The organism is Streptomyces sp. NPDC053432, assembly GCF_055585365.1.
Window position 1 is genome coordinate 389,782 of the sequence record NZ_JBVJKF010000001.1, and the last position, 56,108, is coordinate 445,889.

51 protein-coding genes (1 of these 51 running past the window's edge) are annotated in these 56,108 nt (G+C 73.3%); 20 read left to right on the top strand and 31 right to left on the bottom strand.

Annotated elements, in window-relative coordinates:
* The 5 genes from ACZ6Y1_RS01745 to ACZ6Y1_RS01765 all read right to left on the bottom strand — a co-directional run.
* On the bottom strand, window positions 1–835 hold the 5' end (the start) of the coding sequence (locus ACZ6Y1_RS01745; protein WP_469620916.1) for a sensor histidine kinase. 893 nt of this gene lie to the left of the window's left edge; the window shows 835 of its 1,728 coding nt (coding positions 1–835); it begins with the start codon at window positions 833–835; its stop codon lies beyond the left edge, outside the window.
* A 75-nt stretch (window positions 836–910) separates the two neighbouring features.
* Window positions 911–1,189, bottom strand: coding sequence for a DUF1918 domain-containing protein (locus tag ACZ6Y1_RS01750; RefSeq protein WP_469620919.1), 279 nt, complete (start codon window positions 1,187–1,189; stop codon window positions 911–913).
* Window positions 1,186–3,765: a cation-translocating P-type ATPase gene (locus ACZ6Y1_RS01755; protein ID WP_469620921.1), complete on the bottom strand. Its 2,580-nt coding sequence runs from the start codon at window positions 3,763–3,765 to the stop codon at window positions 1,186–1,188. Before ACZ6Y1_RS01755 ends, ACZ6Y1_RS01750 begins: the two co-directional genes overlap by 4 nt.
* A 7-nt stretch (window positions 3,766–3,772) precedes the next feature.
* Window positions 3,773–4,636, bottom strand: coding sequence for a universal stress protein (locus tag ACZ6Y1_RS01760; RefSeq protein ID WP_469620924.1), 864 nt, complete (start codon window positions 4,634–4,636; stop codon window positions 3,773–3,775).
* A complete protein-coding gene (locus tag ACZ6Y1_RS01765; RefSeq protein WP_469620927.1) occupies window positions 4,633–5,541 on the bottom strand; it encodes a universal stress protein in 909 nt (302 codons plus the stop codon). The genes ACZ6Y1_RS01760 and ACZ6Y1_RS01765 overlap by 4 nt, the downstream gene beginning before the upstream one ends.
* Window positions 5,542–5,809: 268 nt before the next feature.
* Here ACZ6Y1_RS01765 and ACZ6Y1_RS01770 point away from each other — a divergent pair, with 268 nt between their 5' ends.
* The 5 genes from ACZ6Y1_RS01770 to ACZ6Y1_RS01790 all read left to right on the top strand — a co-directional run bounded on the left by ACZ6Y1_RS01770 (window position 5,810) and on the right by ACZ6Y1_RS01790 (window position 9,708).
* The gene (locus ACZ6Y1_RS01770) at window positions 5,810–6,478 is read left to right on the top strand and encodes a CBS domain-containing protein (RefSeq protein ID WP_469620929.1); all 669 of its coding nucleotides are present in this window, start codon (window positions 5,810–5,812) and stop codon (window positions 6,476–6,478) included.
* A 37-nt stretch (window positions 6,479–6,515) separates the two neighbouring features.
* Complete coding sequence (locus tag ACZ6Y1_RS01775) at window positions 6,516–7,385, top strand: universal stress protein (RefSeq protein ID WP_469620932.1); 870 nt, start codon at window positions 6,516–6,518, stop codon at window positions 7,383–7,385.
* Window positions 7,386–7,426: 41 nt separating this feature from the next.
* Window positions 7,427–8,029 (top strand): CBS domain-containing protein, encoded by a 603-nt coding sequence (locus ACZ6Y1_RS01780; RefSeq protein ID WP_469620935.1) that lies wholly within the window; start codon window positions 7,427–7,429, stop codon window positions 8,027–8,029.
* A gap of 12 nt (window positions 8,030–8,041) precedes the next feature.
* The gene (locus ACZ6Y1_RS01785) at window positions 8,042–8,641 is read left to right on the top strand and encodes a CBS domain-containing protein (protein WP_469620938.1); all 600 of its coding nucleotides are present in this window, start codon (window positions 8,042–8,044) and stop codon (window positions 8,639–8,641) included.
* A gap of 83 nt (window positions 8,642–8,724) precedes the next feature.
* On the top strand, window positions 8,725–9,708 hold the full coding sequence (locus ACZ6Y1_RS01790) for a universal stress protein (RefSeq protein ID WP_469620941.1): 984 nt from the start codon (window positions 8,725–8,727) through the stop codon (window positions 9,706–9,708).
* On the opposite strand, the gene ACZ6Y1_RS01795 is transcribed toward ACZ6Y1_RS01790, so the two are convergent.
* The 10 genes from ACZ6Y1_RS01795 to ACZ6Y1_RS01840 all read right to left on the bottom strand — a co-directional run bounded on the left by ACZ6Y1_RS01795 (window position 9,639) and on the right by ACZ6Y1_RS01840 (window position 19,284).
* Window positions 9,639–9,923 (bottom strand): dsRBD fold-containing protein, encoded by a 285-nt coding sequence (locus tag ACZ6Y1_RS01795; protein WP_469620944.1) that lies wholly within the window; start codon window positions 9,921–9,923, stop codon window positions 9,639–9,641. The genes ACZ6Y1_RS01790 and ACZ6Y1_RS01795 overlap by 70 nt on opposite strands.
* A gap of 18 nt (window positions 9,924–9,941) precedes the next feature.
* The gene (locus tag ACZ6Y1_RS01800; protein ID WP_469620947.1) at window positions 9,942–12,614 is read right to left on the bottom strand and encodes a cation-translocating P-type ATPase; all 2,673 of its coding nucleotides are present in this window, start codon (window positions 12,612–12,614) and stop codon (window positions 9,942–9,944) included.
* Window positions 12,607–13,203, bottom strand: a complete 597-nt coding sequence (locus ACZ6Y1_RS01805) for an Rv1733c family protein (RefSeq protein WP_469620952.1) — start codon at window positions 13,201–13,203, stop codon at window positions 12,607–12,609. Before ACZ6Y1_RS01805 ends, ACZ6Y1_RS01800 begins: the two co-directional genes overlap by 8 nt.
* A 43-nt stretch (window positions 13,204–13,246) precedes the next feature.
* Complete coding sequence (locus ACZ6Y1_RS01810; RefSeq protein ID WP_469620955.1) at window positions 13,247–13,747, bottom strand: flavodoxin domain-containing protein; 501 nt, start codon at window positions 13,745–13,747, stop codon at window positions 13,247–13,249.
* A 44-nt stretch (window positions 13,748–13,791) separates the two neighbouring features.
* The gene (locus ACZ6Y1_RS01815) at window positions 13,792–14,859 is read right to left on the bottom strand and encodes a putative PEP-binding protein (protein ID WP_469620958.1); all 1,068 of its coding nucleotides are present in this window, start codon (window positions 14,857–14,859) and stop codon (window positions 13,792–13,794) included.
* A complete protein-coding gene (locus tag ACZ6Y1_RS01820; RefSeq protein ID WP_469620961.1) occupies window positions 14,784–15,095 on the bottom strand; it encodes a PEP/pyruvate-binding domain-containing protein in 312 nt (103 codons plus the stop codon). The genes ACZ6Y1_RS01815 and ACZ6Y1_RS01820 overlap by 76 nt, the downstream gene beginning before the upstream one ends.
* A gap of 33 nt (window positions 15,096–15,128) precedes the next feature.
* Complete coding sequence (locus ACZ6Y1_RS01825; RefSeq protein ID WP_469620963.1) at window positions 15,129–15,281, bottom strand: hypothetical protein; 153 nt, start codon at window positions 15,279–15,281, stop codon at window positions 15,129–15,131.
* A gap of 243 nt (window positions 15,282–15,524) precedes the next feature.
* A complete protein-coding gene (locus ACZ6Y1_RS01830) occupies window positions 15,525–15,974 on the bottom strand; it encodes a universal stress protein (protein WP_469620966.1) in 450 nt (149 codons plus the stop codon).
* Between the two features lie 109 nt (window positions 15,975–16,083).
* Window positions 16,084–18,486, bottom strand: a complete 2,403-nt coding sequence (locus ACZ6Y1_RS01835) for a glycoside hydrolase family 65 protein (protein WP_469620968.1) — start codon at window positions 18,484–18,486, stop codon at window positions 16,084–16,086.
* Between the two features lie 57 nt (window positions 18,487–18,543).
* A complete protein-coding gene (locus tag ACZ6Y1_RS01840) occupies window positions 18,544–19,284 on the bottom strand; it encodes a helix-turn-helix domain-containing protein (RefSeq protein WP_469620970.1) in 741 nt (246 codons plus the stop codon).
* Between the two features lie 608 nt (window positions 19,285–19,892).
* On the opposite strand from ACZ6Y1_RS01840, the gene ACZ6Y1_RS01845 reads away from it, so the two are divergent.
* From ACZ6Y1_RS01845 to ACZ6Y1_RS01855, 3 genes are all read left to right on the top strand, one after another.
* Window positions 19,893–20,363 carry a cyclic nucleotide-binding domain-containing protein gene (locus ACZ6Y1_RS01845; protein ID WP_469620973.1) on the top strand — a complete coding sequence of 157 codons (471 nt, stop codon included), beginning with the start codon at window positions 19,893–19,895 and terminating at the stop codon, window positions 20,361–20,363.
* Window positions 20,364–20,372: 9 nt separating this feature from the next.
* Window positions 20,373–21,026, top strand: a complete 654-nt coding sequence (locus ACZ6Y1_RS01850) for a CBS domain-containing protein (RefSeq protein WP_469620976.1) — start codon at window positions 20,373–20,375, stop codon at window positions 21,024–21,026.
* A gap of 74 nt (window positions 21,027–21,100) precedes the next feature.
* Window positions 21,101–22,078: a 1-phosphofructokinase family hexose kinase gene (locus ACZ6Y1_RS01855; protein WP_469620979.1), complete on the top strand. Its 978-nt coding sequence runs from the start codon at window positions 21,101–21,103 to the stop codon at window positions 22,076–22,078.
* Between the two features lie 8 nt (window positions 22,079–22,086).
* Here ACZ6Y1_RS01855 and ACZ6Y1_RS01860 read toward each other — a convergent pair whose 3' ends face one another.
* The 12 genes from ACZ6Y1_RS01860 to ACZ6Y1_RS01915 form a co-directional block, all read right to left on the bottom strand.
* A complete protein-coding gene (locus ACZ6Y1_RS01860) occupies window positions 22,087–23,580 on the bottom strand; it encodes an ABC transporter ATP-binding protein (protein WP_469620984.1) in 1,494 nt (497 codons plus the stop codon).
* Window positions 23,577–24,389 carry an ABC transporter permease gene (locus ACZ6Y1_RS01865; protein WP_469620988.1) on the bottom strand — a complete coding sequence of 271 codons (813 nt, stop codon included), beginning with the start codon at window positions 24,387–24,389 and terminating at the stop codon, window positions 23,577–23,579. Before ACZ6Y1_RS01865 ends, ACZ6Y1_RS01860 begins: the two co-directional genes overlap by 4 nt.
* On the bottom strand, window positions 24,386–25,342 hold the full coding sequence (locus ACZ6Y1_RS01870; RefSeq protein WP_469621723.1) for an ABC transporter permease: 957 nt from the start codon (window positions 25,340–25,342) through the stop codon (window positions 24,386–24,388). Before ACZ6Y1_RS01870 ends, ACZ6Y1_RS01865 begins: the two co-directional genes overlap by 4 nt.
* Complete coding sequence (locus tag ACZ6Y1_RS01875; protein ID WP_469620991.1) at window positions 25,330–26,892, bottom strand: ABC transporter substrate-binding protein; 1,563 nt, start codon at window positions 26,890–26,892, stop codon at window positions 25,330–25,332. Before ACZ6Y1_RS01875 ends, ACZ6Y1_RS01870 begins: the two co-directional genes overlap by 13 nt.
* Window positions 26,889–27,710 (bottom strand): class I SAM-dependent methyltransferase, encoded by an 822-nt coding sequence (locus tag ACZ6Y1_RS01880; protein ID WP_469620996.1) that lies wholly within the window; start codon window positions 27,708–27,710, stop codon window positions 26,889–26,891. Before ACZ6Y1_RS01880 ends, ACZ6Y1_RS01875 begins: the two co-directional genes overlap by 4 nt.
* Window positions 27,707–28,981 (bottom strand): MFS transporter, encoded by a 1,275-nt coding sequence (locus tag ACZ6Y1_RS01885; RefSeq protein WP_469620999.1) that lies wholly within the window; start codon window positions 28,979–28,981, stop codon window positions 27,707–27,709. Before ACZ6Y1_RS01885 ends, ACZ6Y1_RS01880 begins: the two co-directional genes overlap by 4 nt.
* Window positions 28,978–30,039 carry a dipeptide epimerase gene (locus ACZ6Y1_RS01890; RefSeq protein WP_469621002.1) on the bottom strand — a complete coding sequence of 354 codons (1,062 nt, stop codon included), beginning with the start codon at window positions 30,037–30,039 and terminating at the stop codon, window positions 28,978–28,980. Before ACZ6Y1_RS01890 ends, ACZ6Y1_RS01885 begins: the two co-directional genes overlap by 4 nt.
* Entirely contained in the window at window positions 30,036–31,160 is a 1,125-nt protein-coding gene (locus ACZ6Y1_RS01895; RefSeq protein ID WP_469621006.1) for a PLP-dependent cysteine synthase family protein, read from the bottom strand. Before ACZ6Y1_RS01895 ends, ACZ6Y1_RS01890 begins: the two co-directional genes overlap by 4 nt.
* The gene (locus ACZ6Y1_RS01900) at window positions 31,157–32,020 is read right to left on the bottom strand and encodes a Rossmann-like domain-containing protein (protein WP_469621009.1); all 864 of its coding nucleotides are present in this window, start codon (window positions 32,018–32,020) and stop codon (window positions 31,157–31,159) included. Before ACZ6Y1_RS01900 ends, ACZ6Y1_RS01895 begins: the two co-directional genes overlap by 4 nt.
* The gene (locus ACZ6Y1_RS01905) at window positions 32,017–33,303 is read right to left on the bottom strand and encodes an ATP-grasp domain-containing protein (RefSeq protein WP_469621012.1); all 1,287 of its coding nucleotides are present in this window, start codon (window positions 33,301–33,303) and stop codon (window positions 32,017–32,019) included. The genes ACZ6Y1_RS01900 and ACZ6Y1_RS01905 overlap by 4 nt, the downstream gene beginning before the upstream one ends.
* 618 nt (window positions 33,304–33,921) lie before the next feature.
* On the bottom strand, window positions 33,922–34,602 hold the full coding sequence (locus ACZ6Y1_RS01910; protein ID WP_469621015.1) for a DUF6445 family protein: 681 nt from the start codon (window positions 34,600–34,602) through the stop codon (window positions 33,922–33,924).
* A gap of 253 nt (window positions 34,603–34,855) precedes the next feature.
* Complete coding sequence (locus ACZ6Y1_RS01915; RefSeq protein ID WP_469621018.1) at window positions 34,856–35,821, bottom strand: pirin family protein; 966 nt, start codon at window positions 35,819–35,821, stop codon at window positions 34,856–34,858.
* A 114-nt stretch (window positions 35,822–35,935) separates the two neighbouring features.
* Here ACZ6Y1_RS01915 and ACZ6Y1_RS01920 point away from each other — a divergent pair, with 114 nt between their 5' ends.
* The 6 genes from ACZ6Y1_RS01920 (at window position 35,936) to ACZ6Y1_RS01945 (ending at window position 40,272) form a co-directional block, all read left to right on the top strand.
* Window positions 35,936–36,328 (top strand): tetratricopeptide repeat protein, encoded by a 393-nt coding sequence (locus ACZ6Y1_RS01920; RefSeq protein WP_469621726.1) that lies wholly within the window; start codon window positions 35,936–35,938, stop codon window positions 36,326–36,328.
* Between the two features lie 70 nt (window positions 36,329–36,398).
* On the top strand, window positions 36,399–37,595 hold the full coding sequence (locus ACZ6Y1_RS01925; RefSeq protein ID WP_469621729.1) for a methyltransferase: 1,197 nt from the start codon (window positions 36,399–36,401) through the stop codon (window positions 37,593–37,595).
* Window positions 37,596–37,623: 28 nt separating this feature from the next.
* Window positions 37,624–38,382, top strand: a complete 759-nt coding sequence (locus ACZ6Y1_RS01930) for a MerR family transcriptional regulator (RefSeq protein ID WP_469621024.1) — start codon at window positions 37,624–37,626, stop codon at window positions 38,380–38,382.
* Window positions 38,383–38,489: 107 nt separating this feature from the next.
* Window positions 38,490–39,152, top strand: a complete 663-nt coding sequence (locus ACZ6Y1_RS01935; RefSeq protein WP_469621026.1) for a DUF6230 family protein — start codon at window positions 38,490–38,492, stop codon at window positions 39,150–39,152.
* Window positions 39,143–39,595, top strand: coding sequence for a DUF6114 domain-containing protein (locus ACZ6Y1_RS01940; RefSeq protein ID WP_469621031.1), 453 nt, complete (start codon window positions 39,143–39,145; stop codon window positions 39,593–39,595). Before ACZ6Y1_RS01935 ends, ACZ6Y1_RS01940 begins: the two co-directional genes overlap by 10 nt.
* The gene (locus ACZ6Y1_RS01945) at window positions 39,592–40,272 is read left to right on the top strand and encodes a hypothetical protein (RefSeq protein WP_469621036.1); all 681 of its coding nucleotides are present in this window, start codon (window positions 39,592–39,594) and stop codon (window positions 40,270–40,272) included. The genes ACZ6Y1_RS01940 and ACZ6Y1_RS01945 overlap by 4 nt, the downstream gene beginning before the upstream one ends.
* Here ACZ6Y1_RS01945 and ACZ6Y1_RS01950 read toward each other — a convergent pair.
* Entirely contained in the window at window positions 40,256–41,020 is a 765-nt protein-coding gene (locus tag ACZ6Y1_RS01950) for a metallophosphoesterase (protein ID WP_469621039.1), read from the bottom strand. The two genes, ACZ6Y1_RS01945 and ACZ6Y1_RS01950, sit on opposite strands and share 17 nt — an antisense overlap.
* Before the next feature lie 168 nt (window positions 41,021–41,188).
* On the opposite strand from ACZ6Y1_RS01950, the gene ACZ6Y1_RS01955 reads away from it, so the two are divergent.
* The 6 genes from ACZ6Y1_RS01955 to ACZ6Y1_RS01980 all read left to right on the top strand — a co-directional run bounded on the left by ACZ6Y1_RS01955 (window position 41,189) and on the right by ACZ6Y1_RS01980 (window position 52,670).
* A complete protein-coding gene (locus ACZ6Y1_RS01955) occupies window positions 41,189–44,788 on the top strand; it encodes a DUF4132 domain-containing protein (RefSeq protein WP_469621041.1) in 3,600 nt (1,199 codons plus the stop codon).
* On the top strand, window positions 44,785–45,900 hold the full coding sequence (locus tag ACZ6Y1_RS01960) for an ATP-binding protein (RefSeq protein WP_469621044.1): 1,116 nt from the start codon (window positions 44,785–44,787) through the stop codon (window positions 45,898–45,900). The genes ACZ6Y1_RS01955 and ACZ6Y1_RS01960 overlap by 4 nt, the downstream gene beginning before the upstream one ends.
* A gap of 7 nt (window positions 45,901–45,907) precedes the next feature.
* Window positions 45,908–48,259 (top strand): DUF5682 family protein, encoded by a 2,352-nt coding sequence (locus ACZ6Y1_RS01965; RefSeq protein ID WP_469621047.1) that lies wholly within the window; start codon window positions 45,908–45,910, stop codon window positions 48,257–48,259.
* Window positions 48,256–49,392 (top strand): VWA domain-containing protein, encoded by a 1,137-nt coding sequence (locus ACZ6Y1_RS01970; protein WP_469621050.1) that lies wholly within the window; start codon window positions 48,256–48,258, stop codon window positions 49,390–49,392. The genes ACZ6Y1_RS01965 and ACZ6Y1_RS01970 overlap by 4 nt, the downstream gene beginning before the upstream one ends.
* Window positions 49,389–51,836, top strand: coding sequence for a hypothetical protein (locus ACZ6Y1_RS01975; protein ID WP_469621054.1), 2,448 nt, complete (start codon window positions 49,389–49,391; stop codon window positions 51,834–51,836). Before ACZ6Y1_RS01970 ends, ACZ6Y1_RS01975 begins: the two co-directional genes overlap by 4 nt.
* 81 nt (window positions 51,837–51,917) lie before the next feature.
* A complete protein-coding gene (locus tag ACZ6Y1_RS01980) occupies window positions 51,918–52,670 on the top strand; it encodes an SDR family NAD(P)-dependent oxidoreductase (RefSeq protein WP_469621057.1) in 753 nt (250 codons plus the stop codon).
* A 21-nt stretch (window positions 52,671–52,691) separates the two neighbouring features.
* Here ACZ6Y1_RS01980 and ACZ6Y1_RS01985 read toward each other — a convergent pair whose 3' ends face one another.
* From ACZ6Y1_RS01985 to ACZ6Y1_RS01995, 3 genes are all read right to left on the bottom strand, one after another.
* The gene (locus ACZ6Y1_RS01985; RefSeq protein WP_469621061.1) at window positions 52,692–54,119 is read right to left on the bottom strand and encodes a dihydrolipoyl dehydrogenase family protein; all 1,428 of its coding nucleotides are present in this window, start codon (window positions 54,117–54,119) and stop codon (window positions 52,692–52,694) included.
* A 41-nt stretch (window positions 54,120–54,160) separates the two neighbouring features.
* Entirely contained in the window at window positions 54,161–54,541 is a 381-nt protein-coding gene (locus tag ACZ6Y1_RS01990) for a thioredoxin family protein (RefSeq protein WP_469621065.1), read from the bottom strand.
* A gap of 65 nt (window positions 54,542–54,606) precedes the next feature.
* On the bottom strand, window positions 54,607–56,046 hold the full coding sequence (locus ACZ6Y1_RS01995) for an aldehyde dehydrogenase family protein (RefSeq protein WP_469621068.1): 1,440 nt from the start codon (window positions 56,044–56,046) through the stop codon (window positions 54,607–54,609).
* Window positions 56,047–56,108 lie beyond the last annotated feature (62 nt).

A 56,108-nucleotide genomic window follows, 5' to 3' on the forward strand; every position in this document is an offset into this window, starting at 1 on the left:
CCAGGGTGCCCGCCGCGCTGGGCAGGACGATCCCGCGGTGTGCGGCGGCGCCGTCCCCGAGGGCGATGGAGCCGCGCAGCTCACCGGTGGGACCGACGAGGTAGAAGACGCCCATGTCGGCGCTGGTGATGTCCTTGGCCCGTTCGAGCATCCCTTCGAGTACCTCGTCCTCGGGAGTGCCGGAGAGCAGGGCGCTGGTGATCTCGGAGCTGGCCGAGAGCCAGCGTTCGCGCAGTCGGACCTCCTCGAAGAGGCGGGCGTTCTCGATGGCGATGCCGGCGGCGACGGCGAGGGTGGAGAGGACCGCCTCGTCCTCGGCGTCGAAGTCGGTGCCACCGCGCTTCTCGGTGAGGTAGAGGTTGCCGAAGACCTCCTCCCGGACCCGGATGGGCACACCGAGAAAGGAATGCATCGGAGGGTGGTGCGCGGGAAATCCGTACGAGGCCTCGTGCTCCGACAGTTCGGACAGGCGCAGGGGCTCGGGGTGACGGATCAGCTCGCCGAGGATGCCGTGGCCGGAGGGCAGGTCGCCGATCTGCGCGCGGAGTTCGTCACTGATGCCGACGGGCAGGAACTGGGCGAGCTTCTTGTCATCGCCGATCACGCCGAGCGCCCCGTACTCCGCGTCCACGAGCACCACGGCGGCTTCGACGATGCCGTGCAGCACCTGGGGCAGGTCCAGCTCGCGCCCCACCGACATGACGGCCTCGAGGAGACCGTCCAGCCGGTCCCGGGTGCCCCTGACCTCGTCGATGCGCACCTGGAGTTCATCGAGCAGCTCGTCCAGCCGCAACCGGGGCACACGCGGTCGGGCAGGCCCGTCGCCTGCGCTCATGTCCCACCTCCGGCCGACGGCAACGGTGAGAGGACCACGGGTCCACCTTAGCCCCGGCCGGAGGGGCGTTCCTGCTCAGCCACGAGCCTTTTCTGCTCCCCGGGTGCTTCCCTCCGCGACGTCGCCCGCCCTTTCGTGCAGATGCCGGACGTGGGCGTCCGGGCCGGGGAAGAACACCGTCGTACGGCCCGTGTCGGACCAGCGCACGTCATAGGGAGGGGTGCCGTCGGCGTGATGCAGGGCGGTGACCTCCCCGTCCCGGCCGGGCTGGCCCACGGTGGGCCCGCCGACGACGATCTGGTCGCCGACCTCGGCGTGGAGTCCGGGTCCGTGCCCGGGTTCATGGACGTTCATGGCCTTGCCTTTCTACGGAATGCGCCCCGCAGGAGCCGGGCGGCTGCGAAGGCGGACGCCGCGGCGGCCGCTGCGAGCCACATGCCGGTCCAGCCGACGGGCTCGGTGTCCAGCAGCGACCGCAGCGCGGGGACGTGCAGGGCGGCCACCGCCAGGACGGCGGATCCGGCCACGGAGGCGGGCAGGAAGAGGTTTTCCCTGGTCATCAGACGGGCGCGCAGACCGAGGGCCACGCCGAGCTGCGCTGCGAGCAGGGCGAGGAAGAGCACGCTCTGCCAGGGCAGGCCGCCGGTGCGGGCGGCGAGGCCGGCCAGCAGACTGACTGCCGTGACGGCGGACGCCAGGACGAGGAGGCGCTGCCACACACCCGCGGCGAGGATGTGCTGGCCCGGTGGACGGGGAGGGCGCCGCATGGCCTCGGGAGCGAGCGGCTCGGCGCCCATGGCCACGCCGGTGAGGCCGTGGGTGAGGAGGTTGATCCACAGGATCTGTCCGGCGCGCAGCGGCAGGGCCAGGCCGAGCAGCGGGCCGAGCAGCATCACGAGGATTTCGGCGGCGCCGCCGGCCATGGCGTAGACGAGGAAGCGGCGGATGTTGTCGTAGACGCGGCGTCCCTCCTCGACGGCCTTGACCACGGTGGCGAGTTCGTCGTCGGTGAGGACGAGGTCGGCGGCCTGGCGTGCCACTTCCGTGCCGCGGGCACCCATGGCGACGCCGATGTCGGCCTGGCGCAGGGCGGGGCCGTCGTTGACTCCGTCGCCGGTCATGGCGGTGACGGCGCCGTGGGCCCGCCAGGCGTGGACGATGTCCAGCTTCTGTTGCGGATCGGTACGGGCGAAGACCCGGACGCCGGTGAGGTCGGTGTCCGGTGCGGCCGCCAGCTCGGGGCCGGTGAGGACCTCACCGGGTTCCCCGTCCCGGACGAGTCCGGTGCGCTCGGCGATCGCGCGCGCCGTGGCGGGGTGGTCGCCGGTGATCATGACGGCGGTGATGCCGGCTTCCCGGCAGGCCGCCAGGGTCGAGGCAGCGGCGGCTTTCGGCGGGTCACTGACGGCGATCAGGCCGAGCAGCAGCAGCTCCTTCTCCGCCTCGACGGCGGGCTTGTCCCACAGGAGCCGTTCCGCGCCCGCCACCGCCAGCACCCGGAACCCGCGGGCGGCCAGTGAGGCCGCCTCCTCCCGGGCCCGGTCCAGCAGCTCGGCCGGATCGGCGAGCACCAGGGGTGTGAGGACGGCCTCGGGCGCCCCTTTGAGGCAGACCAGTACGTTTCCGTCGGGCAGGTGGTGCAGGGTGGTCATCCGCTTGCGGAGGCTGTCGAAGGGCACCTCCGCGATCCTCGGACAGGCCTGGCGCAGCTCGGCCGGGCCGGGACAAGCCGCTTTGGCGGCGGCTGCCAGGAGGGCGGCCTCCATCGGGTCGCCGACGGCGCTCCACGCGTCCGAAGCGGGGCCGGGCGGCTTGAGGCTGGCGTCGTTGCACAGGGCCGCCGTGGTGAGGAGTTCCTGCAGCGGGCGGAGCTCTTCGGGCGTCAGCGCGTGTCCCGCGCATGTCAGCTCCCCGTGCGGCTCGTAGCCGCTGCCCGATACGGCGGCGTCGCCGGAGGGCGTCCACAGGTGTTGGACGACCATGCGGCCCTCGGTGAGGGTGCCGGTCTTGTCGGTGGCCAGCACGCTCACCGAGCCCAGCGTTTCGACGGCCGGCAGGCGACGGACCAGCGCGCCCCGCGCCGCCATCCGGCGGGCCCCGAGGGCGAGGGCGAGCGTGACCACGGCCGGCAGGGACTCGGGCACCGCGGCGACGGCCAGGCTGATGGCCGTGACGGCCATGGTGCCGGGCGCCAGGTCCCGCAGCAGGCCCAGGAGGAAGACCAGTGCGCACAGGGCGATGGTGGCGGCGGCGAGGACGCGCCCCAGTGAGGCGAGCCGCCGCTGGAGCGGGGTCGGCTCGTGGCCGCCGTCCAGCAGCGCGGCGATGCGGCCGAGGGCACTCGCCGGCCCGGTCGCCGTGGCGGTGGCGGTCCCGCGACCGCGTACGACGACGGTTCCGGCGGACACGGTCTCCCCCGCGGCCTTGTCGACCGGTTCCGATTCGCCGGTGAGCATGGATTCGTCCATCAGGAGCGCGGACGCCTCTCCGAGGTCCGCGTCCGCGGCGACGATGTCCCCCTCTCCCAGCAGCAGGGTGTCCCCCGGGACCACGAGCGCGGCGGGCACCTCGTGCGCGGCTCCGTCGCGTACGACGCGGGCGTGGGGGGCGGAGAGCGCGGAGAGCGCCGCGACGGCCCGGTCGGCCCGGACCTCCTGGGCGACCCCCACGGTGGTGTTGACGACGATCACCAGTCCGATGACGACGGCGTCCGGGTGATCGCCGATGGCGATGGTGAGCAGGGCGGCCCCGAGGAGCACCACGATCAGCGGGTCCCGCAGCTGGGCGAGCACCCGCTGGTACAGCGGCGTCGGCGGGGGCGGTGCCACCTCGTTGCGACCGTGGCGGGCCAGTCGGCGTTCGGCTTCGTCCTGTGCCAGTCCCGGTGGATCCACCCGGACGGACTGTGCGGTGGTGACGGGGCCGGTCATGTCGGCCTCATCGCTCCGGGACGGTGATCACCGGGCAGTGGGCGCGGTGCAGCAGGCCGTGCACGGTGGAACCGAGACGCATGCCGGTGTACCCGCCGCGGCCCCGGCGGCCCACGACGACGGCCAGGGCGTGCTCGGCCGCGCGGGCCAGTTCCTCCACCGGGTGGCCGACCGGCACCTCGTGGGTGAGGCGCACGTCCGGGTACTTCTCCGACAGCCCGGCGGTGGCCTCGGCCAGCAGGGCCTTCTGCGCCTGAAGGGCGACCTCCTCGTCGTGGAGCAGGAAGACCGGCGGCTGCCACACGGAGATGGCCCGGACAGCGGCACCGTGCACATCGGCCGCGTCGAGGGCGTACTGGAGCGCGGTGACCGAGGCGGCGCTGCCGTCGACGCCGGCGACGACGTACGGCGGCTGCTGGGTGACGTGCGGGGCGTCGCCCACGACGACGACCGGGCAGCGGGCCTGCGCGGTCACCGGGACCACGAGCGACCCGGCACTGAACACTTCCGCGATGCGGCCGAGGTGCCTCGACCCGAGCACGACCATGCGGACGTTGCGTGCCGATTCGGCGATGGCCTCGGTAGGGAAACCCGCGCGCAGATCGGTCGTCACGGCCAGCTCGGGATGGCGTTCACGGACCCAGTCGCGGGCCTGGTCGAGTCTCTCGGCGCCTGCCTGTCGCAGGGCCGTCTGCCGCGGGGTGTCGTCGACGTGGTGGGCGTCGTGCTGGAACGGGACGGCGAGCACCAGGCGCACCGGGAGACGGCGCAGGTGGGCTTCGTCCGCGGCCCAGGCCAGGGGGAGGTGCCAGTCCCGTTCGGGGTCGATGCCCACCAGGACGTCGGGGGTGCCTTTCCACTGGCCGGTCATGTCCGGCTCCCGAAGTCCGTTCCGCCCCGGGGGATGAGCAGCACGGGGCAGTGGGCGTGGTGCAGCACGCTGTGCGTGGCGCGGCCCAGGTTGCGGCCGAGTCCGAGCGCGTTGGGTGCCCTGCGCCCACCCATGACGAGCAGATCGGCGTGCCGGGACGCCTCGACGAGAACGCCCGCCACGGAGACGCTCTTCTCCGCGTCGCTCTCGAGCGGCACATCGGGGAACTCCGCGTGGACGGTGTCCGTGACCGCCTCCAGGACCGCCGAGTGCTCCCCGGCGATCCTGTCGACGTCGTCGAGCATGCTCACCACGCTGCCGACGGACTGGAGGATGTTCCACACGTGCAGCAGGCGCAGCGAGGCCTTGCGCAGCTCAGCCTCCCGTGCGGCGTACTGGGCGCACACGAGGTCGTGCTCGTCGCGAACGGCTGCGAGGACGGTGCCCCGTTCCTCCGTGCCGTCGATGCCGCGGACCACGATGACGGGGGTCCGCGCTTCGGCTGCCGTATCGAGGCCGACGGAGCCCAGCATGAGCGAGTTGAAGCCGCCCAGACCGCGGTTGCCCACCACGATCGTGCCGTGCAGGCCGCCGGCGCGGTGCAGGCTGGTGACGGCGTCCGCGCGGCTGAACTCGGTGGTCACGCGCAGACCGGGATACTCGTCAGCCAGGGCCTTGGCCGTGTCGTCCAGGAGGTCACGGCCGGCGGCACGGACCCTTTCGATGGTCTCCGCCGCCACGTACAGGGCCCTGCCGTCCGTGTCGGCACCGTGGACGATGTGCAGGGGACGGTTGCGGCGTACAGCTTCCCCGGCGGCCCACAGGGCAGCACGGCGTGCCGACTCCGAGCCGTCCACACCGACGATGACCGAGCTGGTGTCCGGGGTACGGATGGTGCTTTCCACGGGTTACTCCCGACCGAGAAGCCGATGGGGGACACCACCCACGCTGACACCGGCGGTCCCGCCGGGAGGAGGGCCGCACGGGGACCGCTCCCGGGACCAAAGGTCCCCATCGTGGCGGCCGGCCCGTACCGCCGCAGCCGAGTGGCCCTTACGGCCCCGGGACGGGACCGTTCGGCCCTCGCTTCCCCCTCGTCCCCGGCGGAGGGTGAAAGGCAGCTGGACACAGGGCTTCGGCCTCCCAACGAACCCGGACGGCAGGAGGGGCCTCATGAAGCACATCAAGGTTGCCGACCTGATGACCGACGAGGTCGTCTCGGTGGCTCCCGGCACCCCGTTCAAGGACATCGCGAAGCTCCTCGCCCAGTACGACGTCTCCGGAGTACCCGTCCTGGACGACGAGGACCGCGTCGTGGGGGTCGTTTCCCAAACCGATCTGCTGGCCTGCGCGGCCCCGCTCTCCGGCCCGGGCCCGCAAGAGAGCGGTACACCGGCGCCGCCTCCCGCAGCGGGTACCCTCATGTCCGCGCCCGCCATCACCGTGCGTGCCGAGCAGACCGCGGCCGACGCCGCCCGGCTGATGACCCTGCGCGGCATCGAGCGCCTGCCCGTCGTGGACGTGGAGGACCGGCTCGTCGGCATCGTCACCCGCCGGGACCTGCTGCGCCTCTTCGTGCGCCCTGATGCGGAGATCCGGCGACGCGTGCAGGAGGTCCTCCGGGACGTCGTGGGAGTCCCGGTGGGCGACGTCGAGGTGCATGTGGTGGACGGCATCGTCGCCCTGGAGGGCATCGTCCAGCGCCAGAGCCAGCTGCGCGCCCTGCATGCCCTCGTCGAACGGGTCGACGGAGTCGTGGCCGTTGCCTCGCAGGTCACCGCCCGTACCGACGACACAGCGATCACCGGGGCCGGGACCGCTCGTCACGCGATGCCGTGGTGACACCACGCCACGCCGCCGCACAAGGGAGCTGGTCATCGTGAAGAACCATGTAGCCGTCGGGGTCGACGGATCAGCCGAGGGCCGGGCCGCCGCCCGCTGGGCGGCGCAGGAAGCAGTCCTGCGGCAGGTACCGCTGCGGCTCGTCCACGCCGTCGACTGGCCACTGGACCCGGTCCTCCCCGGCCTGGGCAAGCAGGATGTGGACATCTGGGCGGACCGGGCCCTGACCGAAACGGCGCAGGAACTGCACCGCCGTCATCCGGGCCTGGAGACCACGAGCCGCTGCCCCACGGGACGGCCGGCGGCCGCCCTCGCCGCCGAGGCCGCCGACGCCGCACTGCTGGTCCTGGGCTCACGCGGCCTGGGCGGCCTGGTCGGCTTCCTCATCGGCTCGGTGGCGCTGTCCACCGTGGTCGCCACCGACACCCCGGTCGTCCTGGTCCGCGTCGCCGACGACCCTCACGGCCCCGGCACCGGCACCGCCGCCGAGGTGGTCGTCGGGGTCGACATCCACGAGGCCGGCGACCGGGTGCTCGCGTTCGCCTTCGAGGAGGCGGAACGACGCGGATGCCCGCTGCGAGCCGTACACGGCTGGAAGATGCCACCCGCGTACGCGTACGTCCCCTTCTTCGACCCGGACAACGAGCGGGACATCGGGCGGAGCGTCATACACATGGTCGACGACATGCTGCTGCCCTGGCGGCACAAGTTCCCGGAGGTCCGGGTCACCACCAGCGTGTTCACGGGAGCCGCAGGTGAGCGGCTCGTCCAGGCCTCCCGGGGAGCGGGACTGGTCGTGGTCGGCCGGCGCCTCCGCCGCTCGGCGCTCGGCGTACACCTCGGGCCCGTCGCTCAGGCGGTGCTGCACCACGCGGCAGCGCCCGTGGCCGTCATCGCCCACGCCTGAGGAGTCGGGACCTTCCGCGGACCGACCGCAGAGGAGAGGCCATGAACCACCTGCGCACCGTCGACGACGTCATGGTCCAGGCCGTGATCTCCGTCGGCCACGACACCGCGTTCAAGGACATCGTGGAAACGATGCGGATGTGGAACGTCAGCGCCCTCCCCGTGGTGGCCCACGACGGACGGGTGACCGGTGTCGTCTCGGAAGCCGACCTGCTCCTGAGCGGCAGCGGCACCGATCCCGACCGCGCGACGACCGCGGAGCGGCTGATGACGCGTCCGGCCGTGACGGTGACGAAGGACGCCACGATCCCGGCCGCGGCACGTCTGATGGCACGCCGCCACCTCAAGCGCCTGCCCGTGGTGGACGGAGACGGCCGCCTGATCGGCGTCGTCAGCCGCGGCGACCTGCTGAAGGTGTATCTCCGGCCCGACGCCGACATCGGAGCCGAAGTCCGTGAACTGATCACATACCAGCTCGTCCCACGCGGCTCGGCCGGGATACACGTCCACGTCGCGAGCGGCGTCGTCCATCTGACCGGCTCGCTGACGGATCCCACGCTGGAGGACGCGGTGGTGCGCGCCGTCGGCACCGTAGCGGGAGTCGTCGACGTCGAAGCCGACTTCACGGTCCCCGCAGCTGCCTGAGGGAAGGCCCTCATGAGGCACCGCAGCGTCGCAGAACTGATGACGCCCACTGCCATAACTGTCCGCCCCTCCACGGCGTTCAAGGAAGTCGCCCGGCTCCTGCGGGAGTTCGACATCACCGCCGTGCCCGTCGTCGACGGGACCGGGCGCCCCGTCGGCGTCGTGTCCGAAGCCGATCTCCTGCGCCGCCGCACCGCGGGGGCGCCGCCGACCGCCGGGGACCTCATGACGAGCCCCGCCGTCACGGCCCGCCCCGACTGGAGCGTGGTCCGTGCGGCACGGGTGATGCAGCGGCACGGAGTCAAACGCCTGCCGGTCGTCGACGAGGACGGCCGGGTGAGCGGCGTACTCAGCCGGAGCGATCTGATCGGGCTCTTCCTCCGCCACGACCACTCCATCCAGGAGGAGATCGTGGAGGACGTCCTCACCCGGACCCTGGGCATCGCTCCGTCCTCGATCTCCGTCGCGGTGGACGACGGGCTGGTGACACTCAGCGGCACGGCGTCCCGTCCCGAGCTCCTGCCCGTGATCGTCCGGCTCTGCCGAAGCGTCGACGGCGTCGTGGACGTCGACAACAGACTCGTCCGTGCCCCCGCGACCGCTGACCGCTGACCGCTGAAAGGGGGTCGGCCCACCGGGGCCTCCGCAAGCGCCAGAACCCGTGAGCAGTCTCTCCCGTCCGAGGAAGGAAGACCATGCCGAACAAGGTCACCGTGGGCCTGGACGGATCGGCCGCAGACATCACCGCCGCCGACTGGGCGGCCGAGGAAGCCGAACTGCGCGGCGCCGGACTCGATCTCCTCCACGCAGAGGACTGGCCGGAGTACGCCCCCTTCGCCGCACCACTCCCCGAAGCCCGTAGACGCTGGACCGACGACCTCCTCGCCGGCACCCGGCAACGACTGGAAGGTGCGCACCCCGCCCTGGCCGTCCACACCCGCCGCATCGACGGGCGCGCCGTGTCCGACGCCCTGGCGGCAGCCGCAGCGGAGGCGGACATCCTCGTGCTCGGCTCACGCCGGTTGGGCGCGGTCGCCGGGTTCTTCCTCGGTTCCACCGGCGCCGACACCATTCCCCGGACGGAGACTCCCGTCGTCCTCGTCCGCGCCGCCGCGGATCCCGGCAGTACAGCCGGGCACGAGGGAGAGGACGGACCGGTGGTCCTCGCTGTGGACCTTCGCAGCAACTGCGACCGTCTGTTCGCCTTCGCCAGCGAGGAAGCCCACCGGCGGTCCTGCCCGCTCGTCGTCATCCACGGCTGGTCACCGCCGCCCGTGCTCTCCTATGCGCCCACTCTCGATCCGGGCGTCGAGGGGGAGATCGCCGACTGGCTGCAGGCGACACTCCTGGAACGGCTGACTCCCTGGCAGCTGAAGTACCCCCGGCTCGCAGTCGACGCACGCGCCGTCATCGGCCAGTCGGCCGTCCAGATCCTGGAGGCGGCGTCCGGTGCGGCCCTCGTCGTCGTGGGCCGGCGTATCCGCCGCTCGGGCCTCGGCACTCACATCGGCCCCATCACCCACGCGGTGATACACCATGCCGCCTCCCCGGTCGCCGTCGTCGCACACGACAGAGGACACACACCGCGACGTGGCCGTCCTCCCCCGCTTCAGTCCGATGCGGTGGCCCGAGGTGTTCCCCCTCGCGGGCGGGCCTGGGCGTCCTCCATGTCACCGTAGGCGAGGAGCTTCAGCTGCGCGCCGAGGTCTTCCATGGCCCGGGCCGCGGCGAGCTCGTCACCGATCTCCGGAACATCCGCGTCGGTCGGGTTGCAGCGGGCGGTGCCGTGACCGGTGAGCTTCGTGGTGCCGGTGTCCAGTTCGATGCGGACGTCGGTCGTGCGGTCCTCCTCGAACAGGTAGATGTGGGTCTTCCATTCCGTGACGTGCGACATGGTGTTCCTCCGGTGGATTCAGGCGCGGTGGCGCCGACGACGGACCGCGCGGCGGAGTTCGTCCGTCCCCCAGACCAGTGGCGGGAAGGCCGCGATGAGGAGGACGACGTCCAGGGGCAGGGCCGCTGTGCCGAAGAGCTGCTGCAGCGGGGGCGCGTAGACGAGCGCCGCGGTGAATGCGAGTTCGAAGGCGATCCCGGCGAGCAGCAGGGGGTTGGTGAAGAAGCCGATGTCGCGCAGGGCCGCATGGTCGGTGCGGGCGGCGAAGGCGGTGCCCACCTGGCAGGTGACGATGCCGGCGAAAGTGGCGGTGGTGGCCGTCAGGTAGGCGTGGTGGAGCGGGGTGCCCGGTCCGGTGGGGTCGCCGGGGTGCCAGCCGGCCCGCCACAGGACGTAGAAGAACGCGGTCATGACCAGAGCGGCGGAGACGGAGCCGAGCCAGCCCCAGCTGCGGATGAGCATGTCCTTGTTGATCACGCCCTGGGTGCTGGGGCGGGGCGGTTTGGACATGACGCCGGGTTCGGCGCGCTCGCGGCCGAGGGCGAGGGCCGGGAGGGTCTCGGTCCCGAGGTCGATGGCGAGGATCTGCAGGACTGTCAGCGGCAGGGGGACGGTGCCGGCGGAGAGGGCGAAGACGAGGAAGGGCACGACTTCGGGGGTGAGGTGGGCGAAGATGTAGACGATGAACTTGCGGACGTTGTCGTAGACGCGGCGTCCGGATTCGATCGCCGTGACGATGGTGGCGAAGTTGTCGTCCGTGAGGACCATGGTCGATGCCTCGCGGGCCACGTCGGTGCCCGAGCGGCCCATGGCGACGCCGATGTGGGCGCGGTGCAGGGCGGGAGCGTCGTTCACGCCGTCGCCGGTCATGGCCACGATCTGGCCGTGGCTCCTCAGGGCGTCGGCCACCTTCAGCTTCGTCTCCGGCGAGGAACGCGCGAAGACGATCTCGGTGTCCTCCTGCCGGAGCAGGTGGTCCAGGTGGTGGTCGTCGACCGCCTCGGACTGGGTGATCACCCGCAGCTTCGGCACGCCGATGCCGACGGCACGGGCGATCGAGGCAGCCGTGGCTCCGCTGTCACCGGTGACGACGTGCACGGTCACCCCTGCCTCGTGGCAGCGCCGGACCGCGGCCGCGACCTCCGGGCGCGGCGGATCGTAGAGGCCGACCAGCCCGAGCAGGTGCAGGTCCCGCTCGGCCTGCTGGCGCCGCACCGGGGGCTCGGCATCGGCGGGCAGGTCGCGCACGGCGACGGCCAGCACGCGCATGCCGTCCGCCGCCAGCGCGTCGGCAGCCGCTTGCGCCTCGCGGGCCGGCTCTCCGCTCGTCAGCACCGACAGGACCGCCTCCGGGGCACCCTTGGTGATCACGCGGAGGCGGCCGTGGTCCGTCACCTGGACCACTGACATCAGGCGGAGGCGGGGATCGAAGCGGAAGCAGGCCCGGCGGTGGGCGTCGCGGTCGGCCGGGGCGACGGGCACGCCCTGTTCCGCGGCTCCTTCGGCCAGTGCGAGCTCGGTCGGATCTCCGTGCAGCCGGCCGTCCGTCTCGCGGGTCACGGTGGTGCACAGGGCCGCTGCGTGGATCAGCTCGGTGCTCCGGTGCCCGGGCTCCGAGAGGTTCCCGGGCGTCCAGGAACCGTGCAGGCGCATCTCGTTCCGTGTGAGGGTGCCGGTCTTGTCGGTGCAGATCACGTTGGTGGAGCCGAGGGTCTCGACGGCGCTCAGCCGCTTGATCACCGCGCCCTGCCGGGCCAGTACCCGTACCCCGACGGCGAGGGCGAGGGTGATCGTGGGCAGCAGACCTTCCGGCACGTTGGCCACGAGCAGGCCGATGGCGAACATCAGCGAAGCGGTCACCGGCAGACCGACCGCCACACCGATGACGAGGAACACCGCCCCCATCGCGACGGCGACCGCCGCGATCAGCCAGGCGACCTTCTTGACCTGCTTCTCCAGCGGGCTCGGCTCACGGGGGGTGCGCTGGCTGAGGGCGGCGATCCGGCCGAGTTCCGTGTGGTCGCCGGTGGCGAAGACGACCGCCTGTGCCTGTCCCTCGGTGGCGCTGGTTCCGCTGAAGACGAGATTGGGTTCCTGGAGCACCGGTACCGCCTGCAGCCCCGGACCGGCCACGCGTTCGACCGGGGTGGACTCGCCGGTGAGCATGGACAGGTCGGCTTCGATGCCTCCCTCGGTCAGGCGGGCGTCGGCGGGGATCCGGTCGCCTTCCTCGAGGACGATGAGGTCCCCCGGGACGAGATCACGGGCGGGGACGTGCTGCGGCTGCCCGTCACGGATCACCTGGGCCTGTGCGGGAAGGTAGCGGGCCAGGGTTTCGACGGCCCTCTCGGCCTGCCGTTCCTGGACGAGGGCGAAGCCTGCGTTGACCAGGACGACGGCGACGATCGCCCAGCCGAGTACGTCGATGGCCGCGACGAAGGCGAGGGCGGCCGCCGCCCACAGGAGCAGGGCCAAGGGGTGCACCAGCTGCCTCAGGAGTTCCCGCAGGATGCTCGGCCGGGCCGCCGGCCGGACCTCGTTGGGCCCGTAGACCGCCAGGCGCCGTTCCGCCTCCCGGCTCGACAGACCCAGCGGGCCGGTGTGCAGTTCGCGGCGGAGCAGCGCGAGGGGCTCGAGCGGATCCGGGGTGACGTCCGGCGTGAGGTCCCGTTCCACGGCGCTGTCAGCCATCGTCCGCTCCCTGACCGGGCCGCAGACGCCCGGACCACAAGGGTTCCACGTCCTCCCATTCGGCCTCCCAGGCGCGGGAGCTGCGTGCGTCCACGATCCGGAGCCCGATGCGGACCAGGAGACCTGAGACGAGCACGATCCCCGTGAGGGCCCCCGCTCCGAGGCCGAACGCGTCCAGCCCGATCTCGACCGCCTCGGGGGGCTCGTCGGCCGCGTTTCCGGAGTCGTCGACCCACACGCGGACCGTGTCCCCCTCGTGCGTGCCCACCGGGACGGGAAGGGTGCCCGTGTGTGCACGGTCAACCGGATAGCGCCACGTGGCGGGGGCCACGGTGACGCGCGTCCCGCCCGGCCCCTCACCGGCCCGGTAGGTGGTCCGGCCGACCGTGACGGCCTGGATGTCGTGCCTGTGGCGGGCGACCGCCTGGGCGGCGCGGCTGCTGTCGGTCCAGGCGGACCGTCCGACGGCAACGCCGCAGAACACGGCGACGAGGCAGGCCACGGCGAAGACGGCGTGCAGGCGGGTGCGGGTGCGGTCGGCTTTGCGCCGGAGCGGGTTGTTCCCCGGTCCCCTCGTCCGGTCGTCCATGACGCGCCTCCGCGCTGCGTCCGTGCCGGCCCGTCCACCCGGTTCAGGCGGCGGCGAGCTCGGCGCTGATGTGGTGGGCCCAGGACTGGATGCGCTCGGGATCCCGGAAGTCACCGCCCTTGCCTTGGCGCAGCATCGAGCGGGCGAGGAGTCCGGGGGTGCGGGCCGTGACACTGCCGCCGAACGTCTTGTGCTCCCGCGCGCCGATGAGCTGCATCCGGCGGGCGACGGCGGGCAGCGGGGGGATGTCGTGTTCCTCGGCGGAACGGTCGAGGGGGCCACTGCTGAACAGCCAGACCGGGCGGTGCCGGAGCGACTCGGCGTTGCGTTCGGCGCACCGAGCGGCCTTGACGCTCCAGTGGCCGGCGTACAGGGCACCACCGAGCACCACGGCGTCATAGCCGCGGACGTCATCGACGCGGCCGGCGGGCAGGACGACGGCGTCGAGGCCGTCCTCGCGGAGGGTCGTGCCGATCTGCTCGGCGATACCCGCGGTGGATCCGTGCTTGGTCCCGTAGGCGACCAGGACCCTCTTGGTGCTCATGGCGGGACTCCTTGTGTCTCGTCCTCGTCGGGCTGATGTCACTGTCACGCGGCCGGCGGTGGTTCCGCATGGGCCGGACGGATCCCGGCAGGGACCATTCGGTCCCTGCCGTGGCGCCGCTCCTCTCCTGCGGCCACGTGCTGCTTGACGGCCGGGAAGCTGTCCGGGGCGACGGAGATCGAGTCGATCCCGATGTCCACGAGGAAGGCGGCGAAGGCGGGGTCGTCGCTGGGGCGCTGCCCGCACAGCCCCACGGGCCGTCCGGCGGCCTGGGCCCGCGGGACGAGGGTCCGGATCAGGCCGGTGACGGCCGGGTCGTTCTCGTCGAAGACGTCTGCGAGGGCCTCGGAATCCCGGTCGACGCCGAGCGTGAGCTGGGTCAGGTCGTTGCTGCCGATGGAGAAGCCGTCGAAACGCGCACCGAAGTCCTGGGCGAGCAGGACGTTGGCGGGGATCTCGGCCATCACGTAGACCTTGAGCCCGTTGCCACCCCGCCGGAGCCCTTCGGCGGCCATGACGTCGAGGACCTTGTCGGCCTCGCGCAGGGTGCGGCAGAAGGGGATCATGACGATGACGTTGGTCAGGCCCATCTCGTCGCGCACCCGGCGCAGGGCCCGGCATTCGAGGGCGAAGCCTTCGCGGTAGCCGTCGCTGTAGTAGCGGCTGGCGCCCCGCCATCCGATCATCGGGTTGGCCTCGACCGGCTCGAAGGGCCGACCGCCGAGGAGTTTGGCGTACTCGTTGGTCTTGAAGTCGCTGGTACGGACGATCACCGGATCGGGCCACCGGGAGGCGGCGATGCGGGCGATGCCGTACGCGAGGCGGTCGGTGAAGTAGGTGGTGGGGTCGAGGTGGCCCTCGGTGAGCTGGTCGACCGCGCACCGGTCGGCCGCGTCCAGGCGTTCGGGGTGGACCAGGGCCATGGGGTGGACCTTGACCTGGTGGGCGACGATGAACTCCAGGCGGGCCAGTCCGACGCCGTCGGCCGGCAGCCGCCACCAGCGGAACGCCGCCGAGGGGTCGGCGAGGTTGAGCATCACCCGGGTGCGGGTGGCGGGCAGGGCGGCGAGGTCGGTCTCGGTCTCCTCGTACGGCACCAGGCCCGCGTACACGCGGCCGCGGCTGCCCTCGGTGCACGAGACCGTGACCGGGCGGCCGTCGCGCAGGGCCTGAGTGGCGCCGCCGCGCCGTAGGCGTCGGCGGTCGTGGCGAAGCCGGGCGGTACGGTCACGCCGGCCGAGGCCAGCCGAACGGTGAGCTCGCCCAGCGAGGCGTTCTTCCCTCCGACGCGGCCGAGATCGCCGCGGCCGAGCCGGGTGAACGGTATGACGCGTCGCATGTGTCCCATGACGTCCTCCGTGGCCTGTGCGCCGGCTGCGGTTCAGTACGGCAGGGGGCGGCCCGACGGCGTGCGCAGGTCCGGCAGGGCGGGCTTGTGGGGCTGCTTCGGCCGGGTCTGGATCCGTATGCGCTGCATCGTGGTCACCCTCTTGGGGGAGGCGGCGCCGGTGTGGCGTCCGGGTTCCACGATCACGCCGCGACGGTGGTGGTCCGCAGTGCCGAGGGGGCCAGTCGCACGGGGCCGAGTGGTCCGTTCATGCGCGGGGCCGACCGGCCCCGCGAACGGCTCCCCCGGTGGCTGCGCGCCCCCGGAGCCGACGGGCGGGCGAGGGGGATGCGGGCGATCACGGAGGAGAGCGCCGGCCGAGTCCGGACGGCGCTCCCCGCACGTCACCTCACGCTGTGCCCGGCAAACTGGTGCGGCACGTGGCACGGCTCATTCCACGGGGACGTCCTGCCGGACGATGGTCACCGGACACGAGGCGTGGAGCGCCACCTGCTGGCTCACCGAGCCGAGGAGCGCCCGGCGGAAACCGCCGCGTCCGCGGCTGCCCACGACCAGCATGTCGGCACCTCGGGCCGCGTCCACGAGGACCTGGACCGGGTGGCCGTGTACCAGGCGCTCGTGCACCAAGGCGGTCCCCCCGTCACCGAGTACGGTGCGGACCTCGTCGACCAGCAGCTTCTCGGCCTCCTCCTCGTCGAACGCCGCGTCCACCGCCGGAGCCGACCATGACGCTTCGCCGGGGATCTCCCAGGCCGTGACCGCCTCCACCTTTCCGCCGACGAGACCGGCATACCGCACCGCCCAGCGCAGGGCGCTCTGGGACGAGGGCGATCCGTCGATGCCCACGACGATCCGCGGAGCCTCATGCTGCGTGTCCATGCCCTTCACCCCTTCCGAGACATACCTTCAGCGTGTGGGAGATGAGCGTCCGCCGCCATAGGAGGCGCACGCGCCGTAGCCGTTTGCGCGGGTGGGTCCCGTGGCCGTCTCAGCCCATCGGCAGGCGGAACCACCTTTCCTCTCCCGCGCCGACCCGCTCCCGCCGGTCACCGGGAAGGACCAGCGCCACCGGCCCGAGGGGCGACGGCGGAACGCGGATGCCCAGACGGCCCGGCCGGAACCAGATGCGCACGTCCCGGTGGCCGAGATATGCGATCGAGAATGCGGAGCGGGGGATCTGGGACAGCGGCACGGGGTCGATGTGCAGGCCGTCGGAGCCGGGATCCAGGCCCGCGATTCCGCGTTCGACGAGGTCGAGGGTGCCGGCCATGGCTCCCAGGTGAATCCCCTCGCCGGTGGTGCCGCCCTGAGCATCGGTGATGTCGCTGAGCAGGGCGTTCTCGCAGTGGCGCCAGGCGTCCGGGCCCAGGTGCCGGGCGAGCACCCAGCCGTGGACGAGGCTGCTGAGCGTGGAGCCGTGACAGGTCCGTCGCAGGTAGTAGGCGGTCGTCCGTGCCCAGCACGCGTCGTCGAAGGCGTAGTCGAGCCGGGCGAACAGCCGGGCGAGTTCGCCGGGACGGAAGAGGAAGCCGAGCATGAGGGTGTCGGCCTGCTTGGACGCCTGGTAACGGTTGGGGCTGTCGCCCTCTGCCTCCAGGATGCGGTCCAGGCGGCGGATGTCGTGGTAGCGGGCGCGGTACTTGTCCCAGTCGAGCTCGGCGAGATCGCCGTAGCCGTGGAACTGGCTGATCACACCCTGGTGGAAGGGCACGTACATACGGTGCGAGATGTCCTCCCAGTGACCGAGGTCGTCCGCCGCGAGGCCGAGCTGGGCGAGCAGTTCAGCGGCTCGGGCTGCGGGGAGTTGCCCGTAGAGGTCCAACGCGCGGGCCAGTACCCAAGCGGCCGTGACGTTGGTGTAGGCGTTGTCGTCGATGCCGGGCGTAGCGGCGTCCGGGTAGGCGTCGTGGTATTCGTCCGGCCCCATGACACCACGGATCCGGTAACGATCAAGGCCCGCCTCCCACTTGGCGACACTCCCCCAGAAGTCGGCTATGTGCAGCAGGAGTTCGGCGCCGGGCCCGTGCATGAAGCCGGTGTCTCCGCTGGCGAGACCGTACTGCCAGACATTCCAGGCGATGGCCGACCCGACGTGGTGCTGGAGGTGGGAGTGGTCGGGAAGCCAGCGGCCGGAGCGGGGGTTGAGGTGGAGCCTCTGCGTCTCCTCGGCGCCCGAACCGCCGCTCTGCCAGGGGAACATCGCCCCCCTGGCCCCGATGGCACGTGCCGAGACCCGGGCCGCGGGCAGCCGCCGGTGCCGGTACATCAGCAGCGCGCGGGCGGTCTCGGGGAAGTGCAGTCCCAGGTAGGGCAGGACGAACAGCTCGTCCCAGAAGACGTGCCCCCGGTACGCCTCCCCGTGCAGACCCCGGGCCGGGACGCCGACGTCGAGTTCCGCGGTGTGCGGCGACAGCGTCTGGAGGACGTGGAAGGCGTGGAGGCGCAGGACCCGCCCCGTTTCACCCGGCGTCTTCAGTTCGCCCTCGCTCCAGATCCGCTGCCACGCCGCCTTGTGGGACCGCAACAGGGCAGGGAACTCCGGGGCGTGCTCGGCATGCGCGATGCTGCTCTTCACGGGGTCCTCCCACGGCCGGTCCAGGGAGGTGAACAGGGCCGCGGTCTTCACGACCACCGCCGGCTCAGCCCGTCTGATCGGCAGGATGAACGTCTGACGGGCGGTGGTGCTCGTGCAGGCGCTGCTGACGAGAGTGAGGGGCCGTGCCAGGGTGCGTACGGCGAGCCCGACCCGCAGCCGCGAGGTGGCGGTGTTGCAGGACAGCCACGCGGTGCCCTCCGCCTCCACTCCGGCCCGGTGTTCGACGAGGTGTCGCCCAGCCAGGGCGCGGTACCGCTCCACGCCCGTGTTGGCGACGCCTCCGTCCAGTACGGCCTCGATCTCGACCCTGCCCTGCCAGCCGTAGGCACTCAGGACGGTGCGCTGAGCGGCGAGGTACGGATCGCCGATGTGGACGAGCCGGGTGTGGGTGACGCCCAGACGGCGGCCTTCGGCGTCATGGAAGAGCATGCGGCGGGTCAGCGTTCCGGAACGCAGGTCCAGTGCGACACGGCAGTGGCGCAGAGTGGGGTGGTCCGGGGTGAGCCAGTCGCCGGGCGCGGCGTCGTCGGGCAGGCAGCGGTAGCGCAGGGCGGTCCAGTCCGGCAGCCGGACCATGTCCTCGTTGGAGGTCTTCCGCCCGGCGACCACGGAGGTGAGCCGGTCGTAGCAGCCGGCGAGGTACGTGGCCGGGTAGTGGGCCTCGTCCGCGTCGTTCTCGGGGGAAGACCCTCGTGTGGCGAAGCGACCGTTGCCGAGCGTGCACAGTGACTCGACCAGCCGCTCGGTCTTGGGGTCGTAACGGTGGTACTCCCAGTGCCACGGGGTGGTGTTCACGGCCGCCTGCTCGTGTCGAGGACGACCGCTCTCACATCGCTCATGGCTCGTGTTCGCTCATGACTCGTGGAGGACGCGACGGCCGGTCAGCCGGATGGGAGTGATCTTCATCCAGTGGGTGCGCGGGCCACCGGCCCAGGGTTGGGACCGCGCCGTGGCCGTCAGGTGCCGGATCTCCTCCGCATCTGTCACGGCTTCCAGCCGGCCCACGGCCAGAACGCTCCAGCCGCCGGCGGTGACGTCGTCGATGTTGTCCGTCTCGAAAGCGCCCGGCGTGCCCGCGGCTCTGGCAACGAGGGCTTCCACGGCGGTGCGGAACGCGATGTCGGGGCCTGCGGTCAGGTAGTTGACCGGGAGAACGGCCGGCCCGTCGGGGGTGGACACGGCGATACGTCCCACTCCATGCGCGCCCAGCAGCTCCCGGCACTGGGCCTCGTCCAAGGGCACGAGTGCGGTGTCGCGGCGAGCGGTGGAGCGGCCCGGGGCACGACCTGCGCTCGCCCCGGTCAGATCGCCGACCGTCACGCCGAGCTCGTCCGCGACGCGGACGAGCGTCCTGATCCCGGGAGCGGCCGCGCGCTCTTCCAGGTAGGCGATGTAGTTGCCGTCCGCGCCGCACCGCCGGCCCAGCTCCTCACGGCTCAGGCCGAGGGCGATCCGCCGAGCTGCCATGCGGCGGCCCAGATCAGTGCGTCCGGCGGTCTCGGCCGTCTCGGCGGTCTCGGCGGTCTCGGCGGTCTCGGCGGTCTCGGCGGTCTCGGCGGTCTCGCGCGGGCGGATGCTATGTGTCCTGTTCACGGCACTCACTGCTCCTGCGGCGGTACGGCGACCGTCTCGTGCTGCGGTCCGCCGAGCACGACCGTGAGGGCGCCGGTGTCTCCGGCGCGCGAGAAGACCTCGTCCGCCCCGCGCCTTCGAAGACGAGTGCCTTCATGGTCGCCGCCTCTCTGTGCTGGGCGGTATGGGGTCACCGTCAGGCTGCGCCCCCGCCCCTCCACGGCGCTTGGGCCGGTCGGCCCCTACCGAGGGGACCGGTCGGGTCTCGTCGGCGCATCACGGCGGATGCCACGGTGGAAGCCGGCACCCTCCCCCGGAAGGAGGACCGCTGCCATGTCCCAGCCGGCCCCGTCTTCATCTCCCCGCCCGGCCCCGCCGAGGTTCCTCGGTGGCAGCAGGACGGGCAGCACGTTCCCGGTCGGGAGCGACCGCGCCCGGATCCTCGTCGACCGCGGGCTCTTCCAGGGTGTCGCGGACCTGCGCCGCCGCAACCGGGACGAGCTGCCCCGCGACGCCCGCCGTCCTGGCCCGCCGACCCGGGCCGGACGGTCCCGCGGTCTGCACCGCGCGGCCCTCCCGGCCCCCACGGCACCCGGCGCACGGTGAAGGGGAAGGGCTGGAGGCACACCATGAGCACCATGCACGGCATCCTCGAACAGATGACTCCGGAAGCCCGCGAGGCCCTGCTCGCCCACTCCCACCAGGTCACGTTCCCGGCCGGGACCCGCATCTTCAGGGAGCACCAGCGGGCCGAGAAGTTCTGGGTCATCGAGTGCGGCACCGTCGACCTCGACACCCACGTCCCCGGCCGCAAGAACGCCGTCATCGACACCCTCGGCTACGGCGAACTGCTCGGATGGTCGTGGATGTTCCGCCCCTACACCTGGCACCTGGGCGCCACCGCCTCCCGCGAGGTCCGCGCCCTCGAGTTCGACGCCGCCGCCGTACGGGAGCTGTGCGACGAAGACTCCGCCGTCGGCCGGTCCGTCTCCACCGCCGTCGCGTGCGTCATCGCCGACCGGCTCGACTCCGCCCGCACCCGGCTCCTCGACCTGTTCTCCCCACACGGCAGCGGAACCCCGCTCGCCCACGCACGCTGAGGACCCGCAATGACCTCCACCCCGTACACCGTCGCCGACGTGATGACCACCGAAGTCATCGCCGTCACACCCGACACCGGCTTCAAGGACATCGCCGCCGCGATGGAACGCTGGAAGGTGACCGCCCTCCCCGTCATCGAAGGCGAAGGCCGCGTCGTCGGCGTCGTCTCCGAAGCCGACCTCCTCCCCAAGGAGGAGTTCCACGAACACCACCCCGGGATGATCGAACAGATGCGCCGCCTCGGCGACACCGCCAAGGCCGGCTCCACCCGCGCCGAAGCCCTCATGACCACACCGGCCGTCACGATCCGCCCCGACGCCAACCTCCCCCGGGCCGCCCGCCTCATGGCCGACCGGCGCATCAAGCGCCTCCCGGTCGTCGACGCCGACGGCACCCTCAAGGGCATCGTCAGCCGCGCCGACCTGCTCAAGGTCTTCCTCCGCAGCGACGACGAACTCGCCGAGGAAATCCGCCGGAGCGTCGTCGAACACCTCTTCCCGCTCTCGCACAAGGAAGTCACCGTCACCGTCACACACGGCATCGCCACTCTGACGGGCAGCGTCCGGGACGAGCACCTGATCCCCCTGGCCGAGCGACTGGCCCGGTCCGTCGAGGGCGTCGTCGACGTCCGCTCGCGGCTGAAGGCGCACACCGAACCATGAGCCCCGGACCCGGAAGGGCGCGGTGACCCTGCCGCCCTCCGTACGGAGGCCGGCCCGACTACCAGGACCCCGCCATGAGCAGAGCCGCGGCACCGGAGCGAACCGCCGGTCCACAAGTCGTCACCCTGACGATGAATCCGACGATCGACCTCTGCTGGGAGGTCGAACACCTGACGGTCATCGGCAAGAACCGCGCACGGGTCAGGTCGGTCGCCGTCGGGGGCGGAGGAATCAACGTCGCCCGTCACATCGCGCGGTTCGGAGCACGGGCCACCGCCCTCCACACCGCGGGAGGTGAAGTAGGCCTGCGCCTCAACCGGCTGCTGGACGAAGAGGGCATCGACCACGTCGCCGTCGGCATCGACGACGACAGCCGCGAAGCACTCGTACTGTTCGAGACCGGATCACATCGCAGTTACCACGTCGTGCCGCCGGGCCCGCGACTCCACGAGCACGAGGGGGATCGGTGCCTGGAGGTACTGGAGCAGCTCCTCGGCAGTCGCCCGTACGTCGTGGCCAGCGGGAGCCTGCCCGGCGGCTTGCACGAGGCCTACTACGCGGCCGTCGCCCGTCGTGTCAGGGCAGCCGGAGCGCGGCTGGTGCTGGACACCTCCGGGCCGGCGCTCCCGGCCGCCCTCGCGGAGGGTGTGTTCCTGTTCAGGTGCAACCGGACGGAGGCCGAGGGCCTGACCGGCCGCCCCGTCAACACCTTCGACGACGCCCGGGCACTCAACGAGCACCTGCTGGCCACGGGGGCCGCCGAGGTCGCCGTCACCACCCTCGGAGCACTGGGCGCGCTGTGCTCGACCAGCCACGGCCACACCGAGCTCTACGTACCGCCGCTGCCCGGCGAGCCCCTGAGCGACGCGGGGGCGGGCGACAGCATGGTCGCCGCCCTCACCACGCAGCTGGCCGCCGGTGACGATCCCGTCAGTGCCTGCGCGCTGGGGGTGGCCACAGCCGCCGCGGCGATGCTCACCCCCAGCACCGAACCCTTCGACGTGGAGGTGGCCCGATCCCTGCGCGCGCAGGTGCGGATCCGCCGGCAGTGACCGAGGGGTCACCGGGGGCGGACCGGCGGCGCCGTCGACGGGGCCGACAGCAACTTCTTGGTCATGGTGTGCTGCGGTGTCCCGATCAGTTCACGGGCCGGGCCGGCCTCGACGATGCGCCCCGAGTCGAGGACCGCGATCCGGTCCGCGAGGGCTCCGGCGGCCGCGAGGTCGTGGGTGATGAACACCAGGCTGAGTTCGGCGCGTTCCCTGAGCTCGGCGAGGACGTCGAGGATCGTGGTCCGCGTGGCCGGGTCGAGGCCGGAGGTGATCTCGTCGCAGACGAGGACCTGCGGCCCGGCCAGCAAGGCCCGGGCCAGCGCCGCGCGCTGGAGTTCGCCTCCGGAGAGCTCGCCCGGGCGGCGCCCGGCAAGGGCCTCGCCGAGGCCGAATGCGCCGAGGGTCCGCAAGGCCGTACGGCGCGCCTCCCCCGGAGCGGCGCCTCGTAGCCGTACGGCGCTGCGGGCGACCTGCGCGAGGACCGGCCGGTGCTCGTCGAAAGCAGCCTTCGCGTCCTGGAACACGTACTGCACGGCGGCCAGTTCTGCCCGCCGACGCGAGCGCAGGCTGCGCGGCAGCGGCGTCCCGCCGAGCAGGACCGTGCCCTCGTACGTGCCGTGCAGTCCGGCCAGGCAGCGTCCCAGCGTGGTCTTGCCGCTGCCGGAACGGCCGACGAGGGCCAGGCACTCCCCGGCCGCGACCGAGACGTCGATGTCGCTCAGGACCTCGACGGCTCCCCGCGTGGTGCGGTGCCGTGCGGTCAGGTTCCGCGTCTCCAGACGCACCGGTCCGCGGGTGCGTGGTGTTCGCGCGGGGCTCAGCCGCTCCGGTTCGGGGCCCTCCAGGACCGATGCGGCGGGGCCCCGTTCCACGACGAGTCCGTTCCTCATCACCACGACCTCGTCGGCCAGCTCCCGTACGACGTCCAGGTCGTGGCTGAGCAGGATGACGGCGACGCCCCGTGCGGCCACGGCGGTCAGCTCCGCCACGACGCCCGCTTTGGTGAGGACGTCCTGGCCGGTGGTGGGTTCGTCGGCGACGATGACCCGGGCGCCCAGAAGCAGTGCCTGGGCGAGGACGACCCGCTGCTGCTGGCCGCCGGAGAGCTGGTGGGGGAAGCGGCGCAGCACGGCCTGCGGATCCGGGAGCCGAGCGAGGCGCAAGGCCTCTTCGACGCGGCGCTTGCGTTCGAGTCGGGTTCCTCCGTGGCGGGCGGCGATGTCGGAGAGGAGTGCGCCCGCGCGACGGGCCGGGTTGAGGACCGAGGCCGGGTGCTGGGGTATGTATCCGACCGGGCCCGCAGGCGTGCGGACCTGGCCTTCGACGACGGCGCCGACTGGGTACTCTCCCAGAAGGGCGAGCCCCGTGGTGGTCTTGCCGCTGCCGGACGGGCCGATGACGGCGGTTATCGTGCCCGCGTGGGCGGCGAGGCTCACGCCGTCCACGATCACCCGTCCGCCGATGTCGACTCGCAGGTCCCGTACCTCTGCGACGGGGGTCATCGCGGCGCTCCCTTCCGGGGGGTCGTGTGCCGTTGGAGGGCGGCGTCGAAGAGGAGGTTGGTGCCCGTCGAGAGGGCCGCGATGAGCAGGGCGGGCATGACCACGGCCCAGGGCTGGAGGAACAGGCCGGTGCGGTTGCGGTCGACCATGACCGCCCAGTCGGCGGCGTCCGGCTGGACGCCCACGCCGAGGAAGGCGGCGGTCGCGACCAGGTAGAGGGCTCCGGTGAGCCGGATCCCGGCGTCGGCGGCCAGGGTGCGGTCCATGGAGCGGCCCACGTACCCGATGGCCGTGCGCCACCAGGACTCGCCCTGCATGCGCAGCGCCTCCACGGCGGGCCGCGAGGAGATCTCGACGGCCGCCGCGTGCACGACCCGGGCGGCGTCGGGTACGGCGGACAGGCCGACCAGGACGGTCAGTCCGACGGGCCCCGGCGTGAGGGTGGCCGCGACGAGCAGCACCAGCAGGAGCGAGGGGACCGCGATGACCACGTCCAAGGGGCGCATCAGCGCCTCCTCCAGCCAGGTGCGGCGGGTGAGGGCCGCGGTGAGGCCCAGAGGGAGGGCGACGAGGTAGGCGAGGGCTGTGGCCGCGATCGCCACGAGCACGACGGACCGGCCGCCGAGGAGCACCTGCTGCCAGACGTCGCGGCCGCTGAAGTCGGTGCCGAGCCAGTGCCCGTCGCCGGAGGAGAAGGAGACCGACCGGGGGCCGGCCGGAGCCGCCACGAAGGGCCCGGCCAGGGCGAGGAGGACGGGCAGGGCGATCAGCCCGAGGGCGAGGAGGGACCTTGCCGGCTTCTGTTTCATGCCGCCGCCCCGGACCGGGGTGCGAAGCGGCGGGCTGCCAGGTCGGCGGCGAGGTTGACGAGGACGGTGACGGTGCCGAAGACCACGGCCATGCCCTGGACGACGGGTATGTCGCGGGCGGCGACCGCTTCCATGAGTACGGTGCCGAGGCCCGGGATCACGAAGAGGGCCTCCACGACGATCACTCCGCTCAGGAGCCAGTCGCAGGTGCGGGCCAGTTGCTGAACGGCGGGGGCGAGCGCGTTGGGCAGGGCGTGCGTCCAGGTGATCCGGGTGCCGGAGACCCCGTGGCGGCGGGCCTGGCCGGCGTACGGGGACGCCATCGCCTCGATCATCCCCGCGCGCACCAGTCGGCTGATGGTGCACACGGGCCGCGACAGCAGGACGACGACGGGCAGGATCATGACGGCCGGCTGCGTGAAGGGGTCGACGCCGACGGCGGTGGGCGGCAGCCAGCCCAGCCACAGTCCGAAGAGCGTGGCGAGCAGGACCCCGACGGCGAATTCGGGCACGGCGTGCACGCCGAGGGTCAGCGCGCTGACGGTCCGGTCGAGCGGGCCGCCCTCGCGGCGGGCGGCCAGCACGCCGAGTCCGACGGAGAGCGGGACGAGCAGGGCGAGGGTGGCCCCGGCGAGGAGGAGGGTGGGGGCCAGTCCGGCGGTCAGGTAGCCGGTGACGGGCCGCCCACTGACCAGGGAGGTGCCGAGGTCGCCTCGCAGGAGACCGACGACCCAGCCCATGAGGCGTTCGGCGGCCGGCCGGTCCAGCCCCATCGTTTCGCGGATGCGCGCGATGCGGGCGGGGTCGGGCTGGTCCCCGGCGAGGGCGACCGCCGCGTCACCGGGCAGCGCCTCGGTGAGGACGAAGACGAAGAGGACGACGGCCGCCGTCTGCCCAACACCGAGGAGCAGACGGCGACCGGCCCATGACAGGTGGGGTGTCACGCCAGCCAGACCTTGTCGAAACGGGCCCAGTCGAGGGTGTTGGCGGGGGCCTGCTTCGACACCCCGCGCACCTTCGGCGCCGTGGCGACGATCCAGTCCGCGAAACCCCAGATCAGGAAGCCGCCTTCGTCGTACAGACGGCGCTGCATCCGCTCGTACAGAGCGGCGCGCTGCTTCTCGTCGCGGGTGGACTGGGCCTGCTGGTACAGGTCGTCGAAGTCTTGTCGCTGCCACCTGGTGGCGTTGGTGGTCGATCCCGTGAGCAGCCGCTGCGAGATGTGGGACTCGATGGGCATGGCGCCGGACCGGTAGGAGGCGAGGGACCCGTTGGTGAGGATGTCCTTCCAGTAGGTGTCCTTGTTGCCGACCTCGACCTCGACGGTGACGCCGGCCTTGGCTGCCTGTTCCTTGAAGATGCCGGCGGCCTCGACGAAGCCGGTGGCGGCGGGGGCGGTGTCGAGGGTGACCGTGAGGCCTTCGGCACCGGCCTCCTTGAGGAGGGCGCGGGCCTTGTCGAGGTCCTGGGTGCGCTGCGGCAGGCTGCTCGCGTAGTACTGGTAGCCCTTCCCGAAGAGGTCGTTGCCGATCTCGCCGGCGCCGGAGAGGGCTCCGTCGACGAGTTCCTTGCGGTCGGCGATGAGGAAGAAGGCCTGGCGGACCCGGGGGTCGTCGAACGGCGGGCGGTCGGTCTTCATGACGAAGCCCTGCATCGCGCTGCCCGGGAGGCGGACGACGTCGATCCTGCCCTTGTCTTCGTGGGTGCGGGCGGTGGCGGGGTTCAGCTCGTGGGCGTACTCGACCTGACCGCCGAGCAGGGCGCTGACGCGTGCCGACTCCTCGGACGCGACGACGAATTCGAGCTCGTCGAGGTGCGGGGCGCCTTCCCAGTAGGCGTCGTTGCGCTTGACGACGAGGGAACTCCCCGGCTTGAAGGAGACGAAGCGGAACGGTCCGGATCCGACGGGCTTGTCGAAGGCGGTGGTGTCCTTGGGGACGATGTACGCGCCGAAGGCGGCGAGGACATTGGGGAATTCGGCGCACGGACGCTTGAGCCTGAACTCGACGGTGAACGGGTCCAGGGCACGGCTGGCACCGAGGTCGATCGGCTCCAGGGAGGCCTTGGCCCGGAAGGTGCCCTTCGGGTCGGCGATCCGGCGGTAGCTGTGGAGGACGTCCTCGGCGGTGACCGGGCGGCCGTCGTGGAAGGCGGCCCGGCGCAGGGTGATCTTCCAGGTGGCGAGTGCGTCGTCGGCCTCCCACTTCTCGGCGAGCCTGGGCACGGCGGCGAGGTCGGCGCCGAAGTCGGCGAGCTTGTCGAAGAGGGCCTTGGCGCGGGCGGCGTCGACGAACAGGTTGGCGGCGTGCGGGTCGAGGGTCTCGCCCGCGCCGCCGCCCGCGAAGGCGGCACGCAGCCGGCCGCCGGCCCTGGGGGTCCCCTCCGCAGCGTTCTCGGCGTCCCGGGTGGCGCCGGTGCCGCAGGCCGCGGTGAAGGCGAGGGCGGTGGCGCCCGTGGCGATCAGGAAGCCCCTACGGGCGAGGCTGGGACGGGCGTCGTTCATGGGGTGGTGTCTCCGTTGCTGGGGTGAGGCGTGAGCCGGGCGATGAGGTGGAGGCGGTCGGAACTCGTGGTCCCGTGCGGGGCCTCGCCCGGGCTCCACGGCGGTTCGGTGCGGGGGCCGGGTCCGTCGTGCAGCGCGAGGACCTCGAAGCCGGCGGTGGTGAGGAAGTACCGCAGCTCCTGCGGGAAGAGGAGCCTCCAGGCGGAGTGCTGCTCGTGCGGAGCGGAGTCGTCGTCGGCGGTCCAGGTCCTTCGGCGGCGCAGGAGTTGGGCGCCGTGATCGATCCACAGGGTGGTGTGGGAGGTGTGGGTGGTGCCGCGCCAGGTGAAGGTGTGGGTGCGCGGGCCGTCGAGGAGTTCGGTGTTGCCGAGGAAGTAGGCGCCGTTGCGCATCTCGGCGACGAGCAGGCCGCCTGGCGTGAGGTGGGCGCGGCAGCGGGCGAGGAAGGCGGTGAGGTCCTCGTTGGTGTGGCAGTGGAGAAGGGCGCTGTCCAGGCAGACGATCGCGTCGAACGTCGCTCCGAGGTCGAAGTCGCGCATGTCGGCCAGGTGGTGGCTGGGGCCCGGGTGCTGGGTGGCCGCGTGCTCCAGCATTGCCTCGGAGGTGTCGATGCCCGTGACCTCGCGGCCGGCCCGGTGGTGCAGCCAGGCGGCGTCCCGGCCGGTGCCGCAGCCGACGTCGAGTACACGGGAGCCGCCACCGTGGCGGGCCAGTACGTCCTCGGTCCAGCGGGCGGCGAGCCGTTCGGGGTCGGGGAATCGTTCTTCGTAGAGCTCGGGGTGGTCGGTGAGCAGGTTGCCGCTGGTGGTCGGTGTCATCGGGTCTCGCTTCGGGGCCGGCCGGGGAGCGCGGGGGCCGTCGGGTCGGGTGCCTTCTCCGCTGGCAGGGCGCGTCTTCGCCGGAGGTGTGCGACGGCCGCTGCCGAGACGAGGCCGAGGCTGCAGCAGCAGCCGTAGGGCAGCCAGGTCGGGCCTGTGTGGCCGGCGGTGTCCATGGACCAGCCGATGGCCGCGCTGCCGAAGGCCGCCGCGACCCCGGACACCGCGTAGAAGAATCCGTAGAGGGTTCCGGTCAGGTTGGCGCGGCCGAAGGCCGGTATCAGCTCCATCACGAAGGGCTGGGCGACCATCACACCGAGGTGCAGGAGCAGGGCCCCGGCGAGCACCGGCAGGAGACGCAGGGGGTGGGGGGTGGTGGATCCCGCCACGAGCACGGGGGGCAGGAATCCCAGGCCCATGACGGCCAGACCGACGGCGATCCAGCGCGCCCCGCTCCCCCGGACCTTCAGGGCGCGGGTGATGCGCAACTGGAACAGCAGGTTGGCGACGGTCCCGGCGAGGAACAGCAAGCCGACCGAGCCGTCCCATCCGGAGGCGTCGGTGGCCGCCCGGGGCAGGAGCAGGTACAGCTGGTTCTCCAGGCCGTACATGCCGACCATGGCGAGGGAGAACGCCAGGAACCGGCGGTTGCCGGCGACCTCCCGCCAGTCGCCGAGCACTCCGGCCTCGGATGCCGGGGCCTCCCGAGCCGGCAGCACCAGCAGCTGAGCGAGGGTGAGGACGGCGAACACGCCCGCTGCGGTGACGGCGGCGGCCCGGAAGTCCACGAGCAGCAGCAAGGTGCCCAGCAGCGGCCCGAGGAGTGCGCCCGTGGTGGCGAAAACGCCGAACAGGGCGAAGGCCTCGGCCTTGCGGTCGCCGGCCTCCTGGGCGATGCAGGTCCGTACGGCGGGGTTGAAGAGGGCCCCCGCGAGCCCGCTGACCATGGACGCGGCGAGCAGCAGCGGCAGGCTGTCGCCGAGGGCGAACAGGCCGAATCCGAGCGTACGCAGGGCGCAGCCCGCGATGATCACACCGCGGGCGCCGAGCCGGTCGGCGGCGGAACCGCCGATCAGGAACAGGCCCTGCTGACTGAGGTTGCGCAGGCCCAGGACCACGCCGACGACCGCGGCCGAGAGCCCGAGGTCGTCGGAGAGGTGGGTGGCGAGGTACGGGATGAGCAGGTAGAAGCCGGTGTTGACGCCGAGCTGGTTGACCAGGAGCAGACGTACGGCGAGCGGGAAGTCCCGCATGGAGCTGATGATCTTCACTGTACGACCGCCATGTGGGTGGTGCGCCTGACGCCGAGGCCTGCTCGGTCGGCGGCCCGTACCGTGCCATCGGCGCCCCCGATGCCGGTCCAGGGGTCGTCGGCGAGGAGCAGGTGCCCGTCGAGATCGATCCAGCGGGCCCGGTCGGCGAGGTGCACGGCGGGGGCCATGCCGAGCGAGCTGGCGGTGAGGCAGCCCAGCATGAGGTCGGTGCCGCTGCCTCGCAGGGCCTCGTGGATGCGCAGGGCGGTTCGTACCCCGCCGCATTTGGCGAGTTTGACGTTGACTCCGTGGACCAGACCGGCGAGCGCGACGGCGTCCTCGTAGGAAACGGCGTCCTCGTCGGCGATGACGGGGACCGGGGACTCCTTCGCCACGCGGGCGAGGGAATCGGGGCTGCCCGGCGCGACGGGCTGTTCCACGGCGGTGACGCCGAGCTCGGCGAAGCGCGGCAGCAGCTCGATCGCCCGGCGCTCGGTCCACGCCCCGTTGGGGTCGAGGAGCAGGCCCACCCCCGGGGCTCCGGCCCGGACGGCCCTCACCCGCGCGAGGTCCTCCTGCGGATCGGGCGATCCGGCTTTGACCTTGAGGACGGTGAAACCGCTCAGTGCGAGGCGGGCGGCCTGTGCGGCCGCCGCGACGGGCGCGACGATGCCGATCGTACGGGCGGTCTGCACGGCCGGCGCTGTGTGCGTGCCCAGCAGCTGGTGGGCGGGGCTGCCGGCCCGTTTGCCGACCAGGTCGAGCAGAGCCGCCTCCAGCCCGGCGAGCACCCCGGCCGGCAGCTCCGAGAGGCCGGGCAGCGAGTCGGCCGTGTGCGCGTGCCATGCGGTCTCGGGGTCGGGAAGGCGTTCGAGCGCGGGCCGCACGGTGGTGAGGTGGCGGACGATGCGAGGGGTGGGCAGGCCGAGGTACTCGCTGCTGACCACCTCTCCCCAGCCGGCCAGACCACCGTGTTCGATCGTGACCCAGACGGCGTCGCGGCGGGCCATCACGGAGCGGGAGATGCGCAGCGGCTCGGCCAGTTCCAGCTCCGTGGCGTGCCACGTCAGTCTCATGCGGCACCTCCCCGGGCCGGTACGGGCAGGAGCGGCGGCCGGGTCGCCGCGAGCGGGTCGACGACGGTGCGGCAGCGGGTCCAGCCGATGGCCTCGGCCGCGTGCGGATGGGGGATCTCCACGGGGCGGACCGCGAGTTCGGCCCGGTCGAGGCCGTGCGCGTGGCAGTAGTCGTCGTCGTAGACGGTGCCGAGGTAGCGGTGCGGACCGTCGGGGAAGACCGTCGCGACGACCGCTCCGGCCTCGACACGGGCAGCCCAGGCGGAGACCAGGGCGACGGCGCCGGTGCTCCAGCCGCCGCTGACGAAACTGGTACGGGCGAGTCTGCGGCAGGCGTCGACGGCTTCGGCTGGGCCCACCCAGTGGACCTCGTCGAAGGCGTGGTGGGCGACGTTGCGCGGGTGGATGCTGCTGCCGAGCCCGCGCATGAGGCGGGGGCGGGCGGGCTGGCCGAAGATGGCGGAGCCGATGGAGTCGACGCCTATCACCCTCAGGCGCGGCCAGCGGCGGCGGAGCGGGGCGATGAGCCCGGCGCTGTGGCCGCCGGTACCGACGCTGCACACCAGCACGTCCAGGTGGTCGAGCTGGCCGCAGAGTTCGGCCGCCATGGACAGGTAACCGGCGGCGTTGTCGGGGTTGTTGTACTGGTCGGGCCAGTAGGCGTCCGGCGTCCGGGCCAGGACCTCGCGCAGCCGGGCGATCCGGGCGGCCTGCCAGCCGCCTTCGGCGGCCGGCCGCTCCACCAGCTCCAGCTGCGCGCCGTACGTCCGCAGCAACTGGCGCATGGACGCCTCGAGTTCGAGGTCACCGACGAGGACGACGGGGTGACCGAGGGCCTGCCCGGCGAGGGCGAGCCCGATGCCCAGGGTTCCGGAGGTGGATTCGACCACGGTGGCGCCGGGGCGGAGTTCGCCGCGCTGCCGGGCGCCGAGCAGCATGGACACGGCGGACCGGGCCTTCATGCCGCCCGCCCCGAGGCATTCGAGCTTCGCCCAGAAGCCGGGGTGCGGGTGGGGAAGGTCCGTGCGGATCCGGGCCAGCGGCGTGCGGCCGATCAGCGTCAGCAGCTCCGGGTTGGCGCAGCGGGGCGTCGGGCGGTGCAACGGGGGTGCGGTGGTCACCGGGTGCCTCCGTAGCGGTGGATGACTCCGGGGCCGCCGTCGAGCCAGAAGAAGGGGTACGGCTCGGCGGATACCGCGCTCACTCCGGCCCCGAGGAACCTCGGCAGGATCGCGCTGCCGGTCTGGGCGAACATCACCAGGGGCTTTCCGCTGCCGGCGGCGCGGTCGAGAAGCGGCTGGAAGGTGCCGTTCCCCAGGGTCATTCCGGAGGCGAGGACCGCGTCGCAGTGCTCGAACTCCGCGAGGGCGTCGGTCCGTACGGGCTCGCCCCACTCGGTGGCGCCCCCCTTGAGGTCGCAGGGCACGTATCCGAGGCCGCGCTCGCGCAACTGCTCCAGCAGGGAGTTGACCACGCCGATCACGAGGACACGGCCCCGGACGGTCGGGGGCAGCAGATCGACGACGGCGCGGGCGCGGGCCCGGGACCGGTGGAGGGAGCTGCCGGCCGGGAGGGCGTACGGGCGGGCGCCGTGCTCGGGGGTGTGGGGGCGTACGTGGGCGAGGTAGGCGTCGAGGGCGGCGATCCGTACGGGGAGCAGCGGGTGGTCGAGGAGCTCGGCCGCCGAGGCACCGACACAGTCGTCGAGGGCCGCCGCGGGCAGTGCTCCCGGCTCGACGGCGCAGGACCCGACCGCCGCGTGCAGGCGCAGGCTGAGGACTTCGTTGCGGTATCCGCTGCTGCGGCCGGCGTGGCGGACGGCCTGGGCGGTGGTGAAGGCGAGCGCGATGCGCTCCCTGGCGGGGTCGGAGCCGTAGACACCGGCGCGGACGTTCGTGATGAGCTGGTCGACGGTGTGAACGTCGGGCTCGTGGAGGGCGGGCTCGTGGAGGGCGGGCTCGTGGAGGGCGGGTGCGGTCATGCGGGCACCGCCGAGGGCAGTTCGGCCGAACGCTCTTCGTAGGTGGGGTGCAGGTGCGCGAGGAGCCGCTCGGCTGTCTCCCGGGCCCCACTGCCCTCGGTGTCGGCGGTCATGATGTGGCCGAGGTACTCGTTGTTGCTGGTCGCGGCGCGTACGGCACGCCCCGGTTCGGCAAGGGTGAGCTCCAGCACCCCGGGCTGCACCCGCACCTCCTCGGCGCCGTCGAAGCCGGTGAGGGTGCCGGTGGTGTCGGGGAGCAGGAAGGCGATGGCGGCGCTGTGCACGCCGGTCGGGCGCGGCGCGAGGTCGGGCGTGCGACCGAGGGCGACGTCGACACAGGCTGCGGCCAGGTCGATGCCCGTGACGTGGCGGACGAGTTCGGTGATCCGGTTGCCGGCCGGGCGGGGGTTGACCTCGACCACCTTGGGCCCCTGCGGAGTCAGTTTGATCTCGGTGTGGCACACGACGTGGTCCAGGCCGAGGGCCTTGATCGCGGCCACGGCCGTGTCGACGGCCTCCCGCTCGTGGACCGGGGTGAGGGCGGCCGGGAACATGTGGCCGGTCTCGATGAAGGCCGGCGCACCGCCGATGCTCTTGTCGGTGACTCCGACCGCTCCCGTGACACCGTCGAAGGAGACGGTCTCGACGCTGACTTCGGGGCCGGTGAGGAGCTCTTCGAGGAGGACGACGGGCAGCCGGTCCTGGCCGCGCGCGTTCACCGGGAAGTCCGTCAGTGCCCGGCAGGCGAGTTCCAGCTCCCGCTCGTCCCGGACCTCGCGGACCAGCATCCCGGCACAGAGGTCCACCGGCTTGACCACCAGCGGATAGCCGATCTCCCGGGCCGCGGCGGCGGCCTGCACCGCGTCCGCGCAGAGCGCGAAGCGGGGTCCCGGCACTCCGGCCTCGGCCAGCACCCGGCGGGTCAGGTCCTTGCGGCAGGCCGCCTCGACGGCCTCGGCGGCCGGTCCGGGCAGGCCCAGCCGTTCGGCCGTACGTGCCACAGCGGGCAGGTAGTAGTCGCAGGAGGAGACCACGCCGTCGAATTCGAGCACCGCGTGCAGCCGTTCCAAGCGGGGCAGCAGCTCGTCCATGTCGTTGGTGTCCGCCGTGATGACGTTGTGCGCGGCGAGCAGCGGGTGCGGGCCGTCGGAGCCGGCGCCGCGCAGGTAGTGGTGCAGGTCGCGGGTGACGAAGGTGAACTCGTGCCCGCCCTCACGGATCGCCCTGGGCAGCAGCCTGCTCATCGACCCCACCCAGCTCTCGACAACCAGCAGATGCGACAAGGGACTTCCTCTCGAAATGCCACCGCGACCGCGGGGCATGCCTGCGCAGCGGTCCGCCTGTCGGGAGGCGTCCGCACCGAACGAGCAGGAAGTTACCGGAAACCGTTTTCATTTCCAATAGCGCGAATTTACAAGTAGGCTGCCGCTCACGGGACCAGAGCGAGCGCCGGAAGGGGACCACCACCGAGCCATGAGAGACAGAACGGCAGGGCAGGAGACCGGTCAGTACGCGGTACGGCACGCCACGCCCGCGTCGTGGCAGTCCTGGGCGACGAGGTGGTCGGCACCACCGCGCCGAACTCCCGGGGCCCCGCCCACCCCCGCATCCCCGCCGGCTCACCGAGCGCTACCCGTCCGGCCGCACGGCGCAGCTCCTGCGGGTGTGCGTGCGCCCGGACCACCGCAGGCACGGACGGGCCCGCGCCATGGTCAGGGCCGGCGCGGCAGCTAGTGCGGTGACCGGCAACATCTGGTGCGTGGCCCGTTGCGCTGGTCGGAGGCGATGGCTTCTCGGACCAGGGGGCTGGGTGGCCTTGCCGGTCAGGGGCAGCGGGATGACCCGGCAGGAAGGCCGAGGGCGCCGGCACATCGTGCGACCCAGCAGGTCATGTCACGGCGCTAGGCCATCCAGAAAAAAACCGCCGTCATCCGCTTGTCCTCCAGGGTCGTGCCCCAGTAGCCCGTCGCGCTGTGGATGAGGTTGGCCGAGTAGAGCAGCAGGCGGTTGTAGCGGTGGGGGACGCGGATGTCCTCGGTGAAGGAGTCCTCGGGGACGAACCGGGTGCCGAGGGCGTCGACCAGGTTGTTGTGCGGGGCCAGGACCTGGTTGCCGCCGAGGACGCCGCCCGGGAGGCTCTGGCGGTAGAAGCTGGTGCCGCAGTCCTTGGGGGCGTCGGGGCTGAGGTAGAGCACGGCGGCGTAGCGGCACAGGCTGCGGGAGTCGGTGTGCGGACGGGGCTCACACTCGTCCTTGCCCACGACCTGGACGCAGTTGTGGTTGAACGTGCCGGCGCCCGCGGGGTCCACGGCCCAGATCCGCTTCGCCCCGGTGGCCTGGCGGACGAGGCGTTCCACGCGGGCCAGTTCGTCCGGCTCCAGTCCAGGCATCGCGCGCAGCCCCGGCCAGGGCTCGGGCTTGTGCGGTGCCCCTTGGACCCAGTCGCCCTTCGCCAGGCAGCGGGCCCGCACGGCGTCCACATCGGGCAACACGTCGTCCAGGACCCAGTAGTCGCGGCCGCGGGTCGGCTTGCGGTACGGCAGGACGGGCAGGGCGGGGTGACGTGGGGGGCGAAGGGGCATGGCCGGAAGGGTAGTTCGACCGCTTCCGGGGGCTCGCCAAAGCGGTGGGCAAGACTGCGGCAAGAAATGGTCTCGCACCCGGCAAACCTTCCCGGGCCACAGCACCGGCCAGCGGCTCGACCGCGCACAACGGCAGGCAGCGGCGCCGTCCGCGTGGGCAGAACTGCCCGCCTGGCGGCCTCCCCCGCGAAACCGGAATCGGAGGGCCGGGCGCGAGCCCGGCACTCAGCCCTCGCCCCCACAAACCGTCAGGTCAACGCACCCTTCCCCTGGCCTTCAGGTGGGTCGGAGGCAGTTGCGGAGCCGGAAGCGGAGGGCCGTCGTAGCCCTTGACCTCGCCGAAGCGGGTTCCGGTCGTCCAGTCCTCGCGGGCCTGGGCGATGTCTTCGTGGGAGCGGCCGATCCAGTTCCAGAACATGACGATCTCCTCCTCGAACGGCTCTCCGCCGAGCAGCATCAGCCCCGCGTCCGACGCCGCCCGCAAGGGGAGTTCCGTGCGGCCGCAGCCGAGGTAGAGCATCGAGCCGGGGAGGACCGGGACGCCGTCCACGTGGGCCTCGCCCGACATCGACAGGACCGCGTACTCGAAGTCCGGGTCGAGCGGGAGGCGGGTTTCGGTGCCCGCCGCCAGGGTCAGGTCCGCGCCGACGATCGGGGTGTACGCCGTGCCCGGCGAGGTCGCCGTGTCCAAGGTGCCCAGGATGACCGTCGCCGTCAGGCCGGGGGCCGTCACGTGGGGCAGTTCCGCGTGGTGCTGGAAGTGGGGTTCCACGTTGCGGTGGGCGTCCGGGAGGGCCACCCACAGCTGCGCGCCGTGCAGGAAGCGGGCGTGCGGGCGGGGGCTCTCCTCCGAGTGGCTGATGCCGCGCCCGGAGGTCATCAGGCCCAGTTCGCGCGGGCGGACCGTGGCGAGGCTGCCGACGCTGTCGCGGTGCAGCACCTCGCCCTCGTGGAGCCAGCTGACCGTCTGCAGCCCGGCGTGCGGGTGCGGCGGGACCTGCATGCCGGGCTCGTCCGCGATGTCGTCCGGGCCGTAGTGGTCCACGAAGCACCACGCGCCGACCATGCGCCGCCCCAGGTTCGGCAGGAGCCGGCGGACCTCGGTGGACTCGCCGAGCTTCACGGTGCGCGGGCTGAGGAGCTCTCGCACCGGTTCGGCCACGACGAATCCGCGGCCGCCGCAGGCGGAGAGAGCGGGCTGGCGATCGAGATTGCTCATGCGGACAACCTAGCCGCGCGGGAGCGGCGGCGTGAGGTGGAATGTTCCGCCGCCCGGGCGTGTTGGAGGCTCCGTACACACCACCCGAGCGCCGGAAGGAACGCCGTGGAGCGGATCAACCAGAGCGAGCCGGTCGAGCCGGGGGACGCGATCTTCGCGATCAAGGACGCGGCCTACCTGGAGCACGGGACGGCGGCCGACCGCTGGACGCGCGCCGGGCTGTTCTTCGACGCCAGGGAGTACGCGACGGCCGCCCGCCTCCTGGAGGGCCTGGCGGGCGAGGCGCCCGAGCAGCTGGCGCCCCGGCTGCTGCTGGCCCGCGCCTACTACCACTCCGCGCAGCTCTCGCGCGCCGAGCGGGAGCTGCGCTCCATCCTGGAGCGCTGGCCGGTGGAGGACTACGCACAGCTGATGCTCGGCCGCACCCTGGAGCGGCAGGGCCGGGCCGACGAGGCGCGGCCGTACCTGCGGATCGCCGCCGCCATGGCCGGCGACTTCCCCGAGTAAGGGGCCGCCCGGCCGCGCTGGTGCCGGGGCGGTGGCCCGGCTCGGATAGCCTGGGGCGGATATGAACCGTCTGACCACGCCTTTCGGCTCCTACGAGCTCACCCGCTTCCCCGAGGACCCGCGCGACCGGCTCCGCGCCTGGGACGCCGCCGACGAGTACCTGCTGCGCCACCTCGACTCCGGTACCGGGGAGCGGGGTCCGGTGGACCTCGCCTCCGCGGGCCGGATCGTCGTGCTCGGCGACCGCTGGGGCGCGCTGACCACGGCGCTCGCCGCCTACCACCCCGTCCAGATCACCGATTCCGCGCTGAGCCGGTCCGCCACGGCCGCGAACCTGGACCGGGCCGGGATCGGCACCGCCAAGAGCACCGTCACGCTGCTGACCACGCAGGACCCGCCGCCGGAGAAGATCGACGTCCTGCTGGTGCGCGTACCCAAGAGCCTGGCGCTTCTGGAGGACCAGCTGTACCGGCTGGCCCCGCACGTGCACGCGGGCACCGTCGTGGTCGGTACCGGCATGGTCAAGGAGATCCACACCTCGACGCTGCGGCTCTTCGAGAAGATCCTCGGCCCTACGAAGACGTCGCTCGCCGAGAAGAAGGCCCGGCTGATCTTCTGTACGCCGGACGCACCCGGGGCCGTGCGCCCCGTCGCCGCCGATCCGTGGCCGCTGACGTACACGGTGGACCAGGAGGCGGGCTCGGGTTCGGGGCTGACCGTCGTCAACCACGCCGGGATCTTCTGCGCCGACCGGCTGGACATCGGCACCCGTTTCTTCCTGCAGAGCCTGCCGACGAACACCGACGGTGCCCGGGTCGTGGACCTGGGCTGCGGCAACGGTGTGGTCGGCACGGCGATCCAGGTGCACGATCCGGACGCGGAGGTCGTCTTCACCGACGAGTCGTACCAGGCGATCGCCTCGGCGCGGGCCACGTACGAGGCGAACGTGCGGGCGGGCCGGCGGACCGCCGAGTTCCACGTCGGCGACGGGGTGGCGATGCTGGCGCCCGGTTCCGTCGACCTGGTGCTGTGCAACCCGCCCTTCCACTCCCACCAGGCGACGACCGACGCGACGGCGCTGCGGATGTTCGCCCAGTCGCGCAAGGTGCTGCGGCCGGGCGGTGAGCTGTGGGTGGTCGCGAACCGGCACATGGGCTACCACACGCATCTGCGGCGGCTCTTCGGCAACAGTGAAGTCGCCGCGAGCGAGCCGAAGTTCGTGGTGCTGCGGGCGGTCAAGCGGCGCGAGTCGCCGCGCCCCATGTGACCTGCCGGTACGTCTTATGCTTCGCCGCGTGAGCACCGAGGCGGAGAGCGATGACACGGGCGGCGGCGGGCGGTACCGCCGGGAGGACGTGGCCCGGGCGGCCGGCGTCAAGGTACGCAACCTGCGCTACTACCAGGAGCGCGGGTTGCTGCCGCCGCCGCGCCGGGAGGGGCGGATCGCCTGGTACTCCGAGGACCATCTGACGCGGCTGCGGCTGATCAGCGACCTGCTGGGCCGCGGGTACACGGTCAACGGCATCGCGGAGCTGCTGCACGCCTGGGAGGGCGGCGGCGGGCTGTCCGGACTGCTGGGCCTGGAGCGGGAGATGACGCGGGACTGGGTCCGGGAGGAGCCGGTCACGATGACCCGGGCCGAGCTGCGGGAGCTGTTCGGGCCGACGGCGACCGCCGAGGACACCCGGCGGGCCGCGGAGCTGGGGTACGTCACCGTCGACGGTGACCTGGTCACGCACCCGAGCCGGCGGCTGCTGGACGCGACGCTGGCGCTGGTGCGGCAGGGGGTCCCGCTGGCCGCGATCCTGGACGCGGGTGACTTCGTTCAGGCGCAGGCGGCGGCTGTCGCGGACCGCTTCGTCGCGCTGTTCCGGCAGCACGTGATCGGGCCGGAGGGGCTGGAGCGGCTTTCGGCCACGCAGCTGCGGCACGTCACCGAGGCGGTCGCGGCGCTGAGGCCGGTGGCCGGCGAGGTCGTGGCCACGGAATTCGCGCGGGCGATGGCCCGGCGGGTGGACGCGGAGGTCGCCGAACTGCTGCGTACGGAGCAGTAGGAGTCGGCTCAAAGGGTGCGCTCGCACAACCTTGCCAACCCCCATTGGCACTCTTACATTCAACTCGTCGGTAACAAGGGTGCACAGCCGAAAAAAGGGACGATCTCATGGTGGATTCCCCGTACTTATCCGGCACTTCCGATGACTCCGATCCTTCCGGTCCCGACGAGGACAGCGGCTCCGGCCGGGTCCGCTGGCGCCGGTTCGCCGTCCTGACCGTACCCGCCGTCGCCGTGACCGCCGGCCTCGGCATCGCCCTCGCGCAGGGCGCTCTCGCCGCTTCCTTCGCCGTGTCGGGTCAGCAGTTCAAGGTGTCGGCGCAGAGCCTGGAGGGCGAGGGCTTCGCCCAGTACGGCAGTGTCGACGTCAACGCCCGCGAAGAGCTCATCCCGGTGGCCGTGACCGCCATCCGGGAGGCGAAACTGAACAGCCTGTGCCAGTCGGTGGTCACCTCGCTCCCGGTGATCGGCGACATCTCGCTCAACCTGACGGCCGGCCGCGACAAGCCCGTGGAAGCGAGCAACCTGTTCGTGGACGCGACCCAGCTCGCGGGCGACGCGGTGTTCGGCAACATCGAGATCGGGCGCGACGCCTCCACCCTCGACAAGGGCCCGGCCGAGGCCCAGGGGATGCAGGACCTCTTCGCCCAGCAGGCCGACACGGTCCGCATCACCGGTCTGCAGCAGACGGCGTGGGCTACCAACGCCGGCACCTTCAAGCTCTCCGGGCTGCGCATGGACGTCTCCAAGGGCAAGAAGGAATGTTTCTGAGCCGCCGCGGGCGGTGGCGGCAGTGGAGACGGTGGCGGCGCGCGAGACCCTTCTGGGGCGGGCTGTTCGCCGTCCTCGCCGGGGCGTGGATCTGCGTCCTGCCGCTCGCACCGCTGAAGATCATGCTCCAGCAGGGGGTGGCGGGGATCCCGTCCGTCCTGATGGGCGTCGTGATGATCATGCTCGGCCTCACCGTCTGGTTCTCTCCCGCTCAGCGCAGCCTCGCGGGTGTCCTCACCACCGTGATCGCCACGGCCGCACTGGTCCTGTCGAACCTCGGCGGGTTCCTGATCGGCACCCTGCTCGGCATCCTCGGCGGCGGCCTGATGTTCGCCTGGCAGCCGACCCGGCAGCCCCGCTCGCCCGCACCCGCACCCGCATCCGCTCCGCCGCCGCACCCCTCCCCCACCGTGCACCAGGATTCCCAAGGAGCACAGCCATGAGCCGTACGCGTACCGCGCTCGCCCTCGGCACGGCCGCAGCCGCCGCCCTTTCCCTGGCCTCGTTCACCGCCTCCGCCGCCCCGCTCACCGCGGCCCCCCTCGCCGGGGCCCCGGCACCCGTGGCCGGGTCCACCACCGTGACCCCGGCCGGGCACGCCTTCCAGGCCGTCCTCAGCGGAAAGGCCACCCTCAAGGCCGGTTCGGTGACGGTGACCTGCTCGGTCTCCGTCTCCACCGGTACGGTGCCGGCGGCGCCCGGCAACCAGAACGCGTCCGGGCCGGTCTCCTCCCCGATCTCCCCGCCGACGTACAGCTCCTGCACCTCCAGCATGCCGGGCGTGACCCCGACGGTCACCACCAGCGGCGCCTGGACGGTGTCGATGCAGAACGGCGCACCGGTCACCGCCACGATGACCGTGCCGGTCGGCGGACTGGTGCTCAAGACCACCGGCCTCGCCACCTGTACGGTCACCGCGGCGCCCACCGCCGCGGCGAACGTCGGCGGCACGTGGGCGAACGGCGCGCCGTCGAGCCTGACCTTCACGAACGCGTCGGTACCCGTCAAGGTCACCGGCGGGTTCGGCTGCCCGACGAGCGCGACCTCGTCCACCTTCAACGCGCTCTACCTGGTCACCGATTCGACCGACGCCACCCAGCAGATCACCGTGGGCCCATGACCACCCGGTAGTGGGTCGTCAGCCGGCCGTCGTCACCGATCACGTGGAAGGCGACGGCCGGCGGCTCGTCGAGGTGGACCCACTCGTCGGCGCCCCGCCGCCCCTCCCACGGCAACCGGACGGTGGAGACCACCCCCGGCGCCACCAGCACCGGCCGGCCCGCGAAGGTGGTGGCCGCCGCGGTGTGCGCGTGCCCGCACAGGAACGCCTTCACGTGCGGGTGCCGCTCGACGAGCGCGGCGAGCCGCTCCTCCCCGAACTGCCGGATCCCGTCCACGTACGGGGCGTGCAGCTCGACCGGCGGGTGGTGGAAGGCCACCAGGACCGGCGTCTCGCGCGGGGTGCAGGCCACCACCTCCTCCAGCCAGGCCATCGTGGACTCCTCCAGGTAGCCGTGGTGCTCGCCCGGTACGGAGGAGTCGCACGCGGCGAGTACGAAGCCCTCGCCGCGCAGCACTTGGTCGACGGGAGCCGCCGAGGGCGACTCCTCGGCCATCAGGCCGCGCCGGAACGCGGTCCGTTCGTCGTGGTTGCCGGGGCATATGACCAGGGGATGCCGCGAGCGGAGCAGCTTGGCGGCCTCCTCGTATTCGGGCACCTGGGCCTCGTCGGCTATGTCCCCGCTCACCAGGACGGCGTCGAGGTCGTACGGCAGCCCGTCGAGGTACTCCATGACGGCGCGGGTGCGGTCCGACGCGCGCTCGCCGTTGTCGATGTGGACGTCGCTGAGGTGGGCGATCACGATCACGGGCGATGCCTCCAATAGCTTCTCCGGCCGAGAGATGTCGCTGAAGGATAGGACGTCCAAGATCCGGGGAGCCGGTCCGCGAGCCCCGTCCACAGCCCGTGGAACCCTTTGTCAGTGGGGCCGTTTACTGTTTCGGTCAACTGATCACGCGCGACAAGGGGAGGCAGCGTGCGGCGCTGGGAGTACGCGGAGGGCGGCTCGGCCAAGTTCTGGGAGGCCGGGGTGGAGGGCACCTCGGTGACCGTCCGCTTCGGGCGCTCCGGGACGGCCGGGCAGACCCGGGTCAAGGAGTTCGGCTCCGCCGCTGACGCCCAGTCGTACCTGGTCAAGTCGATAGCGGAGAAGGAGCGGAAGGGGTACGCGGAGAGCGGCGCGGCCGGTGGCGCCGATGCTCCGGCGGCCCCGGCGCCGGTCGTCGCGCAGGTGCCGGACGTCCCGGTCGTCCCCGTGGACGAGGACGCGTTCACGCTTCCCGCGGCGTGGAAGCGGAGTCTGCATCCGCGACGCGGTGGGGTGGCCGGGACCGTGCGCGCGCTCGACGCCGACGCGCCGCGCACACTGCGCGAGTGGACCGACCGGAGTGCGCCGGCGATCGACCGCGCGCTCGCCTCCCCGGAGAGCGACCCCGAGCTCGTCGAGGCCGCACGGGCCCACCGGTCCGGCAGCAGAAGCCCGCTGGGCGCGGCGGTCCTGGCGGTACTGCTGACGGCGAAGGGCCGGTCCTTCCAGGTCGTCGCGGACGCCTGGGCCGCCGAGTTCGGGCTGCCGTTCGCCGCGCTGGCGGCGGCGGAGCTGTCCGACGTACGGCCGCTGCTGGGCACCGGCAGCATCGGCGACGGGGTCACCGCGCGTCCCGACGACGACGGGCACGGAGGCTGGGGCACCAGGGTCGTCCGGCCGGCCCTGGACCGCGTCAGGGCCCTGCTGTCCGTGGCGGACGAGGACACGTACCGGGCCGCCGTCGCGCCCCTCTCCGGCGCCCGGCGCAGCGCCCGTCAGCAGGTCATGACGTGCTACCTCGCTCCCACCGAGCAGGAGTGGGTCGACGAGTGCTGCGCCCGTCCGACGGCCCGCCGGCACCACGAGCGGGAGGTACGGGAGATGCTGCTGTGCTCCCTCGGATCGGCCGGGCAGGTCGCTCTGTTCGGCGGCCGGACGGAGCTCGGCTGGCGGGGCTGGAACACCTCCCTGATCGCTACGCTCGCGGACGGGGTGGGCACGGGGATGGTGCCGTTCCTGGCCGGCGAGCTGAACGGCCGCCACATCGACGCGGCCCAGGTCAAGCTGATCGCCGAGGCCCTGGCCGAGCTGCCCTCCGACGAGGCGTTCGGATCGCTGGTCGACCACCTCGACAACAAGCACGTACGCACGGCCCTGACCGCGGCGGCGCGCCGCTACCCGGCGCGGGCGCTGCGCACGCTGGCGCGGGCGTCCCTCGGCACGGGCCCCGGGGCGGCGCTGGCCGGTCAGCTGCTGGTCGGGCACACGGCCGCCCACCGGGACCTCGCGGCCGATGTGCTGGCGACCCTCCCCGAGGAGCTCGCCGCGGTCGTCGCCCCCCTCATGGACCGTGCGGAGCGCGTGGCGGAGGTCCCTGTGGAGGCGCTGCCCCCGCTGCTGAGCAGCCCTCCGTGGACCCGCAAGCGGACGGTGGTCAAGCCGCGCGTGGTCGGGGGGCTCGTGGCACCGGCCGGAGCGGGCATCGCCTGGCGGCCGGGTGAGCGGGAGGCGTGGGCCACCACGGAGTCCTGGGTGACCGCCTGGCACGGGTACCAGCCGATGGAGACGTACATCGAAGAGCTGCGGACCGGCCGCCGGCAGCGTGTCTGGGACACCCTGGGGGTGCTCGTCAAGGGCCCCGTCGAGTTGGTGCGGCCGCTGCTCGCCGACTGGCACGGCACCGGGTCCGCCTACCCGGGGCTGAGTGCCTACAAGCCGCTGGTCGCCCGCCACGAACTGGCCGCGCTCCACGTGGCCCTGAACATGGCGACCCGCCATCCGACCGCCATGGCGCCGCTGCTCCTCCCGTTCCTCGACCCGCGTGTGGCACGCCTGATGGCCGAGTGGCTGGTCCGGCTCAAGGTCGCCGGTGACACGGCACGTTCCTGGCTCCTGCGGCACGGCGGCGACGCGGCCCGGCTGCTCGTCCCCGACGCACTGGGTGCGCCGGGTGCGGAGCGGACCGCGGCCGAGCGGGCGCTGCTGCTGATCGTGACGGCGCACGGCGCCGATCGCGTACGGGAGGTGGTGGCGGAGTACGGCCCCGAGGCCACCGAGGCCCTGGAGCCCCTGCTGGGGTCCGACCCGCTGGCGACGGCGCTGCCCGCCCGGATGCCCAGGCCGGCCGACTGGACCGATCCGCGGGCACTGCCGCAGATCATGCTGAAGTCCGGCGGCGCGCTGCCCGCGTCGGCGGCCGGGCACGTGCTGACGATGCTGGCGGTGTCCTCCCCGCGTGCGGAGTTCCCCGGGCTGGAACAGGTGCGGGAGCTGTGCACCTCCGAGTCCCTGGCCGCTTTCGCGTGGGCGCTGTTCGGGCAGTGGCGGCTCGCCGGGATGCCGCCCAAGGAGGCGTGGGCGCTGCACGCCCTCGGCTGGTTCGGCGACGACGAGACGGTGCGCTCACTCACCCCGGTGATCCGCGCGTGGCCGGGGGAGGGTGCGCACCACCGGGCCGTCGACGGTCTCGAGGTCCTGGCGGCGATCGGCAGCGACGTGGCCCTGCTGCACCTGCACGGGATCGGGCAGCGGGTGAAGTTCAAGGCGCTGAAGGTCCGGGCACAGGAGAAGATCGCCGAGGTGGCGGCCGGGCTCGGGCTGACCGGTGAGCAGCTGTCGGACCGGCTGGTGCCCGACCTCGGTCTCGACGCGGACGGCAGCACGCTCGTCGACTACGGCACGCGCCGTTTCACGGTCGGTTTCGACGAGCAGCTCAAGCCCTACGTGCTGGACGCGGAGGGCGGGCGCCTGAAGGACCTGCCGAGGCCCGGCGCCCGGGACGAGACGGAGCTGGCCACCGCCGAGCGCAAGCGGTTCATGGCGCTGAAGAAGGACGTGCGGACGATCGCCTCGGACCAGATCCGGCGGCTGGAGGCCGCGATGGTGGACGGGCGTTCGTGGGCGGGCGCCGAGTTCCGTCAGCTGTTCGTGGAGCACCCGCTGGTGTGGCACCTGGTGCGGCGGCTGGTCTGGCGGGCCGAGGCGGAGGGCGAGGTGACCGCGTTCCGGGTGGCCGAGGACCGTACGTACGCCGACGTCGAGGACGAGGCGGTGAAGTTCGCGGACGACGCGCGCATCACCCTGGCGCACCCGCTGCACCTGGAGGACTCGCTGGCGCGGTGGTCCGAGCTGTTCGCGGACTACGAGATCGTGCAGCCCTTCCCGCAGCTCGGCCGGCCCGTGATGGCCGTGACCGAGGAGGAGGCCGGCGGCGCGCGGCTCACCCGCTTCGAGGGCGTCACGGTGCCGGTCGGGAAACTGCTCGGGCTGCAGAAGCGCGGCTGGGAGCGCGGCGAGCCGCAGGACGCGGGAGTGGAGCGCTGGTTCTCCCGTCGGCTGGGTCACGAGTGCTACCTGGTGATCGCGCTGGACATGGGCATCGCGGTCGGGATGATCGACGAGTTCCCGGACCAGAAACTGGAGACGATCTGGCTCGACCGGCAGCCCGGCGACCACTGGAGGTCGCGGTCCTATCCCCTGAGGTTCGGTGACCTGTCGCCGGTCATCGTGTCCGAGGTGCTGGCCGATCTGACGGAGCTGACGTCATGACGACCGCAACCACGACCACGGCCCCGGATGCGGGGGAGCTGCAGCGGCCGCCGGCCGAGGTGCGCTACGCGGAGGAGCTGGCCGCCCTGCGGGCCTGCGACACCGATCACCGGCCTCCGGGCTGGCAGTTGAGCCTGCGGGCGGCACGCCGCTTCATCGTCGGGGACGAGGAGGCGGGCATCGGCCGCAAGTTCGTCGGCGACACCGCGCTGGTCGAGCGGGCCCTGGTGGCACTGGCGACAAACCGCGGTCTGATGCTGGTGGGCGAGCCGGGCACGGCGAAATCGCTGCTGTCGGAGCTGATCTCGGCGGCCGTCAGCGGCGATTCCACTCTGATCGTGCAGGGCGGCGCGGCGACGACCGAGGACCAGATCAAGTACTCCTGGAACTACGCCCTGCTCGTCTCCGAGGGCCCCTCGCAGCGCTCGCTGGTGCCCGCGCCGATGCTCAGCGGGATGCGGGAGGGCCGGCTCGTGCGCTTCGAGGAGATCACCCGCTGCCCGCTGGAGGTGCAGGACTCGCTGCTCTCGCTGCTGTCGGAACGGGTCGTGGCCATCCCCGAGCTGGAGGGGCCGGAGGGGATGGTCTTCGCCCGCCAGGGGTTCAACGTGATCGCGACGGCGAACACCAGGGACCGCGGGGTCAATGAGATGAGCGCCGCCCTCAAGAGGCGGTTCAACTACGAGACCGTGTTCCCCATCGCCGATCCGGACACCGAGATCGCCCTGGTCGAGGCCGAGGCGAAGGCGCTGCTGGCCCGTTCGGGCGTGGCCGTGGCGCCGGACCCGGACATCCTGGAGGTGCTCGTCACCACCTTCCGCGAGCTGCGCTCGGGCATCGGCGGCGACGGCTCGTCCACCGACCGGCTCTCGTCGGTGATGAGCACCGCCGAGGCCGTCTCGGTCGCCCACGCCGTGGGCGTACGGGGCTGGTTCCTGCGCGGCGAGCCGGGCGACGCGGCCGATCTCGTCACCTGCCTGGCCGGTACGGCAGCGAAGGACAGTCCGGAGGACCTGGCCCGGCTGCGCCGCTACCTCGAACAGCAGGCGTCCGGGCGCGGCGGGGCGCAGTGGAAGGCCCTGCACGCCGCCCGCCACCTGCTGGCCGGCTGACGGTCCGATGAGCGTCACCTTCCTCGGCGTGCGCCACCACTCCCCCGCCTGCGCCCGGCTGGTCCTGCGCACGATCGAGGAGCTGCGGCCCGCGCACGTGCTGATCGAGGGGCCGGCCGACCTCAACGGCCGGCTGGACGAACTGCTGCTGGGCCACGAGCTGCCGATCGCGGTGTTCAGCCACTACCGGGACGAGGAGCGGGCCGCGACGTCCTGGACGCCGCTGTGCGACTACTCGCCGGAGTGGGCCGCGCTGACGGCGGGCCGGGCCGCCGGGGCGGAGGTGTGGTTCATCGACCTGCCCGCCTGGCATCCGGCGTTCGCGGGACGCCCCAACCGGTACGCGGACGCGGAGGCGCGGTACGCCGAGGCGACGGCCCGGCTGTGCCGGCGGTTCCAGGTCGACTCGGTGGACGCGTTGTGGGACCGGATGTTCGAGTCCGAGCCGGAACCCGGACCCGGTGCCGGCTCGGAGGAGGGCGGACTCGCGGCCCGGCTGGAGGCGTACTTCGACCTCGTGCGCGGCGACGCGGTCGCGGACGAGGGCGACCGGGCGCGGGAGGAGTACATGGCCGCCTGGGTGCGGGCCGCCGTGGCCGCGGGCGGGGACGGCCCGGTGCTGGTCGTCACGGGCGGCTTCCACCGCCCAGCGCTGGTGGCCATGACGGGGGCGGCGGTGCCGGCCGGCGGGCCCGGGGCGGGGTGGCCTGCGGTGCCCGCGCCGCGGGAGGGGGCCCTGAGCGGGAGTTTCCTGGTGCCGTACTCCTTCCGGCAGCTCGACGCCTTCGCCGGGTACCAGTCCGGGATGCCCTCCCCCGCTTACTACCAGCGTCTCTGGGAGGCGGGCCCGCGGGCCGCCGGTGAGGGGCTGGTGCGGGCCGTCGCCGGGCGGCTGCGCGAGCGCGGCCACCCCGTCTCCACGGCCGGGCTGATCGCCGCGCACGGCACCGCGCTGGGCCTCGCGGCGCTGCGCGGACACGAGGCACCGACCCGGCTCGACCTCCTGGACGGCCTGGCCGGGGCGCTGATCACCGACGCCCTCGACGAACCGCTGCCGTGGACCCGGCGCGGTCCGCTGCGCCCCGGATCCCACCCGGTGGTCGTGGAGATGGTCGCCGCCTGCGCAGGCGACCGCGTCGGACGGCTCCATCCCGGGACGCCGCTGCCTCCCCTCGTGCACGACGTCGGGGCACGGCTGGCCGCGCTGGGGCTGACCCCGGGCGAGGGCCGCCCGGTCACCCTGCGCCTCACCGACCCGGAAGGGCTGACGCGCAGCCAGGTGCTGCACCGGCTGCGGGTGCTGGACGTACCCGGCTTCGCCCGGGTCTCCGGCCCCGCGCACGGCGCCGACCCGGTCTTCACCGAGCGCTGGGAACCCCGTACGACGGCGGGCCGCGAGGCCGCGCTGATCGAGGCGGGCGGCTTCGGCGCGAGCCTCGACGAGGCCGCGGCCGTGGCCCTCGAGGACCGGATGCGGGCGGCGGTCCCGGATCCCGCGGCGCTGGCCGGGGTCCTGTTCGACGCCGTCGTCTGCGGTGCCACGCGGCTGTCGGCCCGCCTGGTGGCGGAGCTGGGCGCCGGGCTCGGGCGGGCGGTGCAGCTCGGCCCGCTGGGCGAGGCGCTGCACACGGCGCTCGGGTTGTGGCGGCACGACCGGGTGTACGGAGTCGCCCGCGACCCGCTGCTCGCCCGCGCCGTCGACACCGCGGTCGGCCGCGTCCTGTGGCTGGCCGAAGGTGTCCGGGGCGGGGCCGGTGGCGCGGCCGGCGGCGCGGCAGGCGGCGCCGATCCGGGCCGGCTGCGCGCGCTCGCCGCGGTACGGGATGCGGTGCTGCACGCCGGGGAGCTCCTGTCGGTGTCCCGGGAGGCCGTGGCAGGGGTGTGCCGCCGGATCAGCGCGGATCCAGCGGCCCCGGCCGACCTGCGCGGGGCGGCCTTCGGGCTGCGCAGCGCGCTGGGGGACACCGACGGCGGGGGCGCGGCCGGCGCGGTCCGGGCGGCGGCCGCGCCGGGGACCCTCGGCGACTGGCTGGCGGGCCTGTTCGCCCTCGCCCGTACGGAGCTGACGGCGGGCGGCGGACGCGAGCCGCTGATCGGCGTGCTCGACGAGCTGGTGGGCGCCATGTCCGAGGCGGAGTTCCTGGCGGGTCTGCCCGCCCTGCGGCAGGCGTTCGCGTACTTCCCGCCCCGGGAGCGCGAGCGGATCGCCGCCCGGCTGATCGAACGGCGCGGTGTGCGCGGCTCGGCACGCTCGCTGCTGCGCGTGACCACCGATCCGCTGCTGATCGCGCGGGCCCGGAACCTGGAGGAGCAAGTGGAACGCACCCTCGACCGCTACGGCCTGCGGGCGGCGCCGTGACCGCCCCCGATCCCGGTCTGGAGCGGTGGAGGCTGATCCTGGGCGCCCCCGCCGAGAAGTGCACCGGCCCGCTGCGCGGCGAGGCCGCGGCCCGCGACGCCGCCCTGGAGTGGCTCTACGGCCGCGACCCGGAGCAGGCCCGGCGCGGGGTCCGCCCCGGGGCGGACGCACGCGCGGGCGGCGACGGGCCGTCGGCGGTCACCGCGGTCGACTGGCTCGACGACATCCACCGGCTCTTCCCGAAGGAGACGGTCGAGCGGCTGGAGCGGGACGCGGTCGAGCGGTACGAGATCCACGAGATCGTCACGGACCCGGCCGTGCTGGAACGCGTGGAGCCGAACCCGACCCTGCTGCGCGCCGTGCTGCGGACGAAGCACCTGATGAACCCGGAGGTGCTGCGGCTGGCCCGGCGGATCGTGGAGACGGTGGTACGCCGGCTCCTGGACCAGCTGAAGCCCGAGGTCCGCCGCTCGTTCTCGGGGACGCGCTCGCGCCGCCCGAGCCTGCTGCCCTCGGCCCGCGACTTCGACTTCCGGGGCACCGTGCGCGCGAACCTGGCCCACTACCAGCCCGCCGAGCGGCGCATCCTGATCGAGCGGCCGCGCTTCCACTCGCGCACGCGCCCGCACCTGGAGCGGTGGCAGCTGATCATGCTGGTGGACCAGTCCGGTTCCATGGTCGACTCGGTCATCCACTCGGCGGTCACGGCCGCGAGCCTGTGGGGGCTGCCGGGCCTGAAGACCCATCTGGTCGCCTTCGACACCAGCGTGGTGGACCTGACGGCCGATGTAACCGACCCGGTCGAGCTCCTCATGGGCGTCCAGCTCGGCGGCGGCACCGACATAGCCCGCGCCGTCGACTACGGCACGCGGCTGATCGACAACCCGAGGCGCGCCATCGTCGCGCTGATCACCGACTTCTACGAGGGCGGCGACGCGTACCGGCTGGTGCGCGGCGTGCGCGCGCTGGTGGAGCAGGGCACGACCGTACTGGGCCTGGCCGCGCTCGACGAGGACGCGAACCCGGCGTACGACCGTGAGCTGGCGCAGCGGCTCGCGGACGCGGGTGCGCACGTCGGTGCGATGACGCCGGGTGAGCTCGCCGCGTTCGTCGCCGAAAGGCTGGGCCGATGACCCCTGGGACACAGGCGAACCAGGCGGCCCGGGTGACCCGGGTGACCCGGGTGACCCGTACGGATCTCCTCGCGCTGGACCTCGACACCCTCGCGGCGCTCGCCAACCGGGGGCTGGTCAAACGCGCCGTGAAGGAACTCGGCGCGGGCGCCGGAGCGGTGCCGTCCGCAAGGGCCGACGGCGCGCTGACCGGGGTGTTCCCGGACGGCGTCCGGGTGTCGCTGCCGCCGGGCGCCGGACTGGGCCAGGGCGCCTGCACGTGCGGGGCGCCGGGAATCTGCCGGCACCTCCTCGGCCTGGTCCTCGCCTGGCAGCGCGTCGCCGAATCCGACGCCCCGGGCACCGACAGCCCGGCCCCCGCCACCGCTGGTCCCGCCGCCCCGGCTCCCGACGGCCCGGCTCCGGATGAGCGGGGTCCCGACGGCCCGGCCCCGGACGGCGCGGTTCCCGACAACCGGCGTCACGCCGGCCCGCCCACCGACAGCCCGGCGCCCGACGGCCCGGTCCGCGACGGCGCGGTTCCCGACAACCGGCGTCACGCCGGCCCGCCCACCAACAGCCCGGCGCCCGACGGCCCGGCGCCCGACGGCCCAGCTCCGGACGGTGCGGCGCCCGACGGCCCGGCCCCCGAGGCCCCGGCCCCCGACGCCCCGGCCCCCGACGGTCCGGCCCCCGGCAGCCCGGCCCCCGCCGAGGAGCCCGGACCGTGCCGCTCCGGGGGCACCGGTGTCGGCCGGCAGGGCTGGTCACCGGGCGACCTCGACGACGAGGCGCTGGTCGCCGCCGTCGGGGCCCGCGCGGTGGCCGCCGCCCGGCGGATCCTCGCCCGGGGGTACACGGCCCGGCTGCACCACCCCACCGCCGAGGAGCCCGCCGCCCGGGCGGAACTGCCCACCTGCACGGTGCGGTTCCCGGTCCCGGCCGCGGAAGGCATCGGGCATGCGGTCACCGACGCCGCCACCGCCCGCCGCGGGGAGGTGATCGCGCTCGCCGTGTGGGCGTTCCGTGCCGCCACCGAGGCCGATCCGGCCGCTCCGCCCGACCGGGTCGACGTGGGCGGCGGCGCCGGGAACGGGAACGGGAACGGCGGCTGGGCGCGGCCCGGCGCCGCCGAGCTGGACGCCGCGGCCGCACTCCTCGACGGCCTGCTCCTGGACGGCGCGGCGCACGCGGGCCCGGTGGCGGTCACCGCCCTGCGCCGGACGGCGGAGGAACTGTCCGCGCGGGCGCTGCACTGGCCCGCCGGAATCCTCACCGAGCTGACCGGGCAGCTCGACGACCACGCGGCCCGGGGTGCCCGGTGGCGGGCCGAGGAGTACGCGGCGCTCATCGCCGAGTTCCATGCCCGGCTCCGCGCGGCCGGCCGGGAGGGGCCGCTCGCCGCATCCCAGGTCCTCGGTTCCGGGGAACGCGGCGTCACGCCGCTGCGCCGGGTCCGGCTCACGGCCCTCGGCTGCCGGATCGGCGGGGGCCCGGGCGAGCGCACCGCGGAGGTGTTCCTGGGGCATTCCGGCGCCGGTACCGGACTGGTGCTGCGCCGCAGGTGGGAGCTGGCGCCGGGGCAGGAGCCGAGCGGGCCCGAGCTGGCGGGGCGGCGGCTCGCCGGGTCCACCCTGGGGGCGGTGGCCCGCGCCAATGTGGTGAGCGAAAGCGCCTCCCGTACGCCCGGCCTGTCCGTCACCATCGGTGTCGGCCGGATGGCCTCGACGAGCGTGACACCGGTCGGATCGGCCTGGTCGGAGCTGCCCGAGCCGCTGTTGCTGCGGGATTTCACCGCCCACGCCCGGGCGCTGGAGGGGCTGGCGCCGTATCTGGTCCGGCCGCGGACGCAGGCGGGCTCCGTCCACGTGGTGGAGGTGCGCGAGGTCGGGGAGGTCGGCTACGACCCGGCCGAGCAGCGGCTGGAGGCGACCGTGCGCGATGGCCGGGGGGCCGTCGGGCGGGTGTCGGCGACGTACAACCCGTACAGTCCCGGCGCACTGGACGTCCTCGCCGCGTGCCTGCGCGGCGACCGGGGCGAGGTCAGCCATCTGAGCGCCCTGGTCCGGGTGACGGGCGCGGGGCTCGTCTTCGACCCGGTGGCCGTCATGACGACGGCCGGGGGCGTGATCGTCCCCGATCTGACCCCCGCCGCCGGCCCCCGCTTCGCGGCGGGTCCGGTGCCGCGCCCGCGCGACCCGCTCACGGAGGCGATGGAGGGCGCGCTGTCCGCGCTGGCCTCGGCGGCGGTCCTGGGGCTGGGCAGACTCGGCGAGCCCGCCCGCGCCACGATCGAGGACTCGGCGGCCGGCCTGGCCCGTACGGGTCTGTCCGCCGCGGCCGGCCTCGTACGGGCGTTCCTCGGCGCGCTGCGCGCGGAGGGGCCGGGCGCGGCGGCGCGGCCGTGGGCGGACGCGCAGATCCACCTGTTGTGCGCCCTGGAACTCCACGCCCGGGCAGCGTGATCGCCCGGCGCGCCCCCGTATATTGACGTACGTTCGCGATCTTGATGGCGTGGACGCACCGACGGGCGGGAGGAGCGGCGCATGAGCCGAGGGGTACTGGTCACGGGGGCATCGCGGGGCATCGGGCGGGCCGTCGCCGCCGCGTTCGCCCGGCAGGGCGACCGCGTCGCGGTGCACTGCTCCACCCGGCAGTCCGACGCGGAGGAGACCCTGGCCGGGCTGGCGGGCGACGGACACGTGCTCGTCAGCGGTGATCTCGGCGATCCGGTGCGGGTCGAGGCCCTGGTCGGCGAGGCCGACGAGGCGCTGGGCGGGGTGGACGTGCTGGTGAACAACGCGGCGGTGATGGTCGCGCACCCGCTGCCCAGCACCTCGTACGCGGACTGGCAGGAGGCGTGGCGGCGCACGGCGGAGGTGAACCTGTTCGGCGCGGCGAACCTCAGCTACTGCGCGGCGCGCCGCATGATCGACGCGGGCCGGGCGGGGCGCATCGTGAACGTCGGCTCGCGCGGAGCGTTCCGGGGCGAGCCCGACCACCCCGCGTACGGCGCGACGAAGGCGGCGCTGCACGCGCTCGGGCAGTCCCTGGCCGTCTCCCTCGCGCCCCACGGCATCGCGGTCGCCTCGGTCGCCCCCGGTTTCGTGGCCACGGAACGGGTCGCGGGCCGGCTCAGCGGCCCGGAGGGCGACGGGATCCGCGCCCAGAGCCCCTTCGGGCGGGTGGCGACCCCGGAGGAGATCGCCTCGGCCGTCCTCTACCTGGCCTCCCCCGGGGCCGTGTGGAGCTCGGGCACGGTGCTCGACGTCAACGGGGCCTCTTACCTGCGCACTTGAGCCACCCGTGCGCCCGTCGCGTCATCCGCGGTACTCCTCCAGCAGGCGCAGCCAGATCTCGCTGATGGTCGGGAACGCCGGGACCGCGTGCCAGAGCCGGGCGATCGGGACCTCGCCCGCCACCGCGATCGTGGCGGCGTGGACGAGTTCCGCGGCGCCCGGCCCGACGAAGGTGGCGCCGAGGAGCACCTCGCGGTCGAGGTCGACGACCATCCGGGCCCGGCCGCGGTAGCCGTCGGCGTACAGGCCGGCGCCGGAGACCTTGGACAGGTCGTAGTCGACGGCCCGCACCCGGTGTCCGGCCCGTTCGGCTTCCGCCAGGGTCAGGCCGACGGCCGCTGCCTCCGGGTCGGTGAAGACCGCCTGCGGCAGGGCCTTCGTGTCGGCGGTGGCCGCGTGCGCGCCCCAGGGGCCGGTGTCCAGCGGGGTGCCCGCCGCGCGGGCGGCGATGGCGGCGCCCGCGATCCGGGCCTGGTACTTGCCCTGGTGGGTGAGGAGTGCGCGGTGGTTGACGTCGCCGACGGCGTACAGCCAGTCGTGGCCGGGCACCCGGCAGCTGTCGTCGACCCCGATCCACTCCCCCGCGGGCAGCCCGAGGGTGTCGAGCCCGATGTCCTCGGTGCGCGGGGCCCGGCCGGTCGCCATCAGCAGCTCGTCGCCCCACAGGGTCTCGCCGCCCTCCAGCACCACCGTGACGGGGCCGGTGGAGCCGTCCCGTACGACCGCTTCGACGGTCACGCCGGTACGGACCTCCGCACCGGCCTCGCGGAGCGCGTCGGCCACCATCTCTCCGGCGAAGGGCTCCATCCGCGGGAGCAGGCGCGGGCCCCTGACCAGCACGGTGACCTGCGATCCGAGGCCCTGCCAGGCGGTGGCCATCTCGGAGGCCACCACCGAGCCGCCGACGATCAGCAGGCGCCCCGGCACCTGCCGCGCGGAGGTCGCCTCGCGGCTGGTCCAGGGGCCGGCCCCGCTGATGCCGGGCAGGTCGGGGATGACGGCGCGGGTGCCGGTGGCGACGACCACCGCGTGCCGGGCCGAGAGCACGTGGTGGACGCCCTCGGGGCTGGTGACGGCCACCTTGCGGACCCCGTAGAGCCTGCCGTGGCCCCGGTAGACGTGGGCGCCGATGGAGTCGAGCCAGTCGACCTGGCCCCCGTCCTTCCAGTTGCCCGTCCAGTAGTCGCGGTGCTCGAACACCGCCTCCGTGTCCAGCGGCCAGGCGACGGCGCCCGCGAGGCCCGGCACCCGGCGCGCGTCGGCCCGGGCCAGCACCGGGCGCAGCAGCGCCTTGCTCGGCACGCAGGCCCAGTACGAGCACTCCCCGCCGATCAGCTCGCTCTCCACCAGGGCCGTGCTCAGCCCGGCGGCCCGGGTCCGGTCGACGATGTTCTCGCCGGCCGGCCCCCCGCCGAGCACCACGACGTCGTACTCCACCGATTCGGTCATACGGACCAGTGTCACCGCCGGGCGGGGGCCGCGGCGGGCAATCAGGCCTCCGGCGTGCCGCCCTGCTGCGAGGCGGCGATCTTCGCGCGCACCTCGTCCATGTCGAGAGCGCGGGCCTGCCCGATGAGGTCCGTCAGCGCCGCCTCCGGCAGCGCGCCGGGCTGGGCGAAGATGGCCACCTGGTCCCGGACGATCATCAGCGTCGGGATCGAGGTGATCTCGAAGGCGGCGGCCAGCTCCTGCTGTGCCTCGGTGTCGACCTTGGCGAAGACCAGGTCGGCGTTGGCTTCGGAGACCTTGTCGTAGACCGGGGCGAACTGCAGGCACGGCCGGCACCAGCCCGCCCAGAAGTCGATCAGCACGAACGGGTTCTCGCTGATCGTCTGGTCGAAGTTTTCTTTCGTGAGCTCGACTGTAGCCACGGTGTCCGGACCTTCCTGATCGACTGTTCTGCCCATGGAACCATCGGCCGGCCCCGGGCATTCCGTTAGAAGGGGTGAGGGGCCGGGGTGGTGCGGGCCGTGGTCCAGCGCAGCTCCGTGAAGGCGTCCAGATTGGCCTCGCCGCCGAAGCGCGCACCGGTTCCGGAGAGGCCGACGCCGCCGAAGGGCGCGACGGCCTCGTCGTTGACCGTCTGGTCATTGACGTGCGCGATTCCGGTGGGGATCCGCTCGGCCAGGTCCAGACCCCGCGCAGCGTCCCGGGTCACGATGCCGAGCGAGAGGCCGTAGGGGCCCGCGGAGGCCAGGGCCACCGCTTCCTCCTCCGTCGCGAAGGACCGTACGGGCGCGACGGGCCCGAAGACCTCCTCGGCGTAGGCGGGGGTGTCGTCGCCGACGCCCGCGAGCACCGTGGGCCGGTAGAACAGGTCCGTTTGCGTACCGCCCGCCACGAGCTTGGCCCCGTGCTCGGTGCTGGCCTCCACGAGGGCGTGTACGCGCTCCACCTGCGCGCGGTCGATCAGCGGGCCCAGGTGCACCTGCTCGCGGAACGGGTCGCCCACCGCCAGCGCCTCGGCGCGCGCGGCGAGGCGCTCCACGTACTCGTCGTACAGGGAGGCGTGCACCAGGTGGCGCCCGGCCGTCATGCAGATCTGGCCCTGGTGGAAGAAGGAGCCCCAGGAGGCCTGCGCGACGGCAGCCTCGACGTCGGCGTCACGGAGCACGACGAGCGCGGAGTTGCCGCCCAACTCCAGGTGGGCGCGCTTGAGGTGACGGCCCGCCAGCTCGCCGACGGTCCGGCCGGCCGCGGTGGAGCCGGTGAAGGAGACCACCCTGACGCGCGGGTCCGCGACCACCGCGGCGCCCGTCTCGGCGCCTCCGGGCAGCACGTGCAGCAGTCCGGCCGGGAGTCCGGCGGCGGCGAACACGGCGGCGAGGGCGAGACCTCCGCACACCGCGGTACGCCGGTCCGGCTTGAGCAGCACCGCGTTGCCGAGCGCCAGCGCCGGCGCGACCGAGCGGATCGCCAGGATCAGCGGGGCGTTGAACGGGGACACGACCCCGACGACCCCGGCCGGGACCCGGCGGGTGAAGGAGAGCCGCGGTGCCTCGCTGGGCAGGACCTGCCCGGTCGGCCGCGAGGCCAGCGCGGCCGCCTCGTAGCACTCCTGCGCGGCGACGTGCAGCTCGAAGGCGGCCTTGCCGGGTATCGACCCGGACTCCCGGACCAGCCATTCGCCCAGCTCGTCGCCGTGGGCGGCGAACAGGTCCCCGGCGCGCCGGAGCACCGCCGCCCGCTCCGGGTGGGTGGTCCGCGCCCAGTCGCGCTGGGCCGCCTGCGCCCGTACGGCGGCCTCGGCCACGTCGGCGGGCGCGGCGAGGTCGAGGGTGGCGAGGGTGCGGCCGGTGGCGGGTTCGAGGACCGGGGCGGGGCCGCCGGTGAGGGTGGGTCCGTCCTGCCAGAGCGTCGGGTCGAGGAGCGGCATGGCTCGGGGCCTCCGGTGGGGATGGGCGTGCGACGGGTACGCGGGGGGGGCGGCAGCACGCG

What these genes read in the sequence shown, in the direction of transcription:
- ACZ6Y1_RS01875 (WP_469620991.1), bottom strand. Translation starts at nt 26,892, where the DNA reads ATGAACGACGCCCGTCCCAGCCTCGCCCGTAGGGGCTTCCTGATCGCC.
- ACZ6Y1_RS01995 (WP_469621068.1), bottom strand. Translation starts at nt 56,046, where the DNA reads ATGCCGCTCCTCGACCCGACGCTCTGGCAGGACGGACCCACCCTCACC.
- ACZ6Y1_RS01810 (WP_469620955.1), bottom strand. Translation starts at nt 13,747, where the DNA reads ATGAGCACCAAGAGGGTCCTGGTCGCCTACGGGACCAAGCACGGATCC.
- ACZ6Y1_RS01980 (WP_469621057.1), top strand. Translation starts at nt 51,918, where the DNA reads ATGAGCCGAGGGGTACTGGTCACGGGGGCATCGCGGGGCATCGGGCGG.
- ACZ6Y1_RS01935 (WP_469621026.1), top strand. Translation starts at nt 38,490, where the DNA reads ATGGTGGATTCCCCGTACTTATCCGGCACTTCCGATGACTCCGATCCT.
- ACZ6Y1_RS01805 (WP_469620952.1), bottom strand. Translation starts at nt 13,203, where the DNA reads ATGGACGACCGGACGAGGGGACCGGGGAACAACCCGCTCCGGCGCAAA.
- ACZ6Y1_RS01865 (WP_469620988.1), bottom strand. Translation starts at nt 24,389, where the DNA reads ATGAAACAGAAGCCGGCAAGGTCCCTCCTCGCCCTCGGGCTGATCGCC.
- ACZ6Y1_RS01760 (WP_469620924.1), bottom strand. Translation starts at nt 4,636, where the DNA reads ATGACCGGCCAGTGGAAAGGCACCCCCGACGTCCTGGTGGGCATCGAC.
- ACZ6Y1_RS01790 (WP_469620941.1), top strand. Translation starts at nt 8,725, where the DNA reads ATGCCGAACAAGGTCACCGTGGGCCTGGACGGATCGGCCGCAGACATC.
- ACZ6Y1_RS01960 (WP_469621044.1), top strand. Translation starts at nt 44,785, where the DNA reads ATGACGACCGCAACCACGACCACGGCCCCGGATGCGGGGGAGCTGCAG.
- ACZ6Y1_RS01780 (WP_469620935.1), top strand. Translation starts at nt 7,427, where the DNA reads ATGAACCACCTGCGCACCGTCGACGACGTCATGGTCCAGGCCGTGATC.
- ACZ6Y1_RS01795 (WP_469620944.1), bottom strand. Translation starts at nt 9,923, where the DNA reads ATGTCGCACGTCACGGAATGGAAGACCCACATCTACCTGTTCGAGGAG.
- ACZ6Y1_RS01770 (WP_469620929.1), top strand. Translation starts at nt 5,810, where the DNA reads ATGAAGCACATCAAGGTTGCCGACCTGATGACCGACGAGGTCGTCTCG.
- ACZ6Y1_RS01750 (WP_469620919.1), bottom strand. Translation starts at nt 1,189, where the DNA reads ATGAACGTCCATGAACCCGGGCACGGACCCGGACTCCACGCCGAGGTC.
- ACZ6Y1_RS01940 (WP_469621031.1), top strand. Translation starts at nt 39,143, where the DNA reads ATGTTTCTGAGCCGCCGCGGGCGGTGGCGGCAGTGGAGACGGTGGCGG.
- ACZ6Y1_RS01975 (WP_469621054.1), top strand. Translation starts at nt 49,389, where the DNA reads ATGACCCCTGGGACACAGGCGAACCAGGCGGCCCGGGTGACCCGGGTG.
- ACZ6Y1_RS01785 (WP_469620938.1), top strand. Translation starts at nt 8,042, where the DNA reads ATGAGGCACCGCAGCGTCGCAGAACTGATGACGCCCACTGCCATAACT.
- ACZ6Y1_RS01915 (WP_469621018.1), bottom strand. Translation starts at nt 35,821, where the DNA reads ATGAGCAATCTCGATCGCCAGCCCGCTCTCTCCGCCTGCGGCGGCCGC.
- ACZ6Y1_RS01830 (WP_469620966.1), bottom strand. Translation starts at nt 15,974, where the DNA reads ATGGACACGCAGCATGAGGCTCCGCGGATCGTCGTGGGCATCGACGGA.
- ACZ6Y1_RS01755 (WP_469620921.1), bottom strand. Translation starts at nt 3,765, where the DNA reads ATGACCGGCCCCGTCACCACCGCACAGTCCGTCCGGGTGGATCCACCG.
- ACZ6Y1_RS01910 (WP_469621015.1), bottom strand. Translation starts at nt 34,602, where the DNA reads ATGCCCCTTCGCCCCCCACGTCACCCCGCCCTGCCCGTCCTGCCGTAC.
- ACZ6Y1_RS01965 (WP_469621047.1), top strand. Translation starts at nt 45,908, where the DNA reads ATGAGCGTCACCTTCCTCGGCGTGCGCCACCACTCCCCCGCCTGCGCC.
- ACZ6Y1_RS01850 (WP_469620976.1), top strand. Translation starts at nt 20,373, where the DNA reads ATGACCTCCACCCCGTACACCGTCGCCGACGTGATGACCACCGAAGTC.
- ACZ6Y1_RS01860 (WP_469620984.1), bottom strand. Translation starts at nt 23,580, where the DNA reads ATGACCCCCGTCGCAGAGGTACGGGACCTGCGAGTCGACATCGGCGGA.
- ACZ6Y1_RS01855 (WP_469620979.1), top strand. Translation starts at nt 21,101, where the DNA reads ATGAGCAGAGCCGCGGCACCGGAGCGAACCGCCGGTCCACAAGTCGTC.
- ACZ6Y1_RS01890 (WP_469621002.1), bottom strand. Translation starts at nt 30,039, where the DNA reads ATGAGACTGACGTGGCACGCCACGGAGCTGGAACTGGCCGAGCCGCTG.
- ACZ6Y1_RS01985 (WP_469621061.1), bottom strand. Translation starts at nt 54,119, where the DNA reads ATGACCGAATCGGTGGAGTACGACGTCGTGGTGCTCGGCGGGGGGCCG.
- ACZ6Y1_RS01945 (WP_469621036.1), top strand. Translation starts at nt 39,592, where the DNA reads ATGAGCCGTACGCGTACCGCGCTCGCCCTCGGCACGGCCGCAGCCGCC.
- ACZ6Y1_RS01845 (WP_469620973.1), top strand. Translation starts at nt 19,893, where the DNA reads ATGAGCACCATGCACGGCATCCTCGAACAGATGACTCCGGAAGCCCGC.
- ACZ6Y1_RS01800 (WP_469620947.1), bottom strand. Translation starts at nt 12,614, where the DNA reads ATGGCTGACAGCGCCGTGGAACGGGACCTCACGCCGGACGTCACCCCG.
- ACZ6Y1_RS01820 (WP_469620961.1), bottom strand. Translation starts at nt 15,095, where the DNA reads ATGGGACACATGCGACGCGTCATACCGTTCACCCGGCTCGGCCGCGGC.
- ACZ6Y1_RS01880 (WP_469620996.1), bottom strand. Translation starts at nt 27,710, where the DNA reads ATGACACCGACCACCAGCGGCAACCTGCTCACCGACCACCCCGAGCTC.
- ACZ6Y1_RS01900 (WP_469621009.1), bottom strand. Translation starts at nt 32,020, where the DNA reads ATGACCGCACCCGCCCTCCACGAGCCCGCCCTCCACGAGCCCGCCCTC.